Source organism: Streptomyces sp. Inha503 (assembly GCF_047215865.1).
Classification (GTDB): Bacteria; Actinomycetota; Actinomycetes; order Streptomycetales; family Streptomycetaceae; genus Streptomyces; species Streptomyces lycopersici.
Map to the genome: position 1 here is coordinate 11,070,537 of NZ_CP178360.1, position 53,818 is coordinate 11,124,354.

57 protein-coding genes and 1 pseudogene (2 of these 58 only partly in view) are annotated in these 53,818 nt (G+C 71.5%); 28 read left to right on the plus strand and 30 right to left on the minus strand.

Annotated features, from left to right (window positions below):
• From ACJX2R_RS45735 to ACJX2R_RS45745, 3 genes are all read right to left on the minus strand, one after another.
• Window positions 1-945, minus strand: the 5' portion of a protein-coding gene (locus ACJX2R_RS45735; protein WP_413104912.1) for a DUF3616 domain-containing protein. 486 nt of this gene lie to the left of the window's left edge; 945 of the gene's 1,431 nt are visible here — the first part of the coding sequence; it begins with the start codon at window positions 943-945; its stop codon lies beyond the left edge, outside the window.
• A 160-nt stretch (window positions 946-1,105) separates the two neighbouring features.
• Window positions 1,106-2,386 (minus strand): YeeE/YedE family protein, encoded by a 1,281-nt coding sequence (locus ACJX2R_RS45740; RefSeq protein WP_413104913.1) that lies wholly within the window; start codon window positions 2,384-2,386, stop codon window positions 1,106-1,108.
• A gap of 349 nt (window positions 2,387-2,735) precedes the next feature.
• On the minus strand, window positions 2,736-3,497 hold the full coding sequence (locus ACJX2R_RS45745; protein WP_413104914.1) for a FadR/GntR family transcriptional regulator: 762 nt from the start codon (window positions 3,495-3,497) through the stop codon (window positions 2,736-2,738).
• 158 nt (window positions 3,498-3,655) lie between these two features.
• Between ACJX2R_RS45745 and ACJX2R_RS45750 the strand changes: the two genes are divergently transcribed.
• The gene (locus tag ACJX2R_RS45750; RefSeq protein ID WP_413104915.1) at window positions 3,656-4,459 is read left to right on the plus strand and encodes a carbon-nitrogen hydrolase family protein; all 804 of its coding nucleotides are present in this window, start codon (window positions 3,656-3,658) and stop codon (window positions 4,457-4,459) included.
• Complete coding sequence (locus tag ACJX2R_RS45755; RefSeq protein ID WP_413104916.1) at window positions 4,453-5,889, plus strand: APC family permease; 1,437 nt, start codon at window positions 4,453-4,455, stop codon at window positions 5,887-5,889. The genes ACJX2R_RS45750 and ACJX2R_RS45755 overlap by 7 nt, the downstream gene beginning before the upstream one ends.
• A 60-nt stretch (window positions 5,890-5,949) precedes the next feature.
• On the opposite strand, the gene ACJX2R_RS45760 is transcribed toward ACJX2R_RS45755, so the two are convergent.
• On the minus strand, window positions 5,950-6,816 hold the full coding sequence (locus ACJX2R_RS45760; RefSeq protein WP_413104917.1) for an AraC family transcriptional regulator: 867 nt from the start codon (window positions 6,814-6,816) through the stop codon (window positions 5,950-5,952).
• Between the two features lie 251 nt (window positions 6,817-7,067).
• Here ACJX2R_RS45760 and ACJX2R_RS45765 point away from each other — a divergent pair, with 251 nt between their 5' ends.
• Complete coding sequence (locus ACJX2R_RS45765; protein ID WP_413104918.1) at window positions 7,068-7,412, plus strand: hypothetical protein; 345 nt, start codon at window positions 7,068-7,070, stop codon at window positions 7,410-7,412.
• On the opposite strand, the gene ACJX2R_RS45770 is transcribed toward ACJX2R_RS45765, so the two are convergent.
• The 5 genes from ACJX2R_RS45770 to ACJX2R_RS45790 form a co-directional block, all read right to left on the minus strand.
• The gene (locus ACJX2R_RS45770; RefSeq protein WP_413104919.1) at window positions 7,370-8,077 is read right to left on the minus strand and encodes a pentapeptide repeat-containing protein; all 708 of its coding nucleotides are present in this window, start codon (window positions 8,075-8,077) and stop codon (window positions 7,370-7,372) included. The genes ACJX2R_RS45765 and ACJX2R_RS45770 overlap by 43 nt on opposite strands.
• Before the next feature lie 20 nt (window positions 8,078-8,097).
• Window positions 8,098-8,631: a ferritin-like domain-containing protein gene (locus ACJX2R_RS45775; RefSeq protein ID WP_413104920.1), complete on the minus strand. Its 534-nt coding sequence runs from the start codon at window positions 8,629-8,631 to the stop codon at window positions 8,098-8,100.
• 198 nt (window positions 8,632-8,829) lie between these two features.
• Window positions 8,830-10,980 carry a xanthine dehydrogenase family protein molybdopterin-binding subunit gene (locus tag ACJX2R_RS45780; protein ID WP_413104921.1) on the minus strand — a complete coding sequence of 717 codons (2,151 nt, stop codon included), beginning with the start codon at window positions 10,978-10,980 and terminating at the stop codon, window positions 8,830-8,832.
• Complete coding sequence (locus ACJX2R_RS45785; RefSeq protein ID WP_413104922.1) at window positions 10,977-11,969, minus strand: FAD binding domain-containing protein; 993 nt, start codon at window positions 11,967-11,969, stop codon at window positions 10,977-10,979. Before ACJX2R_RS45785 ends, ACJX2R_RS45780 begins: the two co-directional genes overlap by 4 nt.
• The gene (locus tag ACJX2R_RS45790; protein ID WP_413104923.1) at window positions 11,966-12,523 is read right to left on the minus strand and encodes a 2Fe-2S iron-sulfur cluster-binding protein; all 558 of its coding nucleotides are present in this window, start codon (window positions 12,521-12,523) and stop codon (window positions 11,966-11,968) included. The genes ACJX2R_RS45785 and ACJX2R_RS45790 overlap by 4 nt, the downstream gene beginning before the upstream one ends.
• Before the next feature lie 251 nt (window positions 12,524-12,774).
• Between ACJX2R_RS45790 and ACJX2R_RS45795 the strand changes: the two genes are divergently transcribed.
• Window positions 12,775-13,386, plus strand: a complete 612-nt coding sequence (locus ACJX2R_RS45795; protein WP_413104924.1) for a TetR/AcrR family transcriptional regulator — start codon at window positions 12,775-12,777, stop codon at window positions 13,384-13,386.
• Between the two features lie 60 nt (window positions 13,387-13,446).
• Here ACJX2R_RS45795 and ACJX2R_RS45800 read toward each other — a convergent pair whose 3' ends face one another.
• The 4 genes from ACJX2R_RS45800 to ACJX2R_RS45815 are packed head-to-tail and all read right to left on the minus strand — an operon-like array spanning window position 13,447 to window position 17,498.
• Window positions 13,447-14,469, minus strand: a complete 1,023-nt coding sequence (locus ACJX2R_RS45800) for a Gfo/Idh/MocA family protein (RefSeq protein ID WP_413104925.1) — start codon at window positions 14,467-14,469, stop codon at window positions 13,447-13,449.
• Complete coding sequence (locus tag ACJX2R_RS45805; RefSeq protein ID WP_413106120.1) at window positions 14,466-15,470, minus strand: Gfo/Idh/MocA family oxidoreductase; 1,005 nt, start codon at window positions 15,468-15,470, stop codon at window positions 14,466-14,468. The genes ACJX2R_RS45800 and ACJX2R_RS45805 overlap by 4 nt, the downstream gene beginning before the upstream one ends.
• A 56-nt stretch (window positions 15,471-15,526) precedes the next feature.
• Complete coding sequence (locus tag ACJX2R_RS45810; protein ID WP_413104926.1) at window positions 15,527-16,303, minus strand: SDR family oxidoreductase; 777 nt, start codon at window positions 16,301-16,303, stop codon at window positions 15,527-15,529.
• A 16-nt stretch (window positions 16,304-16,319) separates the two neighbouring features.
• Window positions 16,320-17,498 (minus strand): phytanoyl-CoA dioxygenase family protein, encoded by a 1,179-nt coding sequence (locus tag ACJX2R_RS45815; protein ID WP_413104927.1) that lies wholly within the window; start codon window positions 17,496-17,498, stop codon window positions 16,320-16,322.
• Window positions 17,499-17,606: 108 nt separating this feature from the next.
• On the opposite strand from ACJX2R_RS45815, the gene ACJX2R_RS45820 reads away from it, so the two are divergent.
• The 3 genes from ACJX2R_RS45820 (at window position 17,607) to ACJX2R_RS45830 (ending at window position 19,880) form a co-directional block, all read left to right on the plus strand.
• Window positions 17,607-18,638 (plus strand): LacI family DNA-binding transcriptional regulator, encoded by a 1,032-nt coding sequence (locus ACJX2R_RS45820; protein ID WP_413104928.1) that lies wholly within the window; start codon window positions 17,607-17,609, stop codon window positions 18,636-18,638.
• A 157-nt stretch (window positions 18,639-18,795) separates the two neighbouring features.
• Complete coding sequence (locus tag ACJX2R_RS45825) at window positions 18,796-19,491, plus strand: DJ-1/PfpI family protein (RefSeq protein ID WP_413104929.1); 696 nt, start codon at window positions 18,796-18,798, stop codon at window positions 19,489-19,491.
• Between the two features lie 56 nt (window positions 19,492-19,547).
• Window positions 19,548-19,880 carry a hypothetical protein gene (locus ACJX2R_RS45830; RefSeq protein WP_413104930.1) on the plus strand — a complete coding sequence of 111 codons (333 nt, stop codon included), beginning with the start codon at window positions 19,548-19,550 and terminating at the stop codon, window positions 19,878-19,880.
• Between the two features lie 33 nt (window positions 19,881-19,913).
• On the opposite strand, the gene ACJX2R_RS45835 is transcribed toward ACJX2R_RS45830, so the two are convergent.
• Genes ACJX2R_RS45835 through ACJX2R_RS45860 form a run of 6 tightly spaced genes read right to left on the minus strand, consistent with a single transcriptional unit; the run spans window position 19,914 to window position 26,230 of the window.
• A complete protein-coding gene (locus ACJX2R_RS45835; RefSeq protein ID WP_413104931.1) occupies window positions 19,914-20,630 on the minus strand; it encodes a sulfite exporter TauE/SafE family protein in 717 nt (238 codons plus the stop codon).
• Window positions 20,627-21,688 carry an ABC transporter ATP-binding protein gene (locus ACJX2R_RS45840; protein WP_413104932.1) on the minus strand — a complete coding sequence of 354 codons (1,062 nt, stop codon included), beginning with the start codon at window positions 21,686-21,688 and terminating at the stop codon, window positions 20,627-20,629. Before ACJX2R_RS45840 ends, ACJX2R_RS45835 begins: the two co-directional genes overlap by 4 nt.
• Complete coding sequence (locus ACJX2R_RS45845) at window positions 21,681-22,694, minus strand: ABC transporter ATP-binding protein (protein ID WP_413104933.1); 1,014 nt, start codon at window positions 22,692-22,694, stop codon at window positions 21,681-21,683. Before ACJX2R_RS45845 ends, ACJX2R_RS45840 begins: the two co-directional genes overlap by 8 nt.
• Window positions 22,691-23,689 carry an ABC transporter permease gene (locus tag ACJX2R_RS45850; protein WP_413104934.1) on the minus strand — a complete coding sequence of 333 codons (999 nt, stop codon included), beginning with the start codon at window positions 23,687-23,689 and terminating at the stop codon, window positions 22,691-22,693. The genes ACJX2R_RS45845 and ACJX2R_RS45850 overlap by 4 nt, the downstream gene beginning before the upstream one ends.
• Window positions 23,690-23,703: 14 nt before the next feature.
• Complete coding sequence (locus ACJX2R_RS45855; RefSeq protein WP_413104935.1) at window positions 23,704-24,633, minus strand: ABC transporter permease; 930 nt, start codon at window positions 24,631-24,633, stop codon at window positions 23,704-23,706.
• A gap of 1 nt (window position 24,634) precedes the next feature.
• Window positions 24,635-26,230, minus strand: coding sequence for an ABC transporter substrate-binding protein (locus ACJX2R_RS45860; RefSeq protein ID WP_413104936.1), 1,596 nt, complete (start codon window positions 26,228-26,230; stop codon window positions 24,635-24,637).
• A 246-nt stretch (window positions 26,231-26,476) separates the two neighbouring features.
• Here ACJX2R_RS45860 and ACJX2R_RS45865 point away from each other — a divergent pair, with 246 nt between their 5' ends.
• Window positions 26,477-27,532, plus strand: a complete 1,056-nt coding sequence (locus ACJX2R_RS45865; protein ID WP_413104937.1) for a 2-hydroxyacid dehydrogenase — start codon at window positions 26,477-26,479, stop codon at window positions 27,530-27,532.
• On the opposite strand, the gene ACJX2R_RS45870 is transcribed toward ACJX2R_RS45865, so the two are convergent.
• A complete protein-coding gene (locus tag ACJX2R_RS45870) occupies window positions 27,525-28,304 on the minus strand; it encodes an SDR family oxidoreductase (protein WP_413104938.1) in 780 nt (259 codons plus the stop codon). The two genes, ACJX2R_RS45865 and ACJX2R_RS45870, sit on opposite strands and share 8 nt — an antisense overlap.
• A 99-nt stretch (window positions 28,305-28,403) precedes the next feature.
• On the opposite strand from ACJX2R_RS45870, the gene ACJX2R_RS45875 reads away from it, so the two are divergent.
• Both ACJX2R_RS45875 and ACJX2R_RS45880 read left to right on the plus strand, forming a co-directional pair.
• Window positions 28,404-28,928 carry a winged helix-turn-helix transcriptional regulator gene (locus ACJX2R_RS45875; RefSeq protein ID WP_413104939.1) on the plus strand — a complete coding sequence of 175 codons (525 nt, stop codon included), beginning with the start codon at window positions 28,404-28,406 and terminating at the stop codon, window positions 28,926-28,928.
• A gap of 29 nt (window positions 28,929-28,957) precedes the next feature.
• Window positions 28,958-30,013 carry a pyridoxal-phosphate dependent enzyme gene (locus ACJX2R_RS45880; protein WP_413104940.1) on the plus strand — a complete coding sequence of 352 codons (1,056 nt, stop codon included), beginning with the start codon at window positions 28,958-28,960 and terminating at the stop codon, window positions 30,011-30,013.
• A 47-nt stretch (window positions 30,014-30,060) separates the two neighbouring features.
• On the opposite strand, the gene ACJX2R_RS45885 is transcribed toward ACJX2R_RS45880, so the two are convergent.
• Window positions 30,061-31,116 carry a helix-turn-helix transcriptional regulator gene (locus ACJX2R_RS45885; protein ID WP_413104941.1) on the minus strand — a complete coding sequence of 352 codons (1,056 nt, stop codon included), beginning with the start codon at window positions 31,114-31,116 and terminating at the stop codon, window positions 30,061-30,063.
• Between the two features lie 63 nt (window positions 31,117-31,179).
• Here ACJX2R_RS45885 and ACJX2R_RS45890 point away from each other — a divergent pair, with 63 nt between their 5' ends.
• The 5 genes from ACJX2R_RS45890 (at window position 31,180) to ACJX2R_RS45910 (ending at window position 36,415) form a co-directional block, all read left to right on the plus strand.
• Entirely contained in the window at window positions 31,180-31,932 is a 753-nt protein-coding gene (locus tag ACJX2R_RS45890; protein ID WP_413104942.1) for an alpha/beta fold hydrolase, read from the plus strand.
• 64 nt (window positions 31,933-31,996) lie between these two features.
• Entirely contained in the window at window positions 31,997-32,764 is a 768-nt protein-coding gene (locus tag ACJX2R_RS45895) for a GntR family transcriptional regulator (RefSeq protein ID WP_413104943.1), read from the plus strand.
• An 81-nt stretch (window positions 32,765-32,845) separates the two neighbouring features.
• Window positions 32,846-33,853: an ADP-ribosylglycohydrolase family protein gene (locus ACJX2R_RS45900; RefSeq protein ID WP_413104944.1), complete on the plus strand. Its 1,008-nt coding sequence runs from the start codon at window positions 32,846-32,848 to the stop codon at window positions 33,851-33,853.
• Window positions 33,854-33,914: 61 nt separating this feature from the next.
• A complete protein-coding gene (locus ACJX2R_RS45905) occupies window positions 33,915-35,408 on the plus strand; it encodes a purine-cytosine permease family protein (protein WP_262697493.1) in 1,494 nt (497 codons plus the stop codon).
• Window positions 35,405-36,415, plus strand: coding sequence for a PfkB family carbohydrate kinase (locus ACJX2R_RS45910; protein WP_413104945.1), 1,011 nt, complete (start codon window positions 35,405-35,407; stop codon window positions 36,413-36,415). The genes ACJX2R_RS45905 and ACJX2R_RS45910 overlap by 4 nt, the downstream gene beginning before the upstream one ends.
• A 67-nt stretch (window positions 36,416-36,482) precedes the next feature.
• On the opposite strand, the gene ACJX2R_RS45915 is transcribed toward ACJX2R_RS45910, so the two are convergent.
• A complete protein-coding gene (locus ACJX2R_RS45915; RefSeq protein ID WP_413104946.1) occupies window positions 36,483-37,112 on the minus strand; it encodes a TetR/AcrR family transcriptional regulator in 630 nt (209 codons plus the stop codon).
• 136 nt (window positions 37,113-37,248) lie between these two features.
• Here ACJX2R_RS45915 and ACJX2R_RS45920 point away from each other — a divergent pair, with 136 nt between their 5' ends.
• The 3 genes from ACJX2R_RS45920 (at window position 37,249) to ACJX2R_RS45930 (ending at window position 39,148) form a co-directional block, all read left to right on the plus strand.
• Window positions 37,249-37,950 carry an SDR family oxidoreductase gene (locus ACJX2R_RS45920; RefSeq protein WP_413104947.1) on the plus strand — a complete coding sequence of 234 codons (702 nt, stop codon included), beginning with the start codon at window positions 37,249-37,251 and terminating at the stop codon, window positions 37,948-37,950.
• Between the two features lie 64 nt (window positions 37,951-38,014).
• On the plus strand, window positions 38,015-38,437 hold the full coding sequence (locus ACJX2R_RS45925) for a tautomerase family protein (protein ID WP_262697490.1): 423 nt from the start codon (window positions 38,015-38,017) through the stop codon (window positions 38,435-38,437).
• Window positions 38,438-38,545: 108 nt separating this feature from the next.
• Window positions 38,546-39,148 (plus strand): DJ-1/PfpI family protein, encoded by a 603-nt coding sequence (locus tag ACJX2R_RS45930; RefSeq protein WP_413104948.1) that lies wholly within the window; start codon window positions 38,546-38,548, stop codon window positions 39,146-39,148.
• On the opposite strand, the gene ACJX2R_RS45935 is transcribed toward ACJX2R_RS45930, so the two are convergent.
• Genes ACJX2R_RS45935 through ACJX2R_RS45945 form a run of 3 tightly spaced genes read right to left on the minus strand, consistent with a single transcriptional unit; the run spans window position 39,149 to window position 41,554 of the window.
• Window positions 39,149-39,952: a siderophore-interacting protein gene (locus ACJX2R_RS45935; protein WP_413104949.1), complete on the minus strand. Its 804-nt coding sequence runs from the start codon at window positions 39,950-39,952 to the stop codon at window positions 39,149-39,151. It lies immediately after the preceding gene.
• 40 nt (window positions 39,953-39,992) lie between these two features.
• Window positions 39,993-40,901 carry a PDR/VanB family oxidoreductase gene (locus ACJX2R_RS45940; RefSeq protein ID WP_413104950.1) on the minus strand — a complete coding sequence of 303 codons (909 nt, stop codon included), beginning with the start codon at window positions 40,899-40,901 and terminating at the stop codon, window positions 39,993-39,995.
• A gap of 23 nt (window positions 40,902-40,924) precedes the next feature.
• Window positions 40,925-41,554 carry an MSMEG_1061 family FMN-dependent PPOX-type flavoprotein gene (locus tag ACJX2R_RS45945; protein WP_413104951.1) on the minus strand — a complete coding sequence of 210 codons (630 nt, stop codon included), beginning with the start codon at window positions 41,552-41,554 and terminating at the stop codon, window positions 40,925-40,927.
• A gap of 172 nt (window positions 41,555-41,726) precedes the next feature.
• Here ACJX2R_RS45945 and ACJX2R_RS45950 point away from each other — a divergent pair, with 172 nt between their 5' ends.
• Window positions 41,727-42,422, plus strand: a complete 696-nt coding sequence (locus tag ACJX2R_RS45950) for a TetR/AcrR family transcriptional regulator (protein ID WP_413104952.1) — start codon at window positions 41,727-41,729, stop codon at window positions 42,420-42,422.
• Between the two features lie 37 nt (window positions 42,423-42,459).
• On the opposite strand, the gene asnB is transcribed toward ACJX2R_RS45950, so the two are convergent.
• Window positions 42,460-44,292 carry an asparagine synthase (glutamine-hydrolyzing) gene (gene asnB / locus ACJX2R_RS45955; RefSeq protein WP_413106121.1) on the minus strand — a complete coding sequence of 611 codons (1,833 nt, stop codon included), beginning with the start codon at window positions 44,290-44,292 and terminating at the stop codon, window positions 42,460-42,462.
• A gap of 339 nt (window positions 44,293-44,631) precedes the next feature.
• Here asnB and ACJX2R_RS45960 point away from each other — a divergent pair, with 339 nt between their 5' ends.
• Entirely contained in the window at window positions 44,632-46,086 is a 1,455-nt protein-coding gene (locus tag ACJX2R_RS45960; RefSeq protein ID WP_413104953.1) for a glyceraldehyde-3-phosphate dehydrogenase, read from the plus strand.
• A gap of 50 nt (window positions 46,087-46,136) precedes the next feature.
• Here ACJX2R_RS45960 and ACJX2R_RS45965 read toward each other — a convergent pair whose 3' ends face one another.
• Complete coding sequence (locus ACJX2R_RS45965; protein WP_413104954.1) at window positions 46,137-46,562, minus strand: hypothetical protein; 426 nt, start codon at window positions 46,560-46,562, stop codon at window positions 46,137-46,139.
• 18 nt (window positions 46,563-46,580) lie between these two features.
• On the opposite strand from ACJX2R_RS45965, the gene ACJX2R_RS45970 reads away from it, so the two are divergent.
• The 8 genes and pseudogenes from ACJX2R_RS45970 to ACJX2R_RS46005 all read left to right on the plus strand — a co-directional run bounded on the left by ACJX2R_RS45970 (window position 46,581) and on the right by ACJX2R_RS46005 (window position 51,917).
• Window positions 46,581-46,724 carry a hypothetical protein gene (locus tag ACJX2R_RS45970; RefSeq protein ID WP_413106196.1) on the plus strand — a complete coding sequence of 48 codons (144 nt, stop codon included), beginning with the start codon at window positions 46,581-46,583 and terminating at the stop codon, window positions 46,722-46,724.
• Window positions 46,725-46,780: 56 nt separating this feature from the next.
• A pseudogene (locus tag ACJX2R_RS45975) lies at window positions 46,781-47,105 on the plus strand (ATP-binding cassette domain-containing protein); the annotation flags it as partial.
• A 48-nt stretch (window positions 47,106-47,153) separates the two neighbouring features.
• Entirely contained in the window at window positions 47,154-47,771 is a 618-nt protein-coding gene (locus tag ACJX2R_RS45980) for a response regulator transcription factor (protein ID WP_413104955.1), read from the plus strand.
• A complete protein-coding gene (locus tag ACJX2R_RS45985) occupies window positions 47,768-48,901 on the plus strand; it encodes a sensor histidine kinase (RefSeq protein ID WP_413104956.1) in 1,134 nt (377 codons plus the stop codon). The genes ACJX2R_RS45980 and ACJX2R_RS45985 overlap by 4 nt, the downstream gene beginning before the upstream one ends.
• Before the next feature lie 132 nt (window positions 48,902-49,033).
• Window positions 49,034-50,197 (plus strand): acyl-CoA dehydrogenase family protein, encoded by a 1,164-nt coding sequence (locus ACJX2R_RS45990; protein ID WP_413104957.1) that lies wholly within the window; start codon window positions 49,034-49,036, stop codon window positions 50,195-50,197.
• A 31-nt stretch (window positions 50,198-50,228) separates the two neighbouring features.
• Window positions 50,229-50,597, plus strand: a complete 369-nt coding sequence (locus tag ACJX2R_RS45995; RefSeq protein ID WP_413104958.1) for a hypothetical protein — start codon at window positions 50,229-50,231, stop codon at window positions 50,595-50,597.
• Entirely contained in the window at window positions 50,594-51,346 is a 753-nt protein-coding gene (locus ACJX2R_RS46000; protein WP_413104959.1) for an SDR family NAD(P)-dependent oxidoreductase, read from the plus strand. Before ACJX2R_RS45995 ends, ACJX2R_RS46000 begins: the two co-directional genes overlap by 4 nt.
• Before the next feature lie 67 nt (window positions 51,347-51,413).
• Window positions 51,414-51,917 carry a flavin reductase gene (locus ACJX2R_RS46005; RefSeq protein ID WP_413104960.1) on the plus strand — a complete coding sequence of 168 codons (504 nt, stop codon included), beginning with the start codon at window positions 51,414-51,416 and terminating at the stop codon, window positions 51,915-51,917.
• Window positions 51,918-51,922: 5 nt separating this feature from the next.
• Here ACJX2R_RS46005 and ACJX2R_RS46010 read toward each other — a convergent pair whose 3' ends face one another.
• The 3 genes in view from ACJX2R_RS46010 to ACJX2R_RS46020 are tightly spaced (at most 5 nt apart) and all read right to left on the minus strand, a layout consistent with a single transcriptional unit that may run on beyond the window.
• Complete coding sequence (locus ACJX2R_RS46010) at window positions 51,923-52,858, minus strand: NADP-dependent oxidoreductase (RefSeq protein WP_413104961.1); 936 nt, start codon at window positions 52,856-52,858, stop codon at window positions 51,923-51,925.
• Between the two features lie 5 nt (window positions 52,859-52,863).
• Window positions 52,864-53,709 (minus strand): ATP-binding cassette domain-containing protein, encoded by an 846-nt coding sequence (locus tag ACJX2R_RS46015; RefSeq protein WP_413104962.1) that lies wholly within the window; start codon window positions 53,707-53,709, stop codon window positions 52,864-52,866.
• Window positions 53,706-53,818, minus strand: partial view of a dipeptide/oligopeptide/nickel ABC transporter permease/ATP-binding protein gene (locus tag ACJX2R_RS46020; RefSeq protein ID WP_413104963.1) — the 3' portion only. It continues 1,687 nt past the right edge of the window; 113 of the gene's 1,800 nt are visible here — the last part of the coding sequence; its start codon lies off the right edge, out of view; its stop codon occupies window positions 53,706-53,708. Before ACJX2R_RS46020 ends, ACJX2R_RS46015 begins: the two co-directional genes overlap by 4 nt.

Here is a 53,818-nt window from a genome sequence, read left to right on the forward strand (position 1 = left end):
GTACGCGGTGGATCCCGAGCCGGGCGCGAACTCCAGGCCCTCGACGTTGAAGCCGTCGATCTGCTTGGGCACCTGGCCGTCCGCGGTGCCCTTGGCGAAGCCGAGCCGGTCGCCGTTGGCCTTGTCCCAGTCCACCAGGTCGTCGCGCAGGCCGTGGTACGAGCCGCCGACCTCGAGGTCGGTGTCGGCGCCCGAACCGGAGACGGTGGTGGTGAAGAGGGTGAAGCGGTCCTCCTTCGGCTCACCGTCCTTGTTGTTGCCCAGTGAGCCGGTCCAGTAGATGGTGTCGCCGACGCGGGCCGTGCCCTCGATGTCGATCTCCTTGTCGACGTCCAGGTCGGAGCCGACGTCCCAGGTGCGCACCGGCGCGCCGGACGCGTCGCGCCGGTACAGGCGGAGGACGTTGGACTCGTCGTCGGCGACGACCATATAGCCGCCGCCGACGTCCACGGCGGCGGAGGAGTCGCTGGAGCCGGTCAGGTAGCGGGTGTCGGCGGCGTTCCGCACGGCGCCGGAGGCCGCGTAGTGCAGGGTGGTGGTGGCACTCTTGCCGCCGAGGCCGGTCACCTCGAGGGTGAGGTCGGCGTAGCCCTTGCCGCGCGCCCGCACGGCCACCTCGCGGGTGGCGCCGGTACCCGTCACCGTGACGTCCCCGGCCCGGGCGACCGAACCGTGGGTGGTGGCGGTGGCGGACACGGTGAGCGCGCCCGCGCCGGCGCAGCTCTGGCCGACCTTCACGGTCACCGTCGGGTCGCCCGTGGCGCCGACGGCGCCGGACAGGTACGAGCTGGCGAGCTCGATGGTCGGCGTGCCGTAGCCCGTGCTCCCGGCCAGCGCGGAGCCCGGGAGCGCGGACAGCGTACCGGCACCGGCCACGAGCGCTAGCGCGGCGGCGGGGAGGGCCCGGCGGGTACGGCGCGGGGGAGCGGCATGGGACGGGACCATCGTGAGCACCCTTCGTCGGCTGCGGGGCCGGTCGGCGGACCGGCGCACCGCCCTGACGATGGATCATCTACATGGCGTGAGCATGAACGATCATCGAACATGAACCGCTCACGGCCCATGGCTCCCGCGACCCGAGACCCGCGCCCACCGGCCGCCGCCGTCAGCAGACGCCGTCGCCCGGCTTCGGGTTCCCGAGTCCGAAGAGCGGCCGCAGCTTCAGCCCGGCCCAGGTGCCGAGGAGGGCGAAGGCGCCCCAGACCCAGCCGTGCAGGCTGCCGGAGGCGATGCCCGCGAGATAGGCGCCGATGTTGCAGCCGCCCGCCAGCCGGGCGCCGATGCCCATCAGTACCCCGCCGAGCACCGCCGCGGTCGCCGTACGCCACGGCACACCGCGGTGCAGGGTCCAGGTGCCGCCGAGCGCCGCGGCGACCGCCGCGCCGATCATGATGCCGATGTCGGTGAGGCTGGTCTTGTCGGCGAGCACGGGCCCCGCGAGCATCTCCTTGTTCCCGGGCTGCTGCCACCAGCTCCAGCTCTCCGGGTGGCCGCCGAGCGCGCGTACCAGCTCCGCGCCCCACAGGCTGAAGGCGCTGGTGACGCCCCACGCGCCACCGGAGACGAGCAGCACACCGGCGCCCAGCACGGCCAGCGCCAGCGCGCCGACCGCCAGCGGCCAGGAGCCGCGCAGCACACGGGCGGCGGCACCGCGCGCGGAGGGCACCGGACCGATCGGCGGCGGGTTGCGACGGGCCTGGATGCCACGGCTGACCAGGACGATGGCGGCGAGCACGAGGATCGTCACCGCCCAGGAGCCGAACCAGCCGATGTGGTCCGCCATGACGACCGGCTCCAGCGAGGGCAGGTCCTTCCACAGGTCGAACTGCCAGGCGGCCAGGGTGGCGCCGCCGATGAAGCCGCCGAGCGTGAGCACGATCGACGTCTGCCCCGAGCCGACCGCGAAGAGGGTGCCGGAGGCGCAGGCGCCACCGAGCTGCATGCCGACCGCGAAGAGGAACGAGCCGATCAGCAGCCCGAGCCCCAGCGGTCCGCCCGAGGGCGCCGGCACGGACCCGAACAGTCCGGTCTTCGTGCCGATGAGCAGGGCGAACAGCGTGGCCGTGGTGCCCAGCAGCAGGGCGTGGGCGCGCAGCCCGGTGCCGTTGCGGACGGCCACCAGCTGCCGCCAGGCGGAGGTGAAGCCGAAGCGGGAGTGGAAGAGGGCGACACCCAGGGCGAGGCCGAGCAGCAGCAGGACGCCGGGCTTGGCCCCGTGGGCGGACCATACGTACGCGGTCAGGGCCGCGGCGAGCAGCCCGGACACGGCGAGCGGCACCGGCCGCACCGGCGGCGCGGCGGGCGCCTCCGGCCGCGGCCCGGAGGTGGGGGAGGGGGACAGCAGTGCGGCGGTCTTCGCCGCATCGGCGGGCGGGGCGGTGGTCACGTGCGGACTCCGGGGAGGGAGGAGAGGGGTGACGCCGGGCGGGAGGGCCCGGCCGGACGGCGTGGCGCCGAGGCGGCGGCGCGCGGTGGGGGAATCCGGCTGGTTCCGGCTCAGCGGCGACAGAGGCCGTCGTCGACGCACCACGCCGAGCTCGCGAACAGCGCGAGACAGAGCAGACGGGCGGGTGCGGACATGCACTCCAGGATATGGTCCGGGTTTCAAGAATTGGACCCCGGTCTCACCATGCGATCTGTGGAGTCAGCCACAGATTCAGCCACAGGTTCAGCCACAGAGTCGGCCACAGATTCAGCCGCGGACGGAGTCGGCCACGGACGCGGATGGCCTCGGGTCAGCCGTCCTCGCCCCGCTCGGCGGTGTCCGCGAGGCCCACGTACATCGAATGGTGCAGCTCCGCCACATGGTCCCGGAGGAGGGCGGCCGCCGAGGCGGCGTCCCGCTCGGCGAGCGCGGCCCGGATGGCCTTGTGCTGCTCGTTGCTGCCGCGGAGGTAGTCCAGCGGATACGGCAGGAAGTACGCGTACAGCTCACCGGTGATCCGCTCGTACATCCCCAGCGCGGAGGGCAGCCCGGCGCCCTCGGCGAGTGCCAGGTGGAACCGCTTGTCGCTGGCGTGGAACTCGGCCCAGCTCTCGGCCGCGTCCATCTCCCGGACGCACTCGTCGAGCCGGTCGAGCCCCGGCCGGCCGAGCCGCTCGGCGGCCAGATGCGCGAACCCGGCCTCCAGCACGATGCGCTCGTCGATCAGCCGGTGCACCCGCTCGCTGTCCTCCCGGTACGCGGCGACCTGCGCCACGGTGCGGCGGCGCGGCCGTTCCGCGATGAAGGTGCCGCCCGTACGCCCCGGGCGCCGCTGGACGACGCCCTCGCGCTCCAGGGTGCTGAGGGCCCGGCGGACGGTGATCTCGCCGACCCCGAGCGCCGCCGCCGTGGCCTGGACATTGGGCAGCCGTTCGCCGGGCGCCAGCAGGCCCAGGTCCACCGCCAGCGAGATCCGGGCCCGTACGGTGTCGACCGCGCTGGTGCGGCGGATCGCGGCGAGGGCGCTGCTGGTCAGGGCGCTCGGTGCGCCGGACGGTTCCTGGGTCGCCATTCCCTCAGCCTAGGCATCCCGCCCCGCGGCCTCTCCATGGTCCTCGGACGGGGACCGCCGCTTTGCGGAACCGTGACCTCCGGGGGTTTACCTGATCAAAGTGAGCATGTTTTCATGGCTCACATTCACCCCCTGGACACCCACTGTCGAAGGCACTGATGAAGATCTCCGGACTCCAGACGGCGGGAACGCCCGGCGACGTCGACGCCAACCTCCGCGAACTGGACGCGGCATGCCGCCGGGCCCGTGCCGAGGGCGCCGAACTCCTGATCACCACCGAGCTGTTCATCACCGGCTACGACATCGGCGACGCCGTCCGGGACCTGGCCCGCACCGATCTGCTCTCCCCGGCCCAGGAGATCGCCGCCACCCACGGCATCGCGCTCGTCCTCGGAGCCCCCGAGCACGCCGACGGCGCCTACTACAACAGCGCCTTCTTCATCGACCCGGCCGGAGCGATCCTCGGCCGCCACCGCAAGACCCACCTCTTCGGCGAACTCGACCGCAGGTACTTCACACCGGGCGACCGGACCGCTCCCGTCATCACGTACGCGGGCCTCCGGATCGCGATGCTGATCTGCTACGACGTGGAGTTCCCCGAGAACGTACGGGCCGCCGCCCTCGCCGGCGCGGACCTCGTCGCGGTCCCGACCGCCCAGATGCAACCGTACGAGTTCATCGCCGAGCACCTGCTGAGGGTGCGCGCCTGGGAAAACCAGATCTACATCGCCTACGTCAACCATGACGGCGACGAGGGTTCACTGCGCTACGTCGGCCGCAGCTCCATCGTGAGCCCGTCGGCGACCGTGCTGGACAGCGTCGAACACGGCAACCGGCTGCTCTTCGCCACCGTGGAACCGCACACGGTCCGGGAAGCGCGCAAGGCCAATCCGTATCTGGCCGACCTCCGGCCAGACCTCTTCACCCCGTCCGCCCGCGCCACCAAGGACCCGTCATGCTGACCGACCCCGAAGTGCACGAACCCACCGCGCAACCGACCGGGACGAATCTCTCGGGGCGGCTCGGCACCGGTGCCATCGTCTTCATGGTGATCGCCGCCGCCGCGCCCCTCACGGTGGTCGGCGGCAACGTCCCGCTCGCCATCGCCGGCGGCCCCGGCGCCGGAGCCCCCGTCGGATTCGCCCTCGCCTCGCTGGTCCTGCTGGTGTTCGCGGTCGGCTTCGTCACCATGACGCCCCACGTTCCGCAGGCCGGGGCCTTCTACGCGTACGCCACCCGTGGCCTGGGGGCCCGGGTCGGAGTGGGCACGGCCGCCGTGGCGCTCGTCGCGTACACGGCGATCCAGGTCGGCGTCTACGGCTATCTGGGATGGGCCGTGAACGATGTCCTCCACACCTTCGGCGGACCGTCCCTGCCCTGGTGGGTGTGGGCGCTCGCGGCGCTCGGCATCGTGGCCCTCCTCGGCTACCGCCATATCGACCTCAGCTCCAAGGTCCTCGGGGTGGCGCTCGTCCTGGAGATCGCGGTGGTGCTCGTCCTGGACGCCGGGATCTTCGCCCGGGGCGGCGCCCACGGTGTCAACGCCGAGTCGTTCACCCCGCATGCCGCGTTCTCCGGACCGCTGGGCGTGGCCGTGCTCTTCGCCATCACCGGATTCATCGGCTTCGAGGCCACCGCCGTCTTCCGGGACGAGGCCCGCGACCCGGAGCGGACCATCCCCCGGGCCACCTATCTCGCCGTCCTGATCATCGGTGGGTTCTACACGCTGTCCTGCTGGGCGCTGGTCCTCGCGGCGGGCACCGATGACGCCCCGGCCGTGGCCCAGAAGACCCTGGACGGGCAGGGCAACATGCTCATGGACACCGCCCAGGCCTACGTCGGCACCGCGCTGCGGGACGTCATGCAGGTGCTGCTGCTCAGCAGCCTCTTCGCCTGTGTGCTCTCCTTCCACAACGTCATCGCCCGCTACACCTTCACCCTCGCCCGTAAGGACCTCCTCCCCGCACGGCTGGGCGTCGTCCATCCGCGCCATCACTCGCCGTCCGTCTCCTCGGTCGTCCAGACCGTCACCGCGCTGGTCCTGGTGGTCTGCTGCGCGGTCGCCGGACTGGATCCGCTGGTGGGCGTCTTCGGTTCCATGGCGGGGGTGGCGACGGTCGGCATGATCCTGCTCATGCTCATCACGTCCATCGCCGTGGTCGCCTTCTTCGCGCGCGACGCCCGGCTCGCCTCGGGCAGGGCCTGGCAGACCCGGATCGCGCCGGTGCTGGCCGTGGCCGGACTGCTGACCGCGCTGTGGCTGGTCTTCTCCAACTTCACCCTCGTCACCGGCGTCGGTGTGGGCGCGAGCGTCGTCCTCGGCGTCATCCCCTTCCTCGCCCTCGTCGCGGGCCTGGTCCGGGGGGACCGCGGCGCGCGGGAGCGCATATGAGAAGCGCCCGGTCCGGCCGCCCGGGCAAGGCACGGGCGGCCGGACCGGAGGTACGGAGCGTCAGACCGCGGTCCGCTCCACGGGGATCCACAGCTCCGCGTCCGCCCGCGTCCCGTCCTGTGACAGCCGGGTGCGCAGGATCTCCGGACCCGGCCTGCTCTGGTACGGGTTGGACGGGAACCACTGAGTGAAGACGTCCCGCCACAGGTACTGGAGCGCCTTCGGGAACGGCCCGGAGTTCTCGAAGACGGCCCATGTCCCCGCCGGGACGGCCAGCGTGTCCAGGTCCTCCGGAGCGGCGGCCCCGGTCACCACCCCGTGGTAGTAGTCGAGTTCGGTTCCCTCGGCCCGGCTCGGGTCGAGGTTGTCGCTCACCCCGAGGATCCCCTCCGGCTCCTGATCGGACAGCGCGGCGATCCGCCGTATCGTCTCCTGGCCGATCCCCCGGATGAACTCCGCGATCCCCGGATTCACCCCCTCATGGACGAGCGGCACCCGGACCTTCTTGCCGACCACCTGGAACCGCTCCTTCTCCACGACCCGGTATCGCATACTGCCGCTCCCTTCGACGATGAGGCGGAAGGACATCCGCGGCTGGGAGCTCAGCGAGGCGCCCGCCCGCCGGGCCTCACCCGGGCCCACACCGTGCATGGCCCGGAACGCCCGCGCGAACGCCTCCCCCGAGCCGTAGCCGTAGCGCACCGCGATCTCCAGGAGCGTCCGCTCCCCGGCGAGCACCTCGGCCCCCGCGAGGGTGAGCCGTCTGCGCCGGACGTACTCCGACAGCGAGATCCCCGCCAACGCGGAGAACATCCGCCGGAAGTGGTACTCCGACGTCATCGCGATCCGCGCCAGCTCGGCCACCTCGATCCGCTGGTCCAGACGCGAATCGATGTGGTCCAGGGCCTCGTTCAGCCGCTCCAGCACCTCGGTCTCCTTCCTTGACGCTGATCACGTTAGGAAGCCGGCACCCTCGCGGACCCGACATCCCGTGCCCGGTCCGGTCGGGTGTGCCGGTCCGTCACGGGTGGCCCGGCTGCCGCTTTGCCCGGATTCCGGCGGGGGTTCATCCGTACGTCCGTTCGGTCACCGTTTCATCACGACGCATACATGGCCCTCCCACTCCGCCGCCGCCGCGCCGGATGATGCACCCCACCATCCACGCACCTGGGAGACTCATGGGTACCCGCACCGTCCAAGCCGCGGCAGTCCTCGCCATCACCCTGCTCCTGACCGGCTGTTCCACCGGCGGTGACGCGCGCGACAAGACCACCCCGAGCGGCACCCCGGCCGCCGCCGAGAAGGCCGAGGTCACCCGGGCCTGTGTCGATGCCATCGCCGACCGGGCCGCCGCCCACAAGGGCGGAGCGGTCCGTTCCCATCCCGTTCCCGCGCCCTGCGCCCGGCTGTCGGACGCCGACTATCTGGACGCCTATATGAAAGGTCTCGAGCAGGCGCATCGCGCCGCGAAGAAGACCCCTCAGGGGGAGACCGGCAAGGCGGCCGACGGCGGGGAAAGCTGACCCGGGGCCCCTTTCGCCGCCCGGTCCAGATGGTCGGCGCAGGAGACCCGTGCGCTCGACCGGGAGCCGTCCGGGCAGAGGACGTTCTCCCAACTCGTCGTCGAGATATCGGCATCCCGCAGCCGCGCGCCGCGGAGATCGGAGTCGGACACCGTGGCTCCGGCCAGATCGGCGCCGCTCAGATCCGCTCCGTTGAGGCCGACATGGGTGAGGGACGCCGCCCGCAGATATACGCCGTCCAGCCGTGCGCCCTCGAAACTGACATCGGTGAGCAGACCCCTGCCGAGCCTGGCGCCGCTCAGATCGGCGCCGCGCAGATCGACCCGCGAGAGGGTGGCGGAGGTGAGGTCCGCCCGCCGGAGGTCGGCGCCCCGCAGATCGACGTTCTCCAGCGACACGGCGGCCAGCCGTGCCGCGTACAGATTGCCGCGCCGCAGATTGGCCTCGGACACCAGTCCGGTCAGGGTGGACCGTTCGAGATTGACGCAGCGCAGCTTCTTCTGCCACAGGTCGCCACCGGTCACGGTGCGGCTGGAGAGATCCTTGCCCGTACGGCCGGAACAGCTCCGGCCGTGGTCGTCGCCCTCCCCGCACCCGGCGAACAGGGCCGAGGACAGGGCGGTCACGATGAGGCAGCAGAGCGAGCGGGGCCACCGCGTGGTCATGGGCCGACCCATCACGGATGTCAGACGCCGATCAGATCCACCAGATCGTCGGCGTGCTCCTCCTCTTGCTCCAGGATCGACTCCATCAGCCGGCGGGTGGTCGGGTCGTGTTCGCCCAGCCAGCGGATGATCTCCTGATAGCTGGCGATCACGATGCGCTCGGCGAGCAGATTGTGCTCCAGCATCGCCTTGAGGTCGTTGTCGGCCGGGGTGGTGTAGTCGGTGTGGGAGCGCTGGGCCAGCGAGGCGGGGTCGAAGTCGGGGTCGCCGCCGAGCTGAGAGACGCGTTCGGCGGCGCGCAGCGCGTGCTGCATCTCCTCCTTCGCGTGCTCGGTGAACTCCGCGGACACCTGGGCGCGGTCGATCCCCCTGGCCGAGATGGCGTGACGGGTGTAACGCAGCCAGCACACCACCTCGGTCGCGATGACGTCATTGAGGATGCCGATGACCCGGTCCTTGTCCAGTCCGTAGGTGTCCGTCACCGGGCCAGCCGCCATCTTGCGGCGGGCGTCGTCACGGATCCTGGTCACGTCCAGCACGAAGTCGTCGCTCATCGGGGCCCTCTCTGCTCTCCTCGGCTTGGGCGAGTGTTGCCCGCCGGGGCACGGAGGGGAGCGGGCGGAGCGGGAAGATGACTGGATCGCCGCACAGCACCAGCCGATCGGCGGTATCGGAACGCCCCGACTCGTACGGACTCGGCGCTGGCCAGGTGGGAAACCTGACCGGCGCCGAGCACTCGACGGAGATAGGGGTCAGCCCGTGTGGCCGGGCTCCGGCACGTTCGTCCCCGCCGACAGGACCCGGTCCGGGCGGATCGGCAGGTTGCGGTGGCGTACGCCGGTGGCGTGCCACACCGCGTTGGAGATCGCCGCCGCGGCCCCCACGATGCCGACCTCACCGACGCCCTTGATGCCGACCGGGTCGTCCGGGTCCGGGTCGTCCACCCAGTCCGCCTCGACGATCGGCACATCGGCGTTCGCGGCGAAGTGATAGCCCGCCAGGTCGGGGGAGACCAGGCCGCCCGAGGCCCGGTCCCTGACCGCCTCCTCGTGCAGGGCCATGGAAATGCCCCAGATCATGCCGCCGACGAGCTGGTTGCGTGCGGTCAGCGGGTTGACGATCCGGCCCGCCGCGAAGATGCCGAGCATCCGCCGCACCCGGACCTCTCCACTGGTGACGTCCACGGCCACCTCGGCGAACTGTGCGCCGAAGGAGTGGCGTTCCTTGTTGGCCAGGGCGCCGATGGCCTCGGTGGTGTCGGACCGCGCGGTGATCCCCTCGGGCGGGATGTCGCCGCCCAGGGCCAGCCGCTCGCGCAGTTCGCTCACCGCGATCGCCACCGCCCACGCCCAGGAGCGCGTGCCCATCGAACCACCGGCGAGCATCGCCGGGCCGAGGTCGCTGTCCGCCATGACCACCCGGACCCGCTCCGGATCCACCGCCAGCGCGTCCGCGGCGATCAGGTTGATGGCGGTCCGGGCGCCGGTGCCGATGTCCGCCGCGTTGATGCGTACGGTGAAGGTGCCGTCGGCCTCCGCCGTCACGGCCGCCGTGGACGGCCCGGCGCCGGAGTGGAAGCTGGCCGCCGCCATACCGGTCCCGAGCAGCCAGCGCCCCTCGCGGCGCACCCCCGGACGGGGGTCCCGGTCGGCCCAGCCGAACCTGCGGGCGCCCTCCTCGTAGCAGGCGACCAGATTGCGGCTGCTGAACGGCAGGCCCGAGACCGGGCCCCGGTCGGGCTCGTTGCGGACGCGCAGCTCGATCGGGTCGATGCCGGTCTTCTCGGCGAGCTCGTCCATGGCGCACTCCAGCGCGAACGAGCCCGGCGCCTCACCGGGCGCGCGCATGAAGGTCGGGCTCGGCACATCGAGCCGTACGACCCGGTCACTGGTGTAGTGCGCGTCGGCGTCGTACATCACACGGGCCACCGTGGCGCTCCGCTCGATGAACTCGTGGACCGTCGAGGTGACGCACTCGGACCGGTGGTCGAGCGCCCGCAGCCGCCCCGACTCATCGGCGCCGAGCCTGACCCGCTGCGCGGTGGGGCTGCGGTAGCCGATCGTCGAGAACATCTGGCGGCGGGTCATGACGACGCGCACCGGGCGTTGGAGGACGGTGGCGGCCATGGCGGCGGCCACCTGGTGCGGGCGGGTGGTCTTGGAGCCGAAGCCGCCGCCGACGTGCTCGGACCGCACCCGTACCGACTCCGCGTCGAGCGAGAAGATCTGCGCGAGTTCGGCGGCCACCATCGTGCTGCCCTGGTTGGAGTCGAAGACCTCGAGGCGGCCGGCGTCCCAGTGGGCCGTCGCCGCGTGCGGCTCCATGGGGTTGTGGTGCTCTTCCGGAGTGGTGTATTCGGAGTCCACGACGAAGGCGGACGCGGCGAGTTCGGCCTCGACGTCCCCCTTCGACGCCACCGCCGGCCCGAAGGGCGAATCCGGAGGGGTGTACATATCCGGGTGTCCGGAGGTGAAGCCGATGTCGTGCGGCTCCTGGTCGTACCGGACGACCAGTGCTTCGGCGGCCTCCCTGGCCTGCTCGGGCCGCTCGGCGAGGACCAGCGCCACCGGCCAGCCCATGAAGGGGACACGGTCGCTCTGGAAGACCCCGAGGATCGGATCGGGCTTCCCGATCATGCCCATGTAGTCCAGGTTGACCCGCGGGGCGTTCTCGTGGTGGATGACCGCGAGGACACCGGGCATGGCGAGCACCGGCTCGGACTCGACCGCGCTGATACGGCCGCGGGCCACGGTGGACAGCACCATCCAGCCGTGGGCGAGGTCGGGCAGGGGGATGTCGCCCGCGTAGCGGGCCGCTCCGGTGACCTTCTCCCGGCCCTCCACGCGGGTGCGCGCGGTGCCGAAGGCGCCCGTCGTCGTGGTGGCTCCGGTCGTCGTGGTCATCGGGCGGCCTCCTCGGTGAGTTCGGTCAGCAGGGCCACGACGAGGTTGCGCATCAGCGGCACCTTGTATCCGTTGTGGGGCAGCGTCTCGGCGGCGGCCAGCTCCGCGTCCGCGGCGGCGGCGAACGCCTCGGCGGTCGCCGGGCCCCCGGTCAGCGCACGCTCGGCCGCCAGCGCCCGCCACGGCCGGGAGGCGACCGCCCCGAGGGCGAGGCGGACTTCGCGCACGACCCCGTCGCGGACGTCGAGGGCGGCGGCGATCGAGCCGATCGCGAAGGCGTAGGACGCGCGCTCGCGGACCTTGCGGTAGCGGGAGCGGGCGGCCACCGGGGCCGGGGGCAGGGTGACGCCGGTGATCAGCGCGCCGGACGGCAGCGCGGTCTCCAGGTGCGGGGTGTCGCCCACGGGCAGATAGAAGTCCGCGAGCGGCAACTCGCCCGGCCCGTCGGCGGTTTCGTACCGTACGACGGCGTCGAAGGCGGCGAGCGCGACCCCCATGTCCGAGGGGTGGGTGGCCACGCAGTGCCCGGAGGCGCCGAGGATCGCGTGGTTGTGGTGCTCACCCTCGATGGCCGGGCAGCCGCTGCCGGGGAGGCGCTTGTTGCAGGGCCCGGCCACATCGGTGAAGTAGCCGCAGCGGGTGCGCTGGAGGAGATTGCCACCGACGGTGGCCATGTTGCGCAGCTGCCCGGACGCACCGGCCAGGACGGCCTCGGCGAGGGCCGGGTAGCGGCGCCGCACCTCGGGGTGGGCGGCGAGATCGCTGTTGGTGACGGTGGCCCCGATGCGCAAGGCCCCGTCCGGCGTCACCTCGATGTGGTCCAGGGGCAGTTCGCGCACGTCGACCAGGCGTCCCGGCCGCTCGACGCCGGTCTTCATCAGATCGACCAGGTTGGTGCCGCCGCCGAGGAAACGTGCGTCGGGGTCGGCGCCGAGCACGGAGACCGCCTCGGAGACCTCGAGCACCCGCTGGTAGCCGAACTCCTTCATGCGAGGGCCTCCTCGGTCCCGGCCGTGCGCGCCTCGGCCGCCCGCGCGACCGCCCGCACGATCGACACATAGGCGCCGCAGCGACAGAGGTTGCCGCTCATCCGCTCCCGGATCTCGTCCGGGCTGAGGGGCGGGGGCCCCGCTTCGGGGCGGACATCGGCGGTGGCGGCGCTCGGCCAGCCCGCCGCGTGCTCCTCGAGCACGGCGAGGGCGGAACAGATCTGCCCCGGGGTGCAGTAACCGCACTGGTAGCCGTCGAGGTCGAGGAAGGCCTGCTGCACCGGGTGCAGCTCGTCGCCCTCGGCCACGCCCTCGATCGTGGTGACCTCACGGCCCTCGGCCGCCACCGCGAGCTGGAGGCAGGAGACGGCCCGGCGGCCGTCGATCAGCACCGTGCAGGCACCGCACTGGCCCTGATCGCAACCCTTCTTGGTGCCGGTGAGGTCGAGCTGCTCCCGCAGGGCGTCGAGCAGGGTGGTGCGGTGGTCGACGGGCAGCGTGTGTTTCTCGCCGTTGATGGTCAGCGTGATGACGCTGGACGTCGATTGGGCCATGATCAGCCTTCTTTCGCGGGTGTGGTGCGCGTTGAAGTCGTCCGATGGAGGGGCCCGGGGTCCAGGGAAGGGGGTCCCGGGGGTGGGGGATGCGGGACAATGCCGTTCGGCGTTCGGTTTCGGCCATCCACACTGGCCGTTTCAGCCGGTAAGGTGGACCTAAGCGGACAACTGTCCGCTGTGCATGAAACTTAGCGGACAGCTGTCCGGTGAGCAAGGTCGGCGCTACGGCGGGGTCCGGAGGAGGGCGAGTGCGGGCAGAGAGGGACGCGCGTCTGCGCTCGGACGCGGCTGCGAACCGCGAGCGCATCCTGGAAGTGGCGCTGGCGGAGCTGACGTGCTCGGCGGACGTCCCGCTGAGCACCATCGCGAAGAAGGCGGGCGTCGGGCAGGGCACGCTGTACCGCAACTTCCCCAGCCGCGAGGCGCTCGTCCTGGAGATCTACCGCCATGAGATGCGGCAGGTGGCCGACACCGCGGCCGAGCTGCTGCGTACCCGCGCACCGGATCAGGCCCTGCGGGAGTGGATGGGGCACCTGGCCCGGTTCGCCATGGCCAAGGCCGGTCTCGCCGACGCGCTGCACAAGGCCATCAGCGCCTCCGGCGGCCAGGAGAAACCGGGGCACGGCCAGATGACCGAGGCCGTGGCGCTCCTGCTGCGGGCCAACGAGGAGGTCGGCACCATCCGCCCGGGCGTCACCACCGACGACTTCCTGCTCGCCATCGCCGGCCTGTGGCAGATCGGCCCCGGCGAGAACGGACAGGCACGCGCCCGACGGCTTCTGGACCTGGTCATGGACGGGCTGCGCACGGGCGCGCCCGGGGCGGCCGGGCCGGGCGCGGCGGCCGACGGGGCGGGCTGAGCCCATCAGGAGGCCGCCGCCCGCGGGCGGCGGCCTCCGTAGCGCGGACTGTCCCGTGGATCAGCCCCGGACCGGGAGCGCGGTGCGCGGCCGGGGCGGGAACCCGGCGGCGCGGTAGCACGCGTCGATCAGGGACATGGTGGCCAGCGCGTCCTCCGCGTCCAGCGGAAGCGGTGCGCCGTGCCGCAGGTGCGCGGCGTACGCGTCCAGCTGGTAGGTGTACGAGGACCGCTTGCCCAGCTCCTCGGTCCGCTCGCCCGCGGGTGTGCGCACCACGACCCGGTCGTCGAGATGAGGCTGGACGAAGTTCATGGCCGTCGCTTCCCCGTGTGAGCCGATGACCCTGAGGCTCATCCGCCACTCCTCATGTGCCATATGGCAGCGGGCGGATCCGGTGGCGCCGCCGGGGAAGACCAGGTCCGCGTCCAGCCACTCGTCCACCTCCGGCGCGCCGTGCCGGGCGCCGCCCCGGGCGGTGACCAGGCGCGGGGGACCACCGGCCCAGGGGGCGAGCGTGGCCCCCGCGTGCAGGCTGTAGCAGCCCAGGTCCATCAGGGCGCCCCCGGCCAGGGACAGGGACCAGCGGGGGTCGGACCCGGCCGGGGCGGGCATGGCCGTCATCGTCTCGACATGCCGCAGCTCCCCGAGTTCCCCGGAGTCGAGCAGTTCGTGGAGGCGGCGGGTGACGGGGTGGAAGAGGTAGTGGAAGCCCTCCATGAAGACGGTGCCCGCCTTGGCGGCCGCGTCGCGTATCTCGGCGGCCTCCTCGGCGTTGCTCGCCGAGGGCTTCTCGGTCAGCACATGCTTGCCCGCGGCGAGCGCCGCGAGGTTCCACGGCCCGTGCAGGCCGTTGGCCAGCGGGTTGTAGACGACCTCCACATCGGGGTCGGCGATCACATCGGCGTAGGAGTCCAGAACGCGCTCGACACCGTGCTCGGCGGCGAAGGCGTCGGCCCGGTCCCGGGAGCGGGCGGCCACCGCGACGAGGCGGTGGCCGCCCGCACGGGCGGGGCCGACGAGGGAGAGCTCGGAGATCCGGGCGGCGCCCAGGATCCCGATGCGCAGCGGCTCGGCCGTCGTCATGCCTTGCGTACCTCTTCCATGGTCACGGGGCGGTGTTCGCGCAGTGAAAGCGTGCAGGCCTCGGCGATCCAGCCGGCCTCCACGGCGTCGGCGACGGTGCAGGGGGAGGGCCGCAGACCCGCCGCGACCTCGGTGAAGACGGTGAGCTCGGACCGGTAGGCGGCGGCGAAGCGGTCCATGAAGAAGTGGTGCGGTGTGCCGCCGGGGAAGGTGGCGCCCGGTTCCACGGAGCGCAGCGGCAGCCTGTCCTCCAGGCCCGCGGCCACGCTGTCCGTCATGCCGTGGAGCTCCAGGCGGGCGTCGTAACCCCGGGGGTTGTGGCGGGTGTTGGAGACCACGGCGAGGGTGCCGTCGTCCAGGGTGAGGAGGGCGGAGGCGGTGTCCACGTCCCCGGCGGCCGCGATGTACTCGGCGCCGCGGTTGGCGCCGGTCGCGTAGACCTCGGTGACCTCGTGGCCGGTGATCCAGCGGACGGTGTCGAAGTCGTGCACGGCGCAGTCGCGGAAGATGCCACCGGAGACGGCCACATAGGCGGCCGGGGGCGGCTCGGGGTCCAAGGTGGTGGACCGTACGGTGTGCAGCGGCCCGAGTTCACCGCTGACCACCGCCGCCCGCGCGGCCACGTAACCGGGGTCGAATCGCCGGTTGTAGCCGATCTGGACCTCCACGCCACTGCCCTCCACCGCGCGGAGGACATCGAGGCTCTCCTCGATCGTGCGCGCCACGGGCTTCTCGCAGAAGACCGGTACGCCCGCCCGTACGGCGGCGACGATGAGCTCGGGGTGGGCGTCGGTGGCCGCGGCGATCACGACGCCGTCCACATCGGCGGCGAGTACGGCCTCCGGCGAGTCGACCGCGTGGGCGCCGAAGCGCTCGGCGGCGGAGGCGGCGGCCGCTGCGACCGGGTCGGTGACCACGAGGGAGTCCACCGCGTCGAGCGTGGACAGGGTCTCGGCGTGGAAGGCGCCGATCCGGCCCAGGCCCATGATGCCGATACGCATGGGAGTCATGTCCCTTTCTGTCTGGACGGTGGTGTTGCTTCTGGTGACGCGGCGGGTCAGCCGAGTCCGCCGAGGACGTTCTGGTCCCAGTCGATGACCGAGCCGGTGACGACCCCGCTGCGGTCGGAGAGGAGGAGGACGACGAAGTCGGCGATCTCGTCGACCTGGGCGAGCTTGCCCATCGGCTGGGCGCGGGCCGCCTCCTCGCGCCAGTCGTCGCCCGCGCCGTGGAAGGCGCGCTGGATGGCGTCCTCGCCCTCGGTGTCGGTCCAGCCCAGGTTGATGCCGTTGACGCGGACGCGGTCCCAGCGGTGGGCGTGTGCGGCGTTGCGGGTCAGGCCCGCGAGCCCGGCCTTCGCGGCGGCGTACGGCGCCAGGAACGGATATCCGCCGTGTGCGCAGTTGGAGATGATGTTGACGATGGTGCCCGGGGCCTTCCTGGCCACCATGTCGGCGACGGCGGCCTGCATGGCGAAGAACGGGGCGCGCAGATTGATCGCGACATGCGCGTCGAAGAGCTCGGGCGTGGTGTCCAGCAGCGTCCCGCGCGAGGTGAGCCCGGCGGAGTTGACCAGGCAGTCGATCCTGCCGTGGGCCGCCACCACCCGTTCCACGCTGCCGCGTGCCTGCGCGGGATCGGCCAGGTCGGCGCGGAGGAAGGAGGCCGTGGCTCCCCGGTCGGCGAGCTCCCCGGCCAGCTGCTCACCGGTGTCGGGGTGGCGTCCGGTGAACGCCACCGTGGCCCCCTCGCGGGCGGCGGCGCGGACGATGCCCGCGCCGATCCCCTGGCTGCCGCCGTTGACCAGGACGACCTTGTCCTGCAACAGTCCCATGAGCGGTCCGTCTCCTTCAGCTCTGGCGGCGCTCGGCGCCGGCCCGCAGTTCCGTACGCAGGGTGTCCGGGGTCCAGTCCCGCTCCAGGGCGCGCCGGAGGGTGTCGGCCTGGGAGTCCGGGGCGAGGCCGCCGACCGGTGGGTCGAGGTCGAGGTTGGTGGGGAAGGGATAGCCCTCGGCGCAGGCCGCGACCACGTTGTGCAGCCAGTCCTCGGTGGCGCCTTCGGCCTTGCGCCGCCGCAGTACGGGGAAGACGGCGTTGGCCACCGCCTCGCGGTCGACGGTCTCCATGGTGCGGCCGAAGGCGGAGGAGATCTGCAACAGGTTGGCCATCCGCCGGATGTCCGCCGAGCGATTGTGCCCGGCGGCGTGGAAGAGCGCCGGGTTGAAGAAGACCGCGTCACCCGCCTCCAGGGGCAACTGGACGTGGTGCTCGGCGAAGTAGGCCATGAACTCCGGGCGGCGCCAGGCCAGATAGCCGGGCTCGTACGCTTGCGAATACGGCAGGTAGAGCGTCGGGCCGGACTCGACCGGCATGGCGCAGTGGGCGACGGCGCCTTGCAGGGTCAGCACGGGGGAGAGCCGGTGGACATGGGCGGGGTAGGCCGCGGCCCGCGCCTCGGAGAGGAAGCCGAGGTGGTAGTCGCGGTGCACGCTCTGGGCCGCGCCGCCCGGGTTGACCTGGTTGATCTGTGAGGTGATCTGGTAGCCGGGGCCGAGCCAGGCGGTGGCCACGAGGGCGATGAGGTCGTTGGCGTAGTAGTCGGCGAAGACCTCCGGTGCGCTCAGGGCCAGCTTCTCCAGCGCGTTCCACACCCGGTCGTTGGCGCCGGGCTTGGCGAAGTGGTCACCGCGGGCGCCGCCCGCCGCCCGTTCCCGCTCGATCAGCGCCGTGAACGCCTCGGTGGCCCGGTCCAGGACCGACGCGTCGGGGAAGGCGCCCTTGAACACCACGATGCCGGGGCCGTCCAGCAGGGCGTGGACCAGTTCCGCCTGCGCCTCCCGGCGGCCGGGGGCCGTGGCGGCCCGGGCCCGCAGGCGGTCCCCGTCGTAGACGGGGACGTTGTGCTCCACGGCGTCGGCACCGGGGTGGTCACCGGGGTCGGTGGTCCGCTCGACCAGGGTGCGGAAGGCCTCGAGGGAGCAGTCGGCCTCACTGAGCCAGGCATGAGACCTCGGAGCGATGAGGGGCATTGCTTTCCGATCCTTCCCGTGGGCTGCGGCTTTCTGTCAGTGTTGTGATCGGCCGAGCATCGAGCAATCCTCAGCAGCCCATCAAAAACCCCTCAGGGAGGCGCGCCGATGGCCCATCCGTATCCCATCCGGGAGATCGCCCGGCAGGCCGGGCTGAGCGAGGCCACCGTCGACCGGGTGCTGAACAACCGGGGCGGGGTGCGCGAGAGCACCACCCGGGAGGTCCATCAGGCGATCAAGGATCTGGACCGGCAGCGCACCCAGGTCCGCATCGGTGGCCGCATCTTCATGATCGATATCGTGATGCGGGCCCCTGAGCGCTTCTCCTCGGCGGTGCGCGCCGCCCTGGAGGCGGAGCTGCCCGCGCTGCGCCCGGCGGTGATGCGGTCGCGCTTCCACTTCCGCGAGACCGGTCCGGTGGAGGAGCTGATCGCCACGCTGGACCGCGTCGCCCAACGCGGCGGCTGCCAGGGGATCGTCCTGAAGGCGCCCGACGTACCCGAGGTCACCGCGGCCGTCGGCCGACTGGCGGCTGTGGGCATACCGGTGGTGACCCTGGTGACCGACCTGCCCAGCAGCGCCCGCCGGGCCTACGTCGGCATCGACAACCGCGCCGCCGGAGCCACCGCCGCGTACCTCATGGGCCAGTGGCTCGGCGACCGGCCCGGCAATGTGCTCACCACCATCAGCCGGGGCTTCTTCCGCGGTGAGGAGGAACGTGAGATGGGCTTCCGCAGCGCCCTGCGCAACGCACACCCCGGGCGCACGCTCGTGGAGGTCACCGACAGCGACGGGCTGGACGCCACCCAGCGCGACCTGGTCCTGCGGGCGCTGCGACGCGACCCGGACATCCGGGCGGTCTACTCGATCGGCGGCGGCAACACCGCGACCATCCAGGCCTTCGAGGAACTCGGGCGCGGCTACGAGGTGTTCATCGCCCACGACCTCGACCACGACAACACCCGGCTGCTGCGCGAGCGGCGGCTGTCCGCGGTGCTCCACCACGACCTGCGCCAGGACATGCGCCGCGCCTGCCAGATCATCATGCGGGCCCACGGAGCCCTCCCCGACGACGGCCCCGCCCTGCCCTCGCCGATCCAGGTCGTCACGCCGTACAACATGCCGCCCGACGTGGCCTGAGACGTCTGACCGCGGCACCTTCCCGCACCCTCCGGCCCGTTTGGCGAGATCCCGTTGAACCATGTCACTCGTGCCACTGGGAGCCGTTTCCGCCCTCACATAGCGTCGCAACGGGGCCAGACGGACTGGCCATCGCCGCATATGAGGGAAGATTTTCATGCTCGCCCAGATCGTCCTGTTCGACGGCTTCGACCTCCTCGATGTGCTCGCCCCCTACGAAGTGCTGTACGCCGGTGGCATGGCTTCCGGAGGAGCGCTGCGCCCGGAGCTGGTGTCCGCCGAGGGGCCGCGTGAGGTGGTGAGCGGGGTCGGCGGCGTACCGCTGCGCGCCGCGGCCGCCCTCGATCCCGCGCGGGCGGACCTGGTGGTGGTACCCGGCGCCGCCGGCCGCGTCGGAGAGCCCGGCGAGGTCCCGGACCACGACGCGGACGCGGACGCGGGCGAGTGGCGGGAGGACGAGTTCATCCCCGTCCTGCTGGGCCGCACCCTGAACACCGGGCTGCCGGGGCTGCTGAAGGCCGCCATGGACCGCCCGGAGGTGACCGTCGCCACGGTGTGCGGCGGCTCGCTCGTCCTGGCCATGGCCGGTCTGCTGGAGGGCCGCTACGCCACCACCCACCACATGGGCCTGGACATGCTGGACGCCACCGGCGTCAACGCGGTCAGGGCCCGCGTCGTGGACGACGGCGACCTCGTCACCGGCGCCGGTGTCACCTCCGGACTCGACCTGGGCCTTTACCTGCTGGAGCGCGAACTGGGGCCGCGGATCGCCCACGCCGTCGAGGAACTGTTCGCCTACGAGCGCCGTGGCACCCCCTGGCGCCACCACGGGCCGTCGCCCGTCGCCCTGTGACCACGCCACCCCACCGCCATCCGCCCCAACCACCCACCGTGAGGAAGCACACCACCATGCCCATCGCACACTCCGTCGAAGGCACCTGGGACCTGTCCATCTCCACACCCATCGGCCGGATCAGGGCCGTGATCGAACTCCGCGACGAGGGCGGCACCCTGATCGGTACGGCCCACGGTGCGGGCGAGGAGGTCCCGCTGGCCGATGTGGCGCTCCACGGTGACCAGCTCATCTGGCGTCAGGCCATCACCAGGCCGATGCGGCTGAACCTCGCGTTCACGATGACGGTCGAGGGCGAGACGATGACCGGCACCTCCAAGGCGGGGCGGCTGCCCTCCTCCAAGGTCACCGGAGAGCGCCGCGCCGCCCCAGCGGCGGCGGAGGACTGACCGGATACACCCCGTGGAAAGCTGCCGCCCGGCTCAGACGAACTGCTGGACCACCAGCACGGTCGCGCTCGCCACCGCGAGCACCATGGCGACGGCCCTGGTGCGCCGCGTGTCCAGCCGGCTCGACAGCGGGCGGGCCAGCAGCACCCCGATCGCCGCGGCCGGGGCCAGCAGGGCGGTGCGCCACAGGCTGTACGTGTGCACCGCCCCCGTCGCCGCCAGGGTGGCCAGACTCATCACCGAACCGGCCAGGAAGAACCCGCTCATCGTGGCGCGCAGCCGCGGTCCGCTCAGGCGCTGCCAGACCATGGCCATCGGCGGCCCCCCGATGGCGGTCGCCGTGCCCATCAGCCCCGACATCAGACCGGCCAGCAGCACCGACCGCCGCCGCGGCGCGGGCACGAAACCGCGCAGGCTCACCGCCACGCCCGTGAGGACGACCGCGGCCACGAGCAGGGCGAGGTACCGGGCGGGCAGCACGGCCACCAGCGCCGCGCCGCCCAGCACCCCCGGCACCCGGCCGACCAGCGCCCACCCCGCACCCCGCAGGTCCAGGTGGCCGCCCTCCAGCGCCAGCACCGCGGCCGTGACCCCGGTGGCGAGCAGCAGGACGACCACCGGGGTGAGCGACGGGTCGAATATCGCGATCACCGGGGCGGCCAGCAGACCGAGCCCGAAGCCGATGGAGACCTGGAGCAGCGCCCCGACCGCCACCGTGATGAAGAGCAGGGCGAACTCCGGCGGGGTCATGCTTCCATCGGCCCGGCACCCAGCGGGAAGTGGCACAGGCCCTCATGCGGCTCCCGCCCGGTGTCCGCCGTGCCGTCGCGGACCACGACAGGGGGAGCGAGCTCGGCGCACCGGGCCTCGCTCTTCCAGCAGCGGGTGCGGAACCGGCAGCCCGACGGGATGTCGTACGGGGACGGGATCTCCCCGCGCAGCTGGATCTCGTCGTCCTGGGCCTGCCCGGACACATCGAGGGTGGGCGCGGCGGACATCAGGGCGGCGGTGTAGGGGTGCACGGGTCGGTCGAAGACGTCCTCGGTGGGGCCGTGCTCGATGACCTTGCCCAGGTACATCACCGTCACCCGGTCCGAGACATGCCGGACCACGGAGAGGTCATGGGAGATGAAGACGTACGAGACACCGAGCCGCTCCCGCAACTCGCTGAGCACATTGAGCACTTGGGCCTGCACCGAGAGGTCGAGCGCGGACACCGGCTCGTCGCACACGATGAGGTCGGGGTCCAGCGCCAGCGCGCGGGCGATGCCGATGCGCTGCCGCTGCCCGCCGGAGAACTCGTTCGGGTAGCGGTGGGCGTCGCTGTCCCGCAGCCCGACGAGGGACAGCAGCTCACGGACCCGCCGCTGCCGCGCCTGCGCCGTGGGCACGACGTCGCGGTGGGTGCGCCACGGCTCGCCGATGAGATCGGCCGCGGACATCCGGGCGTTGAGCGAGGCGAAGGGATCCTGGAACACCATCTGCACCCGGCGCCGCCAGACCAGCCGTTCCTTGCCCTTGAGGGTGAACGGATCGGTGCCGTCGAAGCGCACGGTGCCCGAGTCCGGCCGCTCGAGACCGAGCACCACCCTGGCCAGGGTCGACTTACCACATCCGGACTCGCCCACCAGCCCGAGCGTCTGCCCGCGCTCGACCCGCACATCGACGCCGTCGAGCGCGGTCAGGCGCCGCCGGCCATGGCCGAACGACTTGGTCACGCCGCGGACCTCGAGCAGCGGCGGGGAAGTGGCGGAGCCATCGGCCCGGGGACCGGCGGCGGTGGCGTCGGTGAGGGGCGTCTCAGACACGGTCGAGCTCCTCGGAGAAGTGGCAGGCGGCCGAACGCGAGGCCCCGACGGACACCAGACGGGGGCGCTCCTGGGCGCAGCGCTCCTGGGCCAGCGGACATCTGGCCTGGAAGACACAGCCGGACGGGACCGCGCTGAGCTCGGGCGGGCTCCCCGGTACGGCGGGCAACGGGCGGCCCCTGACGGCGTGTTCGGGAACCGAGTCGAGCAAGCCCCTGGTGTAGGGGTGGCGGGGGCGGGAGAACACCTCCGCCACCGGGCCGGTCTCCACCACATTGCCCGCGTACATCACCACGACGTCGTCCGCGCGCTGGGCCACCACCGCCAGATCGTGGGTGATCAGCACCAGCGCCATGTCCCGCTCGGTTTGCAGATCCCGCAGCAGCCGCATGATCTGGGCCTGCACGGTGACATCCAGCGCGGTCGTGGGCTCGTCGGCGATGAGCACATCGGGGTCCAGCGCGACGGCCATCGCGATCAGCAGCCGCTGGCGCATACCGCCGGAGAACTGATGCGGATACGCGCGGGCCCGCAGCCGGGGCTCGGGTATGCCGACGCGGGTCATCAGCTCGACCGCCTTCTCCCGGGCAGCGCGGCGCGACATCCCGCGATGGATGCGGAACGGCTCGGCGAGCTGCCTGCCGACCGGCTGTACGGGATTGAGCGCGGTCAGCGCGTCCTGGAAGACGATCGACAGCACGGGACCGGCGAGCCTCCTGCGCCCCGCCTGGCCCAGCCGCAGCACATCGGAGCCGGACACCTTCACGGATCCGCCCGTCACCTCGGCGGTCGGGTCGAGCAGCCCGGCGATGGACAGCGCGGTCATCGACTTCCCGCAGCCGGACTCGCCCAGCAGCGCCAGCGTGCGTCCCTTGCGCACCTGGAAGCCGACGCCGTTCACGGCGCGTACGGTCCCGGAGGGGGTGCGCAAGTCGACACAGAGCCCCTCGACTTCGAGCGCGGGGCCGCCGGTCCCGGCGGGCGCGGGCAGGGTGGAGGACTTCACGCGATCATCTCCGAGGGAACAGCGGCCCGGTTGCCGCGCCGCTTCCTGGGCAAGGTCAGACGCCAGCGCTGGGCCGGGTCGGTGGCCAGGCGGACCCAGGCGGCGAGCACCGTGGCCGACACCGTGGTGAGCACGATCGCGACACCCGGCAGCACGGCGATCCACCAGGCCGTCTGGAGGTACTGGCGCCCCTGCGCCACCATCAGCCCCCAGCTCACATCGGGGGGCTGGATGCCGATGCCGAGGAAGCTCAGGGACGACTCGGTCAGCATCACGAAACAGAAGTCGAGCGTGGCCACGGTCAGCAGCGTGGGCAGCGCGATCGGCAGAATATGACGGTAGATGATGTTCCGGCTCGGTGTGCCGAAGGTCCGGGCCGCGTCCACGAACAGACGGCTCCTCAGCTCGGCCGACTCCGCGCGGGCGGTGCGCAGATAGACCGGGACGCGCGCGATGGCGAGGATCAGCACGATGTTCATCGCGCTGGGCGCGAAGACGTACAGCACGACCACCGCGATCAGCAGGGACGGGAAGCTGAGGATGACATCGGCGACCCGCATCGCGACGCTCTCGCGCATGCCTCCGTGGTATCCGGCCCACAGCCCCAGCGCCGAGCCGATCAGCAGCGAGCACAGCACCGCGGGCACCGCGACGGACAGCGTCGTCCCGGCGGCGTCCATCAGCCGGGCCAGCACGCTGCGCCCCAGCACATCCGTGCCGAGCAGCCCGTAGAAGCCGTGGTCCAGGGAGGGCGGGCGCAGCGAGGCGCGCAGATCCTGCCGTACGGCTCGGTCCCCGATGAACAGCCGGCCGAACAGCGCGACGAGGAACACCCCGGCGAGGATGACCGCCGCGACGGCCGCGGCCCGGTCCCGGCCGAGCAGCAGCCACCAGCGGGGCGGGCGTTGGCGCGACGGGACGGCTGCCGCGCCGGAGGGCCGGTCGGCGGGGTCGGCGGGGTCGGCGGGGTCGGCGGGGTCGGCGGGGTCGGTCATGGTGGCTCCTTCGCTCACGCCGGCACCGCCTGGCGCACTCGGGGGTCGATCAGGGCGTGGCAGACGTCCACGAGGATGTTCAACGCGAAGATCGTCACCGCCGTGAGCAGGACGGCGGCCTGCAACACCGCGAAGTCGCGCTGGAGAATCGAGTCGATCATGAGCTTGCCGATCCCGGGCCAGCCGAAGATCGTCTCCACCACCACCGCGCCGTTGACGAGACCGACGGTGAGATCCCCGGCCACGGTCAGCACCGGCGTGATGGAGTTGCGCAGCGCGTGCCCGAACACCACGCGCCCGGGGCCGGCTCCCTTGCTGCGCGCGACCTTCACATACGGCGCGGACAGCGCGCCGACCATGCTGCCGCGGACCACCTGCACCAGCACCCCGAACGGGCGGATCAGCAGGGTGGCGATGGGCAGCACCCAGATCTCCGGGCCGCCCAGGGTGCCGGAGGTCGGCAGCCAGTCCAGGCCCACTCCGAACACCAGCACCCCCACGATCGCGAACCAGAAGTCGGGGATGCTGGCCGCGGTCATCGACAGCAGACCGGCGATCCGGTCGATGAGCGAGTTGGGCCGGTACGCGGCGAGGCTTCCGACCAGCAGCGCGCCGAGGATCGCCAGGAGCATCGTCATCCCGGCGAGTTGGAGAGTGACGGGGAACGCCTTGAGCACCATCGAACCGGCCGACTCCCCGGTGCGCAGCGAGGTCCCGAAGTCGAGTTGCGCGGCGTTGGTGAGGTAGTCCCACAGCTGTACCGGAATGGAGTCGTCGAAGCCGTGGGCGGCGGAGAACTCCGCGCGTTGCTGCGGGGTGGCGCTCAGCGGGAGGTAGAGGTCGACGGGGCTGCCGGTCAGACGGGCCAGGCAGAACACGCCGAGCACCACGAACACCAGGGGGATCGCGCTGGAGATGATGCGCTTGCGCAGGAAGGACGCCATCTCAGTGCCTCCCCGCCGGCGCGGGGCTGACCTCGGCCAGCCGCATCTCGTCCCCGGTGGCGGAGTCCGGCCGGTACCGCACCTTCGGCGACAGTCCCAGCAGCCCGCGCATATGGGCCAGATAGGCGTACTGCGCGACCGTCTCGTTCTGGTAGCCGAGCACCTCGGCGAACGCCTTCTCGCGGGCCTTGCCGGACAGCGCGTCCGCCGCGGCGATGCGCCGGTCCAGCTCCTTGGTGCCGAAGGTGGACTGCGGGCCGTCGCTCACCAGGTACTGACTCGTGGTGAAGGCCGCGTCCCCGGCCTGGTTGCCGTGCATGATCAGCAGCGCCACCGGCCCGACATCGCGGGGCAGCGGACGCAGCTGGTACTGAAGGTGGGTGGCGGTGTCCGCCATGCGAATCCTCACGTTCAGCCCCACCCGTGCCATCTCGTACTGGAGGGCCTCGGCCACTTCCGAGATCCCGGCGAACATGCCGTTGCGCGCCACGAGAGTGATCTGCCGGTGCACGGGGACGCCGTCGTCGGCGGCCTGTTTCACCAGCGCGCGGGCGGCGGCCACCTTGTACGGGACCGGGGCGAGGTCGTCGTTGTGGCCCACCACGCCGGGTGGGACGAGTTGTGCGGCGGGCTTGGCGAGCCCGCCGAGGAGGGCGTCGATGATGCCCTTGCGGTCGACGGCCATGCCGATCGCCTTGCGCACCCGGATGTCGTTGAGCGGCGCCTCGCGGCCGTCCAGACGCAGGGCGGTGGTCTCGTTGTTGGGGTAGGCCACGGTGTTGCCCTTGTCGGCGCTGGTGTGGTCCAGCGCCGTCGCGATGTCGGCCTCACCCTTGTCGATCATCGCGGCGCGGACGCTGGCGTCGCTGCGCCAGACATACCGGGCCCGGGGGTAGGCGGGTGCCTTCCCCCAGTAGTTCTCATTGCGGGCGAGGGAGATCGAGACACCGGTCTGCCATGACTTGACGGCGTAGGGGCCGGTCCCGATCGGTATCCGCACCTTGGCCTTGGTGCTGGTGGTGCGCGGCACGATTTCGACGAAGCTGAGCCGCAGGGGGAGGATGGGGTCGGTCTTCTCGGTGGTGACGGTCAGCCGGGTGGGGCTGACGGCGTGTACTTCGAGCTTCTCGTCGCCGAAGACGTAGCCGTCCACGTTGCAGGCGAGATCGGAGTTGACGGCGCGGTCGATGGAGAAGGCGGCGTCCTTCGCCGTGAACGGCTGCCCGTTCTGGAAGGTCACACCGGGGCGGATGTCGAAGGTCCATGTCGTGGGCTCGGTCTGCCGCCAGCCGGTCGCCAGCAGCGGATCCAGCTTCCCCGAGGTGGGGTCGCGTTCCACCAGCGGCTCGGTGATGTTGGAGCGGACGACGACACCGGTCGCGGTCAGCGATGACTCGCAGGGCTCCAGCGTCGGGGGCTCCTGGGTGAGGACGAGCCGCAGGGTGCGGCCGTCCGCGCTGCCGGCGTCACCCGCCGCGTCACTGTTCGCCACGGCGCACGCGCTGGTCAGCAGCAGCGTGCCGGTTGTGAGAAGGGCGAGAACTGTATGGGCCCGGCCCCGTTCCCGGCGCGGGCTGGAGGGTACGGAGGACTTCATCGTCGGCGTATCTCCGAGGGTGCTGGCGGGTTGCCGCCCGAGAACGACAGTCGACATGGGCTGTCTACACTTACGTACCCGGTCTGCATTTGTGGACGCCGAAGCTAAACCGGAGGTGCCGGGCCGTCAAGGGATCTGACAACACGCGCAGGTAGAACGGTTCTTGGCCGACGCCGCCCGATCATTGACAGCCTTATGGGTGGCGTGCACAAATGAAGACAGCGCCTATATATGAGGACGGTGGTCATGGCCAGTACGGCTGCCCCCGGTGGTGACCGGGGGATGCGCATCATGCTCAACCACCGGATTCTGAGCAGGTTCGGCGAGCGGCTGCGGGCGCGGACCGAGGACCGGCACGAGTGGCTGGACGTCTGCGACTGGGACGCGGCGCGGATCGCCGACGCCATCGCCTCCGTCGATGTGTACGTGGGCTCACAGCTCGGCGAGGAACACGCGCGCCGGGCCCAGCGCCTCCGCCTCGTCCATGTCGTCGGCGCGGGCTACGACGGCATCCCCCTGGAGGCGCTGGGGCCCGATGTGACCGTGGCGAACACCTTCCACCACGGCGCGTCGATCGCCGAACACGTCCTGATGTGCGTGCTGATGCTGTCCCGGCGGGTACTCACGGCCGACCGCGAACTGCGGGCCGGTCGGTGGCGGAACGTGGCCGTCGACGCCACGCTGCCCTTCGGGGACACCCTGCGGGGCCGCCGTGTCGGCGTCATCGGCTTCGGTGAGACGGGACGGGAGATCGGCCGGCTGTGCCAGGCGGTCGGCCTGGGTGTACGGGCCGTGCGTCGCGACCCATCGGCCCCGCTGCCGGACGATCTGCACCCCGACTGGGTGGGTGGCACGGACCGGCTCCCGGAACTGCTGGCGGACTCCGACATCGTCGTGGTGACCGTGCCGCTGAGCCCCGCGACCCGCGGCCTGATCGGCCCCGCCGAACTCGCCGCGATGGGCCCGCGATCCCTCCTGGTCAACGTCGCCCGTGGCCCGGTCGTGCGGGAGGAGGCGCTGTACGAGGCGCTGTCGGCCGGCACCATCGCCGGGGCCGCCCTCGACGTGTGGTGGGCCGGCCCACCACACGCGCCGAGCCGGCTGCCGTTCCACACGCTGCCCAACGTGGTGATGACACCGCACAACTCGGGCCATACGGAGGAGACGTTCGCCGCCCGCGCCACGGATATCGCGGCCAACATCAACCGTCTGGACACCGGGAGCCCGCTGAGCAACGTGGTGCGCGCCGCTCGGGTGCGGGCCGTGCCCGATGGCCCCGCGGTGGGGACGGCTCTCAGATGACGGGTACGGTGCCGCCGTCGATGACGTGCTCGGCGCCGACGATGGCGGAGGCCCGGTCGGAGACCAGGAAGGCGACGAGTTCGGCGACTTCTTCGGGCCGGTTGGGGCGCCCGAGGGGGATGCCGCCGAGGGAGTCCATGAGCGATGCCAGAGCGGACTCCCGGTCGCCGGTCCGCTCGGCGATGCGGTCGATGAGCGCGTCGGCCGCGCTGGTCTGGATGAACCCGGGGGACACCGTGTTCACCCGCACCCCGAGCGGTGCCACCTGGTTGGCCAGGCCCTTGCTGTAGGTGGTGAGCGCGGCCTTGGCGGCGGCGTACGCCAGTGTGCCGTTCCACAGTGGCATCCGCCGCTGGATCGAGGAGACATGGACCACCGCGCCCCCACCCCGTTCGATCATGCCCGGGATCAGGGCGCGGTCCAGGCGGACGGCGCCGAGCAGATTGTGGTTGAGCTCCTGCTGCCAGATCTCCTCGGACAGCGTCTCGAAGCCACCGGCGGGCGCGGCCGAGCCGCCGAGCGTATGGACCAGGATGTCCGTGCCGCCCAGCCGCCGCCGGGCCTCCCGCGCGATGTGTTCCGCGCCTTCGGGCGTGGTCAGGTCGGCGGCCACGAAGTCGTCGTCGGGGACGTCCTCGGGCTGGGAGCGGGCGGTGACCAGTACGGTCGCACCGGCCGTCCGCAGCCGGGCCGCGATCGCCGCTCCGGTGCCCTTGGTGCCACCGGTGACGAGGGCGCGACGGTTGGAGAGGGAGTCATCGGGTGTGGGCAAGACTGTCCGTTCCGGAACGCGCGCAGGGCGCACCCCTTGTGACTGCTAAAATAGAAGCAAGTGACTTTCACATTAGCAGTAACTCGGGAGGGTGTCGCAATGGCAAGCCGGATCAGGCTGGAGGACCGTGAGTGCCCGCTGTCGACCACGGTTCAGCACGTGGGGGAGTGGTGGACGCTGCTGATCCTCCATGACGCCTTCGACGGCTATACCCGCTTCGACCAGTTCCAGCAGAGCCTGAACATCTCCACCAGCATGCTCACCACGCGGCTGAAGACCCTGGTGGCGGACGGCCTGCTGGAGCGGCGCCCCTACCAGACCAACCCGGTGCGCCATGAGTACGTGCTGACCGAGCGCGGCCGTTCGCTGCGGCCCGTGGTCGTCGCGCTGGCCGCCTGGGGCAATCAGCACCTCGCGCCGGAGGAGCGCGCCATGATCCTCGTCGACGCCCGAACCGGCGAGGAGGCCGAACCCGTCGTGGTGGACGCGCGCACCGGCCGAAGCCTCGACGACAGCGAGATGTACGTGTTCACCGCGGGTCCGGCCGCGAGCGAGGCGATGCGCGCCCGCTACGTCGAACTCGAACGGCGGCGGCCCGTGCCCGGCACTTCCGCGTCCGAGTAGGGAAACAGGCTGGCTGGAAGGCGGCGATCGTGTCAGAAGAGCGTCAGGACACCACGCGGGACGAGGGCACCACGAGGGACGAGGGCACCACGGGGGGCCAGGACACCACGCGGGCCGAGTTGATGAGCCGGCCCACACCGCTGGAGGCCGCGCCGCGCCTGGCCCGTGCCATCGGGCTGGAGCCGGATGATCTGTGGATCAAGCGTGACGATCTGATCGGTCTCGGCGGCGGGGGCAACAAGGTCCGCAAGCTGGAGTGGACGGCCGGGGCCGCCCGCGCCGAGGGCGCCACCACGCTGGTGACCAGCGGGGCCGCGCAGAGCAACCACGCCCGTCTGACGGCCGCGGCCGGAGCGCGGCTGGGCATGGACGTGGTCCTGGTCCTCGCCGGTGCGCCGACCGAGGGTATGACCGGCAACATCGCGCTCGATGGCCTCTTCGGCGCCCGCGTCGTATGGGCGGGCGAGGTGAGCGAGGCGGAACTCGCGGCGGCCGTGCGGGACGTGGCCCGCGACGTGCGTGAGCGGGGCGCCCGGCCCGCGGTGATCCCCTTCGGCGGCTCCAGTGTGCTGGGCGCCCGGGGCTATGCCGCGGCGGGCACGGAACTCCTGGTGCAGGACCCGGACCTGACCACGGCGGTGGTGGCGGTCGGATCGGGCGGCACCATGGCCGGTCTCGTCCACACCCTCGGAGCCGAGCGGGTGCTGGGGGTGCACTGCGGAGCCGTCGCCGATCCCGGGTACGCCGTCGGCCACCTGGTCGAGGGGCTGGCCGGAGAGCCCGCGGCCACCTCCCTGCGGCTGCGCCTCGATCAGGTCGGGCCCGGCTACTCCGCGCTCACCGGACCGGTCATGGACGCCATCACCACGGCGGCCCGCACCGAAGGCATCGTCCTCGACCCCATCTACACCGGCCGTGCCCTGGCCGGTCTCATCGCGGCCGTCCACGACGGCCAGGTGCGCCCCGGGCAGCGCACGGTCTTCGTGCACACGGGCGGACTTCCGGGCCTGTTCGGGCACGCCGAGACACTGGAGCGGGCGCGTTCCGCCGTGGCCGAAACCGCCGTACGGTGGCCCCGCGGCTGAGTCTCACACCGGCACGACCCCGGTCGGTGTGCTCGAACGATCCGGTGTCACTCCGGGCGGGACTCCGCTCCCTCGGTGACATCGGTGGCATCGACGACCGCGTCGGCGCACATGGCGAGTCGGCGGGCCAGGGTGTGCACATGGTCGCGCAGGGCGTCCGGACGCTCGATCACGAACGGGAGGTCCAGCCAGGCGAGTACGGAGGGCACCCACTCCAGCCGCTCGGCCCGCAGTTCGACCCGCACCCATGTGCTGCCCTCTCCCTCCCCGGGGGCAGCGGCGGCGTCCCGCGCCGGGTCGGCCGGGAGTTCAGCCACGGTGACGAGCCCGGCCGGGATCCGGTGGCGGACCTGCTCGACCGTGCCCTGGACCCGGAGCGACACCTCGTGCAGATACGGCACCCCGGCCAGCCCGGACAGCACCCGGGCGGCCGGGTCGAACCCCTCGGGCACATCGAACGACCCCGGTAGCACCGAGGCCGTCTCGATCCGGTCCAGCCGGAACGTGCGCACCTCGCCGCTGTCCGAGTCCGCCCCCGTCACATACCAGCGCCCGGAGTGCGCGACGACCCCGTACGGATGCACGGTGCGTTCGCTGCGCCGCCCCTTCCAGGCGGTGTAGCCGATGGCGACGGGGCGGCGGTCCCGCGCCGCCTCCGCGAGCATCAGCAGCACACCGGTCTCCGGGACGGCCATGGGGCGGGCCGGGGCGGTGAAGTCGGCGGTCGCCAGCAGCGCGTCCAGGCGGCGGCCGAGCGCCTCGGGCAGCACCCGGCGCACCTTGGCGGCGGCGCTCTCCGCCGCCGCGACGGACGTGGTCACCAGCCCGGCCCGGCGGCCGGCGACCAGCCCGAGCAGCACGGCCAGCGCCTCCTCGTCGGTGAGCATCAGCGGCGGCATCCGATAGCCCGGCGCGAGCCGGTAGCCACCGTAGCGGCCGCGCACCGACCGGACCGGGACGTCCAGGTCGATCAGCTGGCCGACATAGCGGCGGACGGTGCGCTCGTCCACGCCGAGCCGGCCGGCCAGATCGGCGACGGTACGGGTGCCACCGGCCTGGAGGATCTCCAGCAGGGCGAGTACGCGGGCGGTCGGTCGGTTCATACCGGTCAAGTATTCCGCGATACCGGGCGGCTCCTGTCCGGTATCGCTTCTAGCGTCTGAGCCATGGCAACCTACGTACTTCTTCCCGGGTTCTGGCTCGGGGCCTGGGCCTGGCGCCCGGTGGCGGATGAGCTGCGCGGCCGTGGGCACGATGTCCACTCCCTCAGCCTGACCGGGATGGGCGAACGGGCGCACCTGGCCCGGCCCGACACCGACCTGGAGACCCACATCACCGATGTGCTCAACCTGATCCACTACGCGGACCTGCACGATGTAGTGCTGGTCGGGCACAGCTATGCCGGTGCCGTGGTGGTCCCGAGCGTGGCGGACCGGATGCCGGACCGGATCAGCCGCCTGGTGTTCATCGACAGCGGACCGCTGCCGGATGGCATGTCCCAACTGGAGTTCACCCCGCCGGAGGAGCGGTCGCGCAACGCCGAGCTGGTTCGTACGGAGGGGGACGGCTGGCGGCTGCCGCCCCCGCCGTGGCGGCGGCTGGCCTCCGAGGTGCACGGGCTGCCGGACGACACGCTCGAACGGATGGTGCGGCTGTCCGCCCCGCAGCCGTGGGCCACCGCCACCACCCCGGTCCGGCTGACCGAGGCATGGGAGAAGCTGCCGCGGCTGCATGTGCTGTGCAGTTTCCCGGTGGCAGAGGTGCGGGCGCGGATCGGCGTCGTTCCGGCCTTCCGGCATATGGCGACCGAGGACTGGGCGTACCGGGAACTGCCCGGCTGGCACTGGCCGATGTTCGACCGGCCCGGTGAGCTGGCGGCGATCCTGCACGACGTGGCTGCGATCCCGGACCAAGAGTGATCAGTTTCGATTCGAGTGCTTGCGACTCTAGACAGGACTGAACATGTATGGCTAACTTCCGGACATGCCTAAACAGGTCCTCAAGCATCAGCGCATCGCCCGCGTCCTGGCCCGTGAGATCCACAGCGGCGCCCTGGAGCCGGGCAGCAGGCTGCCCGGCGAACACGCGCTCACCCGGCGCTTCGCGGTCAGCAGGGCCACCGTCCGCCAGGCGCTGGACGAGCTCAGCAAGCAGGGGCTGATCTCCACCCACGCGGGTGTCGGCTCGTTCGTCACCTTCGACGGCGGCCTGCTGGACAACCGGCTGGGGTGGACCAGGGCACTGGCCGACCAGGGCGCCCAGATCACCACCGAGGTGCTCCGTCTCGAAGCGGTGCGCGATGCCCGGCTGGCCGGTGAACTCGGCATCGAGGGCGCCGAGTTCATGGCGCTCGACCGGTTGCGGGTGCTGCCGGAGGGCACTCCGGTCGCGTTGGAGCGCAGCCGGGTTCCGATGGTCCCGGCCCTGGCCGATGTCCCGCTCGGCGGACTCCTCGACGGCTCGCTGACCAAGACCCTCGCCGCGGTCGGCATCCGGGCCACGCACGGGGACGAGTGGGCGTCCGTACGCCAACTGGCGGCCGACGAGGCGACCCTGCTCCGCCGCCAGGTGGGAGAGGTCTGGCTCAACACCCGCCGGGTCAGCCGCGGGGCCGACGGCCGGATCGTCGAGCAGGTGACCAGCCTCCTGGACCCCGCCCGCTTCCAGCTGCACCTCGGCTTCGGGGAGAGCCCCGACGAGACGGCCCTGGGCGATGGCGATGGGGCATCCGCGGGGAAGCGGCCCCGATGATCCGATGAGGCCGCACACCGCGCCCGCCCGCGCCCGACGTACGCCTCCGCGCACTGACAGGAAGACCGACAGGAAGTCCGAATGAACCACCAGCACGACCGCGCGCTCGGCGCCCTCTACGGCCTGGCGATTGGCGATGCCCTCGGTATGCCCACCCAGATCATGTCCCGGCGGTCCATCGTCGCCCGGTTCGGCACCGTCACCGATTTCGAACCCGGCCCGGAGGACAACCCGGTGAGCGCCGGAATGCCCGCCGGTTCGGTCACGGACGACACCGATCAGGCCGTCATCGTCGGCCGGCTGCTGACCGGGTCCGGCGGCCGGATCGACCCGCTGCGGCTCGCGCACGAGCTCCTGGAGTGGGAGCGCGCCATGAAGGCCAAGGGCTCCTTCGATCTGCTCGGCCCCTCCACCAAGGCCGCCCTGGAGGCCGTGTCCCGTGGCGTACCGCCGGAGGAGGCGGGCAAGTCCGGTGCCACCAACGGCGCGGCCATGCGGATCACCCCCGTCGGCGTCGCCTTTCCCGACACGCCCCTGGAGCCCTTCCTCGACCGGGTCGCGGAGGCGTGCCAGGTCACCCATGACACCTCCATAGGCATCGCCTCCGCGGCCGCCGTGGCCGCCGCGGTGAGCCGTGGCATCGGCGGCGGGAACCTGGAGGACGCCGTCGGCGCGGCGATCACGGCGGCCGCTGCCGGTGCCGAGCGCGGCCACTGGGTCGCCGGGGCCGATATCGCCGCCCGCATCGGCTGGGCCGTGGACCTGGTCCGCGCGACTCCCGAACGGCAGGCCCTGGACCGCGTCTGCGACTTGGTCGGCACCAGCGTCGCCAGCCAGGAGTCGGTCCCCGCCGCCTTCGCCGTGCTGGCCCTCGCCGAGGGCGAGCCATGGCGGGCCTGCCTGCTGGCGGCCAACCTCGGCGGCGACTGCGACACCATCGGCGCCATGGCCGGCGCCATAGCCGGTGCCGTCAGCGGGGCCTCCGCCCTGCCCGACGACGCCCTCGCCACCCTGCGCTCGGTCAACGACCTCGACCTGGAACCGCTGGCCAAGGCCCTGCTCGCGCTGCGCGCCGACACGGCCGAATGACACACACCTCCGCCCCCACATCCGCACCGGAGCGCCCCCGGACAGAAAGACAGGTACCACCATGGCGGCTTCAGAGAACGACCGCGTCGGCTCCGTGGAGACCAGAGGCATCGAGCCGGTTCCCGACGCCGAGCGCCACGGCCACGCGAGCCAGATGTTCTGGACCTGGTTCGCCGCGAACATCAGCATCCTCGGCCTGCCGCTCGGCGCGGCGCTGGTCAGCTTCCGCGGCCTGAACATCTGGCAGGCGGCCGTCGTGGCCATCCTCGGGTCCTTCGGCTCCTTCGCCCTGGTGGGCGCCCTCAGCATCGCCGGGAAGCGGGGCGGAGCACCCGCCCTCACCCTCTCCCGCGCCGTGTTCGGGGTCCGTGGCAACGCGGGGCCCACGCTGGTCACCTGGCTGAGCCGGCTCGGCTGGGAGACCATCAACACCACCACGGCCGCCTTCGCCCTGCTGGCGCTGCTCGACGCCGCCTTCGGCATCCGGCGGAACACCGTCCTCACCGTGGTGTGCCTGCTGGTCTTCATCGGCTGCACCCTGCTGATCAGCGGCCTGGGCCACGCCACCATCATGTGGATCAACAGATGGGCCAGCTATGTCTTCGGGCTGCTCAACCTGGTCGTGATCGGCTTTCTCGCCACCACCGTGGACTGGGGCAAGGTCTTCCACGCCCAGGTCGGGCCGGTGAGTTCGATGGTCGTGGGCGTCGGCATGATCGCCGCCGGTACCGGGATCGGCTGGGCCAACACCGGGGCCGACTACGCCCGTTACCTGCCCCGCCGGATTCCCGGCGGCAGGCTGGTGGCCGCTTCCGCCTTCGGCGCCGGTATCCCGCTGGTGGTGCTGATCTCGCTGGGCTCGCTCCTCGCGGCGGGTGAGCCCGATCTGGCCTCCGCCTCCGACCCCGTCTCGGCGATCAACACGATGCTGCCGTCGTGGATGTCCATCCCGTATCTGATCGCCGCGTTCGGCGGACTGCTGCTCTCCAACCACCTGTCCGTCTACTCGGCCGGGCTCACCATGATCACCCTGGGGATTCGGGTCCGGCGCACCCTCGCCGTCGGCCTGGACGTGGTCGTCACCTTCGCGGGCGGGATCTACTTCATCCTGATCGCCAAGGACTTCTACGGCCCGTTCATCACCTTCCTCACCCTCCTCGCCGTCCCCATCAACGCCTGGGTGGGCGTCTTCGCGGTCGACCTGATACTCCGCCGGTCCTACGACGGCGCGGCCCTGATGGACGTCGGCCGCTCCAGCCGCTACTGGTTCCGGGGCGGGGTCGCCTGGGCCGCGATGATCGCCTGGGCGGCGGCCATCGTGGTGGGCCTGCTGTTCACCGAGGCCAGCACCAGCGCCACCGACGTGTGGTTCTCCGGACCGCTCGCCCACAGCTGGATCGGGTCCAACGGGCTGGGATGGGTGGTGACCCTGGTACTCGCGGCCGTCGTCTACGCCCTGCTGCGCCGGTTCGACGGCACCGTCCGCGAGGAGGCGTCCGCGCAGCCGCCCCAGCAGCAGGTGCTGCCCGCCCCGGCCGCACGGGAGCTCTCATGACCGGCCACGACGGCGTCCCCGGGGCCTCCGGCGAAGCCACGGGCGGTCGGCTGGTGCTGCTCGGCAACGCCATCGTCGACCTGGTGATGCGGGTGCCCGCACTGCCGGAACGCGGCGGCGACATCGTCTCCCAGGACACCACCCTCACCACGGGTGGCGGATTCAACGTCCTCACCGCCGCCCGCCGCCTGGGGCTGCCGGCCGTGTACGCGGGCGCCCACGGCACCGGGCCGTTCGGCGACCGGGTCCGGGCCGACCTCGCCCGCGAAGGCATCGAGGTGCCGCTGGATCCGGTCACGGAGGAGGACACCGGATTCTGCGTGGCCTTCGTCGACGGCGGTGGCGAGCGCACCTTCGCCACCAGCCCCGGCGCGGAGGCCCGGCTGACCGAGGCCCACGCGGCGGCCGTGCTCGCCGCGCTGCGCCCCGGCGACCTGGTGCAGATCTCCGGATACGGGCTCGCCTATCCGGTGAACGGCCCGGTTCTGGCCTCGCTGGTGGCACGGCTGCCGGAGCACACCCGGGTCTTCCTCGACCCGGGGCCGCTGGCCGACCAGATCCCGGAGGAGGTGCTGGAGCCCGTTCTGGCGCGCTCCGACTGGGTCAGCTGCAACCAGCGCGAGGGGCGGCTGCTGACCGGCCGGGACGACGCCAGGGAGGCCGCGGCGGCGCTCGCCGCCCGGCTGGGCCCGCGCACCGGTGTGCTGCTGCGGGCCGACGCGGAGGGCTGCTGGCTGGTCCCGCCCGGCGGCGAGCCCGCGCACATCCCCGGCCGCCGGGTGACCGCCGTCGACAGCAACGGCGCGGGCGACGCCCATACGGGTGCGCTCCTGGCCCTCCTCGGCCACGGCCTGGACCTGAGCGGCGCCGTACGGGGTGCCAACGCGGCGGCCGCCTTCGCGGTCACCCGCCACGGCCCCGCCACCGGACCCACCGTCGGCGAGCTGCTGGACTTCCTCGACGGCGAGCCGCTCGCCGCGCGGCTGTCCTCGGCGCTCGTACGGTAGCCCGCGCCTGGTGCCCGCCCTCGGAGGGCGGGCCCAGGTGGGTCCGAACCCCTGACGCGAGCGCGTCTCACCCGGCGGTGCCGGACGCGTCCTTCCCGCCGGGGGTCTGCTCATACGCGCCGAGGACGTGGTCGCGCGCCGCGGTCAGGATGCGGTCCGACAGATCGTCGCCCGCGCAGGCCCGCGACAGCACCAACGCCCCGACCATGGTGGACAGTTCGACGAGAACGGACTCCTCGTCGGCGGCCGTGTCGCCGGACGTCCTCGCGTTGCGCTCCATCCCGTCGACCAGTTTGCGCACACCCTCGGTGTACGCCCCCTTGAGCGGGTCACCGGGCTCCGCCCGTGCGGCGTCCACCGCCAGCGCCGCGGCGGCGCACCCCAGCCCGGGGTTGTCGCGGTGCCGGGCGGACAGATAGGCGGCCAGGAACGCGGCCCGGGCGCCGCTCGTGTCCTCGCCCCCGGGGGGTTCCGCCATGTCGGCGAGGCGTTCGGCGAACGCGGCCGAGCACGCCTGGGCGACCAGGTCGTCCTTCGAGGCGAAGTGGCGGTAGAAGCCGCCGTGGGTCAGACCCGCCGCCGCCATCGCCTTGGGCACGCTCACCTTGTCGGCGCCATGGGTGCGCACCAGCTTCGCGGTGGCCGCGATCACCTGCTCGCGGTGGCGTTCGGCCTCGGCTCGGGATGCTCGGGGCATGGTCGGTACTTCCTTCTGTGCGTGGTGCCGGACTGGGGTACCGGACGCCGGTACCGCGTCGATGATATTTGCGGCTCATTTTAGATGATGCTAATAATCTATTTCATTGATTCGACGTCCGACAGGGAGATCCGACATGGTCGCGATCGATGGTTCCGTGGTGCTGGTGACCGGAGGCCAACGTGGCATCGGCAAGGCGTATGTGGAGGCACTGCTCCGGCGCGGAGCGGCGAAGGTCTACGCGACGGCGCGAAAGCCCGCCCCCAGCGAGGACCCGCGGGTCGAGGCCGTTTCCCTCGATGTCAACGACGCGGACGCGGTCGCCGCGCTCGCCGGCCGGGCCACGGACGTGGACATCGTCATCAACAACGCGGGAGTGCTCCTGCCCGCGCCGCTGCTGACGGCGGACATGGCCGATGTGGTGGCCACGTTCGAAACGAATGTCTTCGGGCCCCTCCGGGTGGCCCGTGCGTTCGCCCCGGTCCTCGCCGCACGGGGTGGCGGCGCGCTGGTCGACATGCACTCCGTGCTGTCCTGGGGCGCCGGCGCGGCCGCCTACGGCGCCTCGAAGGCCGCCCTGTGGTCGATCACGAACTCGCTCCGCATCGAGCTGGCGGAGCAGGGGACCCAGGTGGTCGGAGTGCACCTCGGGCTCGCCGACACCGACATGGTCGCCGGGATACCGAGTCAGAAGATCTCCCCGGCCGAGGTCGTGGAGGCGGTCCTGGACGGCGTCGAGAGCGGCGGCAACGAGGTGCTCGTGGACGCCGTGACCCGGCAGATGAAGGCGGCGCTCGCCGGGCCGGTGGAGGGCCTCACCGTTCGTCTCGGACGCTGACCGCCCGCCGCGGACAGCCACTCGTCACCGCCGTTCGACCTCACTCGTCCTCAAGGAGAGAGCAATGCCCCTGTGGCACGTCTACCATCCGGTCGACGCCTACTCCGCGGAGCAGAAACGGCAGTTCGCCGCGGACGTCACGGAGTACTACACCCGGGTCGGTCTGCCGAAGTTCTACGTCGTCACCCTCTTCCACGAGGTCCCCGAGTCCTCGTTCCTGGTCGGCGGGGAGCCGTCGAACAACTCCGTCCGGGTCGTGGTCGAGCACATCGCCCGCCACTTGACCGACCCCGAGGTGAGGAAGAAGGGCACCGAGGGACTCAACCGCCTGCTGGCCCCTCACACCCGGGACCGCGGGCTGCACTGCGAGTTCCACGTGGACGAGACGCCCCGGGACCTCTGGATGATCGACGGGATGTGGCCCCCTCCCTCGCGCAGCGAAGCCGAACGGCTCTGGGCGCGGGAGAACCGTCCGGTGGCGTACTGACGGGCGACCACATCGCCGTGGCGCGAGGCCGCCGGTATCGACCGGCGGCCTCGCCCCCTCCCCCCGAAATCCATGGCCGGGCGGGGAAGGGTCTGATTGGATCGCGGTATGGCCCAGGAAGACACGCGGAAGATCGGGATCCTGCTGTTCCCGGACGTGGAGGAGCTCGACGCCATCGGTCCATGGGAGGTGCTGTCCTACTGGACGCGCAACTTCACCGAGGACGGATGGCAGGTGTTCTGCTTCTCCGCCGATGGAAACCCCGTGACCTGCGCGAAGGGGCTCACCGTCGCGGCCCATCACGCGATGGCCGACCTGCCCGCCCTGGACGTGCTGCTGCACCCCGGCGGCCAGGGGACCCGGCCCCAGCTCAAGGACGCCCGGCATCTGGAGTGGGTCCGGGCCCAGCGGCGGTCCGTGCCCCTGATGACGAGCGTGTGCACGGGCTCGCTGGTCTACGCGGCGGCCGGACTGCTGGCCGGGCGGCCCGCGACCACGCACTGGGCGTCGCTGGACCGGCTCGCCGAGCTCGACCCGACGATCGAGGTACGGCCCGACGAGCGGTTCGTCGACGACGGTGACCTGATCACCTCCGCGGGGGTCTCGGCCGGTATCGACATGGCCCTCCACCTGGTCGCCAGGCTCTCCTCACCGGAGCGCGCACGTCAGGTGCGGCGTGGCATCCAGTACGACCCGCGGCCACCGGTGTGATCAGCCGGGGCTGGAGCGGCCGTGCCGCCAGTAGCCGAAGAACGCGATGTCCGGCTTCGGCACGCCGCGGTCGCGCACCAAGTGGCGGCGCAGCCCCGTGGCCAGTCCGGCCTCCCCGGCGACCCAGGTGTAGAACCGGCCCGGTGGCAGGGACGACGTCCGGACCGCGTCGAGGGCCAGTGCGCCGGGCAGGGTGTCCGCGCCGTCCCGGGCCAGCCACCGCACCCGTACCCCCTCGGGAGCGGTGATGTCGTCACGGATGTCGGCGGTCCCGGGCACCTCCAGGAAGACCTCCGCCACCAGTGACGCCGGAGCGTCCTCGAGGATGGCGAGGATCGCCGGTACGGCGCTCTCGTCCCCGGCGAGCAGCTGCCATTCGGCATGGGCCGGTGGCAGATAGCTCATGCCCATGTCGAAGATGCCCGCCGGGTCCCCGGGCCGGGCGCGGCGGGCCCAGGTGGAGGCCGGGGTGTCGCCGTGCAGCGCGAACTCGATGTCCACCTCGCCGAGTTCGGGCCGGGCGCGCCGGATGGTGAAGTTGCGCACCCACGGCCGGCGTGACTTCGGCAGGAGGAGTAATTCCGCCATCCACGCCTCACTGGAGAGCTTCGGCATCCTCAGCCCGTCCTGCCCTTCGCGGGGGAAGAACAGCCGCACCATCTGGTCGAAGCCCATCGGCTTCAGGCGCTCAAGTTCGGGTCCGCCGAGCGTGATGGTCGAGAAGGCGGGCGTCAGCGATGTGTTCCGGAGCACCTCCAGCGTGATCATTTGCCGTGATTCGGGCGTGCGCAGCTTGGGCAACATGTCGTTCCTCGCGTTGGGTTGGAGGCCGCTCGCAGCCTGGTCACAGGTCCACGACGAGTCGCGGGGACAGGGCGCGGGACACACAGGCGTACATCCGGCCCGAGGGGGCGCCGATGTCGTCCCGGTGCTCCGGTTCGCCGTCGAGCACGGCCACTTCGCAGCTGCCGCAGACGCCTTCGCGGCATCCGGACGCCACGGGGAACCCGGCGTGGGTCAGGGCGTCCAGCAGCGATTCGTCGTCGGGCACCTGAACCGTCCGCCCCGACCGGGCACACACCGCCTCGAACGCCGTGTTGGGCGCGAACGTCCTGGGCGCCGGGCGGAACCGCTCCGCGTACAGCCGCCCCGGGGGGAACGCCTCCTCCGCCGCGGCGAGCATCGGCCCGGGGCCGCAGGCGTACACCACGGCACCGGGGCTCAGCGCGGAGGCCACAGCGGCGAAGTCCGGCCTGCCCTGCCGCCGCGTGGCGACGATCCGCACCCGGTCGCCGTAGGAGGAGCGCAGTTCGTCGACGAACGGCATGGACGCCACCGACTGCCCCAGGTACACGAGCGACGCCGGGACGTCCGACGCGGCCGCCGCCCGCAGCATCGGCAGGATCGGGGTGATGCCGATCCCGCCCGCGAGGAAGAGGTACTCAGGCGCGGGGAGCAGCGGGAAGTGGTTCCGCGGCAGCGACACATCGAGGGCGCGGCCCCGGCGCAGAAACCGGTGGATGTACTCCGAACCACCCCGGCTGAGGCGGTCGTGGCGTACGGCGACGCGATAGGACTCCCGGTCCGCCGGGTCTCCGCACAGCGAGTACTGCCGGGTCAGCCAGTTCGGCAGCGCCAGGTCGACATGGGCGCCCGGCTCCCAGGGTGCCAGCGGGCCGGTGGCGCCCCGCAGAACGAGGGAGACGACGTCTTCGGCGACCCGCTCGATGTGGTCGACGACGGTCTGTTGCATCGTTGATTCACCTTGTGCCGTGGTCAGTAGAGTTTCCGGTAGCCCTCTTCGAGGGCATGGGTGAGCGCCATCGGGTCGATGTCCCTCCCGAATTGGGAGGCGGCGATCTCGCCGACCGACGGGATCTCGTCGGCGAGGGCCTGGCTCGCGGGGTCCCACAGCCGGGAGCGGATGAGCGCGCGGCCACAGTGGAAGTACGCCTCCGCCACCTCGACGACGATCGCCAGCACCGGATCCTTGGCCTCGGTCTGCATCCGGGCGAGCACATCGGGGTCGTCGGTGGGGTAGGCGCGGCCGTTGACCCGCAAGGTCTCCCGCAGCCCGGGGATGAGGAAGAGCAGCCCGATCCCGTCGTTCTCGGCGAGGTTGCGGAAGGAGTCGGCGATCTTGTTGCCGGGACGGTCGGGAATCGCGAGCGTGTGGTCGTCGAGCACCTTCACGAACCCCGGGTAGTCACCACGGGGGGAGCAGTCGGCGCGCCCCTCCGCGTCCGCGGTGGCCATGGACAGGAAGGGGGAGTGCGCGATGAAGAGGCGGAAGTAATCGTCGATATGGTCCTGGACCTTGGCCTTGATCATGGCCTCGGGCTCCCCGAGCAGGGCGTGGACCTCGGCCGGCGACAACCGCCGGGGGCGTGTGCTGGTCTGCGTCATGAGGACTCCTTCCGGGCGGGGCGGAGCGGAGGGCGCGGGGTCCGTGCCGGTCGCCTCCCGCCTCCCTGCCGACGACGGTGGCTCACCGCAACGCCGCAGTTCATGGCACTATTGTGAGCAATTACTCAGGTCTTGCGCCACTCGCTTTCACGGGCGCTGTGCAGGAGGTGTCATGACGACCGGCCGTCGCGGACTTCAGCCACGTAAACAGCCACGCCAGGCCCGGGCCGAGCTCACCCGGCAGCGCATCCTCACCGCCGCTGCTCACATTTTCGCCGAGTACGGCTATGCCGCCGGGACCACCAATCGCATCGCCGAGCGCGCCCGGATCTCGATCGGCTCGCTGTATCAGTACTATCCGAACAAGGACGCGATCCTGGCCGAGTTGCTGATCCGTCACCTCGACGCCGGGGGCGACGCCATCAGGAGCCGCCAGGACGAGGACGAACCGGACTCCCTGGAAGAGATCATCCGCGGGTTCGCGCGCCCTGTGATCGCGAACCATCTGGACGACCCGCAGCTGCTCCGGGTCATGATGGAACACGGGCCACGGTCGCCCGAGTTGCTGGAGAAGATCGCCCGGCATGAGCGGGAACGGGTCGCCTACACCCAGGAGTTGCTCGAGCGCCATCCCGAAGTCCGGGTCGAGGACACCTACGTCGCCGCCCGGCTCGTGGTGTCCACGGTCGAGCTCGTCGTCCACCAGCTCATCGCGGCGCCCGACTCCATCGACACCGAGCGGCTGGAGAACGAACTCGTCGCGATGATCACCAGCTACCTCACGGCCGCGCCGGGCGGGAGCGGCCCGGTTGACCGGCCACATCACGAGGGACGGGCACCCGGTGGCCCGGGTGCCCGTCCCTCGTGATGTGTTGTGATGGGTGAATTGCCCGGGACCCCGGGGGTCAGTCGAGCGTGATGACGGGCTTGCGCAGGTCGAACCATGTCGCCAGGTCGAGAGCGCGTTCGACGGTGGCGCGCTGCTGACTGGTGATGACCTCAGCCGGTGCGTCGAGCGCCTCCCTCAGCGTCTCGGTGCGGCACAGTTCGAGGGCCGGGTGTCCGGAGGTGATGAGGTCGCCCGCCTGCCGCCTGATGGCGGCGAGATAGGCGGGGTCGAAGCTGCCGGGGTAACCACTCTTCTTACGGTCGGCCACGGACTCGGGCAGCACATCGCGGGTGGCCCCGCGCAGGATGCTCTTCTCCCGCCCGTCGAACGTCTTCAGCGACCAGGGGGTGTTGAAGACATAGGAGACGAGGCGGTGGTCGCAGAACGGCACCCTGACCTCCAGGCCGACGGCCATGCTCATCCGGTCCTTGCGGTCGAGCAGGGTGTTGACCATGCGGGTGAGGTGCAGATAGCAGACCTGCCGCATGCGCTTCTCCAGACCGGTCTCGCCGTCCTTGAGCGGGGCCTCGTCCAGGGCGCTGAGGTAGTGGTCGTGCAGGTAGGTGTCCAGGTCGAGCTTCTCGGTGAGGTCCGGGGACAGCAGGTCCTTGGTGTCGCCGAGCGTCAGTCCTCCGGCGAGCCACGGAAAGGTGTCGGCCTCGCGCCGCTCGTCGTGGAACCACGGGTAGCCGCCGAAGACCTCGTCGGCCGACTCGCCCGACAGGGCCACGGTCGACTGTTCGCGAACGGCCTTGAACAGCAGATAGAGGGAGTTGTCCCGGTCGCCGAGCCCGATGGGCAGATCCCTCGCCGCGATGGCCGCCTGCCTGACGGCGGGGTCGGACAGGGCGGAGCCGTCGAGCACGATGTCCCGGTGGTCGCACTTCACATGCTCGGCCACGGCGTGCACATACGGCGTGTCGACGCTGGGCGCCACGTCGATCGCGCGGAAGTTCTCCGCCTGCCCGGGGAAGTCCACGGCGAAGCTGCGCACGGTCTCGCCGTGTTCGCCGAGCTTGCGGGCGGCGAGCGAGGTCATCGCCGAGGAGTCCAGCCCCCCGGAGAGCAAGGTGCAGCGGGGCACGTCGGCGACGAGCTGACGGGCGATGATGTCCTCCAGGAGCTCCCGCACATGGGCGACGGTCGCCTCCTGGTCATCGGTGTGCTCGGACACCTCCAGACGCCAGTACGCCTGCTCGCGAAGTCCATTGCGGTCGACGGTGGCGATATGGCCGGGGCGCAGCTCCTTCATGCCCTTCCAGATCGCATGGCCCGGGGTCTTGGCGAAGGAGAAGATCTCCCGCAGCCCGTCCAGGCCGACCTCGGGGGCGGCGAGCGGATTGGCGAGGATGGCCTTGGGCTCGGATCCGAAGAGGACGCCGTCGTCGGTCTCGTAGTAGTAGAACGGCTTGATGCCCATCCGGTCCCGGATCATCACCAGCTTCTCGGTACGGGAGTCCCAGATGGCGAAGGCGTACATGCCGTTCAACTTCTCGGTGAGGGATTCGCCCCATTCGACGTAGCCGCGCAGGACGACCTCGGTGTCGGAGTCGGTGGTGAAGCCGTGGCCCCTGCGGCGCAGTTCATCGCGCAGCTCGGTGAAGTTGTACGCCTCACCTGAGTAGACCATGCTCACGGGGCCGTCGGCCGTGTCGACGGCCATGGGCTGCGCCCCGCCGGGCAGGTCGATGACGGCCAGCCTCCGGTGCCCGAGCGCCGCCCTGCCGGTCACCCACGCTCCGGCCGCGTCCGGGCCCCGGCAGGCCATCGTCTCCGTCATGGTGTCGAGGACCTGGCGGTGGGAGGTCAGATCGCGACGGTAGGAGACCCAGCCGGTGATGCCGCACACAGTGATCATCCCTTTCACTCAGCGGGAGATGGTTGCCTGTGAAAACCATCTACCTCTCTGGAGGGGGATCGCTACCGGGAGCTGATCTGTGAGGGAGTGGTATTTCTCACTGGTAAATTCCTGTTAATGGTAAGTTTCGCCATGAGTGCTGTCCGAAAAACGACGCCCACTAAGTCGCTATTTTACGGCTGATATCCGCGTCGTAATTCATCAGGGAATGACCGGCGGTATACGAGCCGGGTCGGGAGCCCGCGTGGTGCGGCTGGCCGGGGGGTGCCGACGCCCCCGATGACCTGGGGGGCTACCATATGAGCGCCACCTAGCTCGAAAGATAAACTTGTGACTCTCAACGAGGACTCGTTCACCAACTGGAAGCACCGCGAGGAGATCGCGGAGTCGATGATCCCCCTCATCGGGAAGCTGCATCGGGAGCGGGACGTCACGGTCCTGCTGCACAGCCGCTCCTTGGTGAACAAGTCGGTCGTCAGCATCCTGAAGACCCATCGATTCGCCCGTCAGATCGCCGGTGCGGAGCTATCGGTCACCGACACCCTGCCGTTCCTGCACGCGCTCACCGCGCTGGATCTCGGCCCCTCCCAGATCGACATCGGCTTGCTCGCCGAGACACACCGGGCCGATGACCGCGGTCTCTCCGTGGCGGAGTTCACCGCCGAGGCCGTCGCCGGGGCCACCGGGGCCAACAAGATCGAGTGCCGTGAGGGACGCGATGTGGTCCTCTACGGGTTCGGGCGGATCGGGCGGCTGGTCGCCCGGCTGCTCATCGAGAAGGCCGGATCCGGCAACGGGCTGCGGCTGCGGGCCATCGTCGTCCGCGGAAGCGGCGGGCGGGCCGGTGAGGATCTCGTCAAGCGGGCCTCGCTGCTGCGCCGCGACTCCATCCACGGCCAGTTCCAGGGCACGATCACCGTGGACGAGGCGAACGGCACGATCATCGCCAATGGCAACGAGATCAAGGTGATCTACGCCGACGACCCGGCGTCGGTGGACTACACGGCGTACGGCATCAAGGACGCCATCCTCATCGACAACACCGGCAAGTGGCGCGACCGCGAAGGGCTGTCCAAGCATCTGCGCCCCGGTATCGACAAGGTGGTGCTGACCGCGCCGGGCAAGGGCGATGTCCCCAACGTCGTCCATGGCGTCAACCACGACACGATCAAGCCGGACGAGCGGATCCTGTCCTGCGCCTCGTGCACCACCAACGCGATCGTCCCGCCGCTGAAGGCGATGGCGGACGAGTACGGCGTGCTGCGCGGCCATGTGGAGACCGTCCACTCGTTCACCAACGACCAGAACCTGCTGGACAATTACCATAAGTCCGACCGTCGTGGCCGCTCGGCGCCGCTCAACATGGTCATCACCGAGACCGGTGCCGCCTCCGCCGTCGCGAAGGCCCTGCCCGACCTCGAGGCGAAGATCACCGGTAGCTCGATCCGGGTTCCGGTGCCGGACGTCTCGATCGCGATCCTCAATCTGCGGCTCGCGCGCGAGACCACCCGCGAGGAGGTCCTGGACCATCTCCGCGAGGTGTCCCTGACCTCGCCGCTCAAGCGCCAGATCGACTTCATCAGCGCTCCCGACGCGGTCTCCAACGACTTCATCGGCTCGCGCCACGCCTCGATCGTCGACGCGGGCGCCACCAAGGTCGAGGGTGACAACGCGATCCTCTACCTCTGGTACGACAACGAGTTCGGCTACTCCTGCCAGGTCATCCGCGTCGTCCAGTACGTCTCCGGGGTGGAGTACCCGACCTACCCGGCCCCGGTGGTCTGACACCCGCCACGACAGCGGCCCGCTTCCGGACCCGTCCGGAAGCGGTCCGCCTACTCGCCCGTTCCTGACATGTCGGCGAGCAGCCGTACGATGCCCGCCGGCCCGAAGACGTCCTGGGTGGCGAGGGCGATGCCGCCGTGGAGCCCGGAACCACCCTTGAGCTGTGTCGCGGTGATGGTCAGTTTGCGGGTGGCCAGCGGGAGGGCGCGCTGGTAACGACGGCTCGTACGGCGGAGACCGGATCGTCGCGGCGATCGCTCCGACACAGCCGACGTTGCCGCAGACACACAGGACGTTGCTTCCGCCGACGGCGCGGGTGTGGCCGATGTCGCCCGCGGGGCCATCAGGGCGCGGAAGCGCTCCCGGGGGTGGTCGGCGACGGGGTAGCCGTCCCTGCCGGGCATGCCGGTGGGCTGCACCGCGCACCCCTGCCGGAAGTCCACCGGCCCGGGGAGCCCGACGACCACCTCACGCACCCGGCCGGGATCGCGGTCGTGTCCAGCACGGCCCGCGGGCCCGCGTCGATCCGGACGTCGGCCGTGTCCCGTGCGATCGGCCGTCTGCTGAGGTCGGTGATGGCCAGATGGGAGGCGGCGGTGTCGATGTCCACGGCGACGACGGTTCCGGCCGCGGGCTGATCGTCAGCACCCGGGGCGGTCGGCCGCGGACGGACCGTCTGGACTCGACTTCCTGCCGGGTGCGGACCCTGCTCGACCGTGTGTACCTCCCGCACGACTCGGTGCACCGGCTGCCCCGGGAGTTCTCCGGTGGCCAGCGCCAGCGGATCGCCATCGCGCGCGCCCTGTGCCGGGACCCCAGGCTGTCCGTGGTCCGGCACATCAGCCACCTTGGTGGCCGTGCTGTACCGTGGCGACATCGTGGAGACGGGCGCCGCCGCCCAGGTTACCGAGGCACCGGAACACGCCTACACACGGCGGCTGTTGCTCGCGGCGCCGGTGCCGGACCCCGACCGCCAGGCGTGGCGCCGGGCCGAACGGCTGAAGGAGGCCGCCTCATGACCTTCCGCATCCGGGGGCTCGACCGGGTTCACCGGCGGGACGGCTGAGATGTCCCTCGTCTACATCCTGGACGACGACGACGAGCTGAGCGAATCGCTCGCCTGGCTCCTCGAATCGGTCGGCATCCGCTCGGAGCGCTTCCACGACGCCCGGACCTTCCTGCGCTCCTACGACCGTGACCGGCCCGCCTGCCTGGTCCTCGACGTCCGCATGCCCGAGCTGAGCGGGTTCGACGTACAGCAGCTGCTGAACGAGACGGGCGAGCCGATGCCCGTCGTCTTCGTCTCCGCGCACGGCGACATCCGGATGTCCGTACGCGCGCTACAGAACGGCGCGGTCGACTTCCTGGAGAAGCCCTACGACCCCCAGCACATGCTGGACGTCGTACAGGCCGCGCGGCGCACCGCGCGGGAACGCTTCGAGCGGGCCGCCGTCCAGCGGGAACTGCGGGCCGGCCTGGACCGGCTGACCGCCCGGGAACGGGAGGTGCTCGCACTGTCCGTGGACGGCGTGCCCAACAAGCGCATCGCCACCCGGCTCGGCATCAGCGCCAAGACCGTCGATGTGCACCGCGCCCGGATCCGGGAGAAGACCGGCGCCGAGTCCATCGCGGCCCTCGTGCACGACATCCTCCGGCTGGGGCTGCGGCCCCCGGCGGAGCGATGAGGGACACCGCAGCGGGCCGCCTTCCCTCCGCCGACTTCCGCACGTTGATGGAGGCCCTGAAGTACTGCGTCCTGCTGCACGACGCCCGGACGTACGAGATCCTCTGGGCCAACCGGGCGGCCTGCGAACTGCTCGGCTGGACCGTCGACGAGCTGAAGCCCCTCAAGGCACCGGACATGAGCAAGAACGCCCGGCAGTACAGCCGTGAACTCGGCCACCGCTGGCTCGGGCAGGCGGCACGGCACGGCATCAGCGCCACCGAGTGGTGCTACCGCTCCCGGAGCGGCGAGGAGATCCTCACCGAGGCGACCGCCGTCCGTGTCGCCCTGCCGGGACGGACGGTGGTGATGGTCCAGTTCCGGGACATCGCCGAGGAGAAGGCGGTCCGGCGCGATCTGTCCCGCGCCGAGGAGGAGCACCGCCGCGACACCCAGCGCCTGAACCATCTGGCCCGCAACAACGCCATGGGCGACATGGCGATGGCGATCGCGCACGAGGTGAGCCAGCCGCTCGCGGCCGCGTACAACTTCGTGGAAGGGGCGCGCGGTCGGCTCGGACGCGGCCACGACGCGGTGGCCTGGGGACTGGACAACGCCGTCCGGCAGATCGAGCGGGCCCGGCGGATCCTCGGCAGCCTGCGCGGTTATGTCGGCCGCCTGGAGCAGTCCGAGCAGCTGACCGACCTCAACGCGATCGTGCGCGACTGCGCGTACTTCATCGAGCTGAGGGCCCGGGAGCACGCGGTGGCCGTCGAGTACGACCTCACCGGCGAGCCGCTGCCGGTGCTGTGCGAGAACGTACTCATCGGGCAGGTCGTGATGAACCTCGCCTTCAACGCGGTGGACGAGATGGCCGGCCGGCCGGAGGCCGAACGAGAGGTGCGGGTCACCACCCGGCGAGGCGCGGACGGATCCGCCGTGCTGGAGGTCAGGGACCAGGGGAACGGACCGCCGCCCGGGGACCGGATCTTCGACGGTGTCTTCACCTCCAAGGAGAACGGCAGCGGTATCGGTCTCGCCCTCAGCCGGCGCATCATCACCCGTCACGGCGGCCGGATCGAGACCGCGGCGAACCAGCCGCGCGGCGCGGTCTTCCGTTTCACGCTGCCCATGGCCGTTCCCGGCCGCTAGCCGGTACCTCCCGTGTAGGGGAAATCCCCTACGCGATGAATCCGACGCCCAATTGAGGCTCATGAGCGGCCGCACTTAGCGTGATGACAAGGCGGGCGGGAGAACCGCCCGGCAATGCGAGGGGATTCGCTCATGACGCAGACGCTGGATGCCGCCAAGGCGGCGGCCGCGGGGCGGTCGGCCTCCGGAGCGGCCTTCGACCGGGTGCTGGACGTGGTCGAACGGCGGCGTGCCGAATTCGAAGAGAAGAGGCATGTGCCGCGCGATGTGATCGAGGAATTCAAGAACGCGGGAATCTACCGGGCGAGCACACCGAAGAAATACGGCGGGGACGCCCTGCCGCCCGCCGAATTCCTCCGGCTCATCGAACGGATCGCGGTCGTCGACGGCTCGGCGGGCTGGGTCGCCAGCTTCGGCTCGTCCCTGGTCTACCTGGCCGCGCTCCCGCCGCGGACCCAGGCCGAGCTGTACGCCGACGGGCCCGATCTGGTCTTCGCCGGAGGGCTGTTCCCGGTGCGGCCCGCCGAGCGTGTTCCGGGTGGCCACCGGGTCTCCGGCCGCTGGAAGTTCGCCAGCGGCTGCCTGGGCGCGGATGTGCTCGGCGTGGGCATCAAGGGCGGGGAGGCCAAGGGCGGCCGTCCGCTCACCGCCGTCCTGCGGCCCGAGCAGGTGGAGATCGTCGAGAACTGGAACGTCATCGGGATGCGCGGCACCGGAAGCCACGATCTGGTGGTGGACGGGGCCGTCGTACCCGACGAGTGGACGTTCGTCCGCGGCGGCGAGCCCACCGTGGACGAACCGCTCTACCGCTACCCGTCCGTCCCCTACGCCGCCCAGGTGCTGGCCGTCGTCGGCCTCGGAGTGGCGCGGGCCGCCCTCGACCACGTCATCGCCCAGGGCGGCCGCGCGGGTTACACGGGCGCCCCGGTCCCCGCCGAGCGCGCCACCTATCGCATCGCGGTCGGCCAGGCCGAGGCCCAACTCCGCTCCGCGCGGGCCTACTTCTACGAAACCACCGAGGAGGTGTGGGCCACCGTGACGGCGGGGGACGCGGCGAGCGCCCGACAGACCAGCTCGCTGCGGCTCGCCTCCGCCCATCTCGCGAAGACCTCCTTCGAGGTCGTCCGGGCCGCCTACCAGCTCGGTGGCATCGCCGCCATCGCGGACGGCAATCCCATGGAGCGCTATCTGCGCGATGCCTCGGTCGTCCCGCAGCACGCCTTCCTCCAGGAGGGCATGTACGACGGCGCGGGCGCGGTCCTCATGGGCGTTCAGCCCTTCCCCGGCTATCTGTGAACCGGCCACTTCCGAAAGGCAGGAATCCGTCATGTCCGCTTCCCCCGAGGCGCCCCTGCGGGTGCTGTTCTGCATCGGCGTCAACCAGAGCTTCTTCGACCTGCCCACCGGCCGGAGCAAGATCGTCTGGGATGGCTTCACATCCATGCTCGGGCAGCTGTACGAGCTGCCCGGAGTGACCGTCCTGGGCACCGTCGACGACGATCAGCACATGGTCGGCCCCTCCGCCTCCTGGCCCTGGACCTGCTACGTCCTCGCCGACGTCGCCGACCAGCCGACGGTCGCCGCCGCCTGTGACCTCTTCCGCACCGTCCAGGTCGGCGAGCACGGCCTGTGGCGCTATATGAAGATCGAGGCGCGCGTCGGCCGTCCGCTGCCCGAGCCGGGGGCCACCCGATGACCGTGGAGACCCGCCGCGTCGCCCTCGTCACCGGGGCCGCCCGCGGCCTGGGCGTGTGCATCGCCCGGCGGCTGCACGAGCAGGGGTACCGCGTCGCCCTCACCGACCTGGACGAGGAGGGCGTGGTGAAGGCGGCGGCGGACCTCGACCCGGAGGGCCGCGCCACCGTCGGGCTGGCCCTGGACGTGCGCGACAAGAGCGCCTTCGCGGCCGTCCGCGATCAGCTCGTCGAACGCTGGGGCGCCGTCCATGTGCTCGTCAACAACGCCGCACTGACCAAGGCCGAGTCGCTGATGGACATCGGCCCCGATAGCTTCGGCGAGATCGTGTCCACCAACCTCAACGGCGCCTTCTTCGGCTGCCAGGTCTTCGGCGCCTACTTCGCCGAACAGGGCCATGGGCGCATCGTCAACATCGCCTCCCTCGCCGGCCAGAACGGCGGTACGGCGACCGGTGCGCACTACGCGGCGGCGAAGGGCGGAGTGGCCACCCTGACCAAGGTCTTCGCCCGCGAACTCGCGCCGGACGGGGTGACGGTGAATGCCATCTCCCCGGGCCCCCTGGACCTGCCGGTGGTCCGCGACATCATCTCGCCGGACAAGATCGACGACTTCGAACGCGCCATCCCCGTAAGGAGGTTGGGGCGTCCGGAGTTCATCGCCGACATGGCCGTGCTGTTGTCCGCCGACCACGCGGACGCGGTCACCGGCGCCTGCTGGGACGCCAACGGCGGCCTGTACATGCGCTGACGTTCCCCCGGAGCACCGCACCCACTTGAGTCAGTCCGAACCGAGGCAGCAGAGGAGGGGCCCCGCCGTGACCCCCGACCCGTCCCAGTTCCGGGAGGCGATGGCACATCTCCCGGCAGCCGTCAACATCCTGACCACCAACGGACCGAACGGCCGCTGTGGCATCACCGTCAGCGCGGTCTGCTCGGTGACCGACGATCCGCCGACCGTACTGGTCTGCGTCAACCGCGGCAGCGCCATGCACGATGTGTTCCGGGCCAACGGAAGGGTCTGCGTCAATGTGCTCGGCGGCGCCCAGCAGGAACTGGCCCTGCACTTCGCCGGGGCCACGAAGGTGCCGATGGCCGAGCGCTTCACCTGGGACGTCTGGGACCGCGCCCACGATGTGCCGGTCCTCAAGGACGCCCTGGTGAGCGCCATCGGCACCATCACGGACGCCGTCCCCATGGGCTCCCACAGCGTGCTGTTCGTCGACATCGAGCAGATCCGCACCCGCTCGGGCGGGCAGAGCCTCGTCTACTTCAACCGAGCGTTCCACCGCCTGGACGCCACACCCCTGGTACCCGGGTGAGAACGTCATCGCGTCCTGGTCCGCATCTCCAGCACCACCTTTCCCCACGGGTGGCCGGACTCGACCACGCGGAGGGCGGCCGGGGCCTCCGCGAAGGGGAAGACCTCCCGGACGTGGGGATCGAGCCGGCCGTCCCGGACCCGGCGGGCGAGTTCGGCCAGGGTCTCCGCCCTGTTGCCACGGGACAGCTGCCGGGCACCGAAGCGGGCCGCGGTCTCCGGGGCGGCGACCGTGAGAACCCGGCAGTCCGGGGACATCAGGCCCGAGACCGTGTCCAGGGCGTCGCCGCCCACCAGGTCCAGTACGGCGTCGGCGGCGTTCGGGAGCGCGGCGGCCAGCCGGTCCGCGGTGTCGTCACCGTCGTACGGAACGGCGGTGGCGCCCAGGGACGACACGAACTCCCGCTTCGCACCGGACGCGGTGCCGACCACCGACACCCCCTCCGACGCGGCGAGTTGAACCGCCGCCACCCCGACCCCGCCTCCGGCGCCCAGGATCAGCAGGGTCTCCCCGGCGGTCACCTTGAGTCCGCGCACGGAGTCGTACGCGGTCCCCGCCGCCACCGGGAGGGCCGCCGCGTCGGTGTACGACAGCCCCTCCGGCTTGACGATCGTGAAGCCGGCGGTCAGGACGGCGTGGTGGGCGTAGCCGCCGCAGCCACGCGCACTGCTGCCGAACACCGCGTCGCCCACGGCGAACCCCTCGACCCCGGGGCCGAGGGCCACCACCACCCCGGCCGCCTCGCGTCCGAACACCGCCGGGAGGCCGAGCGGCAGGAACGACCGGTGCATCCCCTCGCGCACCTTCCAGTCGACCGGATTGACACCTGCCGCACGCACCTCGACCAGCAGTTCCCCCGGCCCGGGGGAGGGGAGCGGAAGGTCCAGGAAGCGCTCCACCTCCGGGCCGCCGTACGCGGTGAATCCGTATGCGTTGTCCATGCCCGTCATTCTGCCGCCCCGGCCATGAGGCTCCGACGCCGCTCACGGCGTTCCCGCTGGCGCTCCGGATCCGGTACGGGGGCGGCGAGCATGAGCCGTCGCGTATAGGGGTCCCGCGGGTCGCCGGTCACGGCCGCCGCCTCGCCCGACTCCACGATCCGGCCACGGTGCATCACGGCCACGCGATGACTGACACACCGCACCACCGACAGATCGTGGGTGATGAACAGATAGGCGACACCCGTGCGCTCCTGGATCTCCACGAACAGCTCCAGCACCCGCGCCTGGGTGGACAGGTCCAGCGCGCTGACCGGTTCGTCGCACACGATCAGCCGTGGCTCGCGGCACAGGGCCCGCGCGATCGCCACGCGCTGGCGCTGACCCCCGGAGAACTCCCGTGGCAGCCGGTGTGCGGCGTCGGCCGGCAGGCGCACCTGGTCGAGCAGTCCGCGGACCCGCTGCTCGGCGGAGGCGCGGGCGGTGCCCGAGACCAGCAGGGGCTCGGTGAGGATGTCGCCCACCGTCATCGCCGGGTTCAGCGAGGTGTAGGGGTCCTGGAAGACGACCTGGATCTCGGCGCTGAGCGTACGCCGCTCCCGCGCGCTCAGCCGTGAGATCACCCGGCCCGCATAGCGGATCTCGCCCTCGGCCACCGGGGCGAGCCCCAGCACCGCGCGCCCGAGCGTCGTCTTGCCCGAGCCGGATTCGCCGACCAGCCCCACGGTCTCGCCGGGCCGGATGTCCAGGGACACTCCGTGCAGGGCCCGGAACGGCTGGGCGCGCCGCCCCTTGGCGGCGTACTCCACGACCAGTCCGTCGACTTCCAGCACTATGGCCGGGGTGGTGTTCATACCTTCTCCTGGAGGGACGTGCCGGTCGCCGGGCCCTGCCGCAGTGGGGTGCGCGGCGGAGCGTCCTCCAGCGTCGAGTCCAGCAGCATGCGGGTGTACTCGTGGCGCG

Excerpts from the sequence above, each read along its gene's own strand:
- ACJX2R_RS45770 (WP_413104919.1), bottom strand. The coding sequence starts at position 8,077 with ATGACCACGCGGTGGCCCCGCTCGCTCTGCTGCCTCATCGTGACCGCC.
- ACJX2R_RS45780 (WP_413104921.1), bottom strand. The coding sequence starts at position 10,980 with ATGACCACGACGACCGGAGCCACCACGACGACGGGCGCCTTCGGCACC.
- ACJX2R_RS46000 (WP_413104959.1), top strand. The coding sequence starts at position 50,594 with ATGACCGTGGAGACCCGCCGCGTCGCCCTCGTCACCGGGGCCGCCCGC.
- ACJX2R_RS45865 (WP_413104937.1), top strand. The coding sequence starts at position 26,477 with ATGGCCAGTACGGCTGCCCCCGGTGGTGACCGGGGGATGCGCATCATG.
- ACJX2R_RS45990 (WP_413104957.1), top strand. The coding sequence starts at position 49,034 with ATGACGCAGACGCTGGATGCCGCCAAGGCGGCGGCCGCGGGGCGGTCG.
- ACJX2R_RS45890 (WP_413104942.1), top strand. The coding sequence starts at position 31,180 with ATGGCAACCTACGTACTTCTTCCCGGGTTCTGGCTCGGGGCCTGGGCC.
- ACJX2R_RS45835 (WP_413104931.1), bottom strand. The coding sequence starts at position 20,630 with ATGACCCCGCCGGAGTTCGCCCTGCTCTTCATCACGGTGGCGGTCGGG.
- ACJX2R_RS45985 (WP_413104956.1), top strand. The coding sequence starts at position 47,768 with ATGAGGGACACCGCAGCGGGCCGCCTTCCCTCCGCCGACTTCCGCACG.
- ACJX2R_RS45900 (WP_413104944.1), top strand. The coding sequence starts at position 32,846 with ATGAACCACCAGCACGACCGCGCGCTCGGCGCCCTCTACGGCCTGGCG.
- ACJX2R_RS45855 (WP_413104935.1), bottom strand. The coding sequence starts at position 24,633 with ATGGCGTCCTTCCTGCGCAAGCGCATCATCTCCAGCGCGATCCCCCTG.
- ACJX2R_RS45745 (WP_413104914.1), bottom strand. The coding sequence starts at position 3,497 with ATGGCGACCCAGGAACCGTCCGGCGCACCGAGCGCCCTGACCAGCAGC.
- ACJX2R_RS45755 (WP_413104916.1), top strand. The coding sequence starts at position 4,453 with ATGCTGACCGACCCCGAAGTGCACGAACCCACCGCGCAACCGACCGGG.
- ACJX2R_RS45935 (WP_413104949.1), bottom strand. The coding sequence starts at position 39,952 with ATGTTGCCCAAGCTGCGCACGCCCGAATCACGGCAAATGATCACGCTG.
- ACJX2R_RS45920 (WP_413104947.1), top strand. The coding sequence starts at position 37,249 with ATGGTCGCGATCGATGGTTCCGTGGTGCTGGTGACCGGAGGCCAACGT.
- ACJX2R_RS45925 (WP_262697490.1), top strand. The coding sequence starts at position 38,015 with ATGCCCCTGTGGCACGTCTACCATCCGGTCGACGCCTACTCCGCGGAG.
- ACJX2R_RS45750 (WP_413104915.1), top strand. The coding sequence starts at position 3,656 with ATGAAGATCTCCGGACTCCAGACGGCGGGAACGCCCGGCGACGTCGAC.
- ACJX2R_RS45950 (WP_413104952.1), top strand. The coding sequence starts at position 41,727 with ATGACGACCGGCCGTCGCGGACTTCAGCCACGTAAACAGCCACGCCAG.
- ACJX2R_RS45945 (WP_413104951.1), bottom strand. The coding sequence starts at position 41,554 with ATGACGCAGACCAGCACACGCCCCCGGCGGTTGTCGCCGGCCGAGGTC.
- ACJX2R_RS45800 (WP_413104925.1), bottom strand. The coding sequence starts at position 14,469 with ATGACGACGGCCGAGCCGCTGCGCATCGGGATCCTGGGCGCCGCCCGG.
- ACJX2R_RS45815 (WP_413104927.1), bottom strand. The coding sequence starts at position 17,498 with ATGCCCCTCATCGCTCCGAGGTCTCATGCCTGGCTCAGTGAGGCCGAC.
- ACJX2R_RS45850 (WP_413104934.1), bottom strand. The coding sequence starts at position 23,689 with ATGACCGACCCCGCCGACCCCGCCGACCCCGCCGACCCCGCCGACCCC.
- ACJX2R_RS45895 (WP_413104943.1), top strand. The coding sequence starts at position 31,997 with ATGCCTAAACAGGTCCTCAAGCATCAGCGCATCGCCCGCGTCCTGGCC.
- ACJX2R_RS45775 (WP_413104920.1), bottom strand. The coding sequence starts at position 8,631 with ATGAGCGACGACTTCGTGCTGGACGTGACCAGGATCCGTGACGACGCC.
- ACJX2R_RS46015 (WP_413104962.1), bottom strand. The coding sequence starts at position 53,709 with ATGAACACCACCCCGGCCATAGTGCTGGAAGTCGACGGACTGGTCGTG.
- ACJX2R_RS45790 (WP_413104923.1), bottom strand. The coding sequence starts at position 12,523 with ATGGCCCAATCGACGTCCAGCGTCATCACGCTGACCATCAACGGCGAG.
- ACJX2R_RS45830 (WP_413104930.1), top strand. The coding sequence starts at position 19,548 with ATGCCCATCGCACACTCCGTCGAAGGCACCTGGGACCTGTCCATCTCC.
- ACJX2R_RS45910 (WP_413104945.1), top strand. The coding sequence starts at position 35,405 with ATGACCGGCCACGACGGCGTCCCCGGGGCCTCCGGCGAAGCCACGGGC.
- ACJX2R_RS45980 (WP_413104955.1), top strand. The coding sequence starts at position 47,154 with ATGTCCCTCGTCTACATCCTGGACGACGACGACGAGCTGAGCGAATCG.
- ACJX2R_RS45995 (WP_413104958.1), top strand. The coding sequence starts at position 50,229 with ATGTCCGCTTCCCCCGAGGCGCCCCTGCGGGTGCTGTTCTGCATCGGC.
- ACJX2R_RS45875 (WP_413104939.1), top strand. The coding sequence starts at position 28,404 with ATGGCAAGCCGGATCAGGCTGGAGGACCGTGAGTGCCCGCTGTCGACC.
- ACJX2R_RS45810 (WP_413104926.1), bottom strand. The coding sequence starts at position 16,303 with ATGGGACTGTTGCAGGACAAGGTCGTCCTGGTCAACGGCGGCAGCCAG.
- ACJX2R_RS45860 (WP_413104936.1), bottom strand. The coding sequence starts at position 26,230 with ATGAAGTCCTCCGTACCCTCCAGCCCGCGCCGGGAACGGGGCCGGGCC.
- ACJX2R_RS45915 (WP_413104946.1), bottom strand. The coding sequence starts at position 37,112 with ATGCCCCGAGCATCCCGAGCCGAGGCCGAACGCCACCGCGAGCAGGTG.
- ACJX2R_RS45885 (WP_413104941.1), bottom strand. The coding sequence starts at position 31,116 with ATGAACCGACCGACCGCCCGCGTACTCGCCCTGCTGGAGATCCTCCAG.
- ACJX2R_RS45825 (WP_413104929.1), top strand. The coding sequence starts at position 18,796 with ATGCTCGCCCAGATCGTCCTGTTCGACGGCTTCGACCTCCTCGATGTG.
- ACJX2R_RS46010 (WP_413104961.1), bottom strand. The coding sequence starts at position 52,858 with ATGGACAACGCATACGGATTCACCGCGTACGGCGGCCCGGAGGTGGAG.
- ACJX2R_RS45765 (WP_413104918.1), top strand. The coding sequence starts at position 7,068 with ATGGGTACCCGCACCGTCCAAGCCGCGGCAGTCCTCGCCATCACCCTG.
- ACJX2R_RS45785 (WP_413104922.1), bottom strand. The coding sequence starts at position 11,969 with ATGAAGGAGTTCGGCTACCAGCGGGTGCTCGAGGTCTCCGAGGCGGTC.
- ACJX2R_RS45805 (WP_413106120.1), bottom strand. The coding sequence starts at position 15,470 with ATGCGTATCGGCATCATGGGCCTGGGCCGGATCGGCGCCTTCCACGCC.
- ACJX2R_RS45820 (WP_413104928.1), top strand. The coding sequence starts at position 17,607 with ATGGCCCATCCGTATCCCATCCGGGAGATCGCCCGGCAGGCCGGGCTG.
- ACJX2R_RS45930 (WP_413104948.1), top strand. The coding sequence starts at position 38,546 with ATGGCCCAGGAAGACACGCGGAAGATCGGGATCCTGCTGTTCCCGGAC.
- ACJX2R_RS45905 (WP_262697493.1), top strand. The coding sequence starts at position 33,915 with ATGGCGGCTTCAGAGAACGACCGCGTCGGCTCCGTGGAGACCAGAGGC.
- ACJX2R_RS45940 (WP_413104950.1), bottom strand. The coding sequence starts at position 40,901 with ATGCAACAGACCGTCGTCGACCACATCGAGCGGGTCGCCGAAGACGTC.